This window comes from Glaciecola sp. SC05 (genome assembly GCF_041380235.1).
In the GTDB taxonomy this organism is placed as follows: domain Bacteria; phylum Pseudomonadota; class Gammaproteobacteria; order Enterobacterales; family Alteromonadaceae; genus Glaciecola.
Map to the genome: position 1 here is coordinate 1 of NZ_JBGIYY010000026.1, position 57,671 is coordinate 57,671.

The window sequence follows — 57,671 nt, forward strand, 5'->3', positions numbered from 1 at the left end:
GGGGTCATTTTTACACTGCCGTTAACACCATTCCTCTTATTCATTACGGACATAAAACTTAGGGTTTTTTAGCTAAAAAAATAGTATGTCGACTACCTTTTCCTTTTCGCGCTCTGACCACTTCAGTGCTAACGTTATATCCGGCTTTTTTTAATCGCAACGTAAAAGCCTTATCGGGTCCAGCAGACCAAATTGCTAGCATGCCCCTTGGCCGTAAGCTTGTGTATATCTGCGAAAGCCCTTGCGCTGAGTATATCCAATTATTATCGGTTTTCGTTAAGCCTTCCGGGCCGTTATCAACATCTAATAAGATTGCATCAAATATGGGTTTGTTGCCTGTCAATAGTGTTTTAACGTCACCGATATGCACATTGGTGCGTGGGTCATTAAGCGGATAATTAGCACAGGCTCCTAAGGGCCCTTTATTCCACGAAACGACTTCTGGTATCAATTCGGCTACGGTAACTTGAGATGTGCTGCTGAGCAGGTTAAGAGCTTCAGATAATGTATATCCCATACCTAAACCGCCTACTAATACATGAGCTTCTTTTGCTGAGCGCAAGTGGGCACAGCCAAGTATTGACAGTTCTTTTTCTGAGTTGTAAACACGACTATTCATTAACTCGCCACGAATCCCAGACAGGCGAATAGAGAATTCATCTTCTCGGCGTGAGAATTTTAATTCACCACCGCCATTAGGAATTTGTGCTGTTCCTAGTTCAATCCAAGCATTCATATAAGAACCTGATAACCAACTTTAGCTCAAGCGCACAGTAACATACTCAAGCTCACGCTTTTCATTTAATATTCAGCGATACCAAAAGTATTAATTTAAAGAAATCTTTGTGAATTGGTTTTATAAATCAAATCGATTGGGGAGCAGCTTACCAATACTCGACTCCCATCGCTGATCTTGGCTGTGGTTAATACACAAGACTGGAGCAGCAGGGTCTTGCATAAATTCAGTGACTACCTGCCTGCAAGCCCCGCAGGGCGATATCGCTTGTGCTTGGTTAGATAATACGTAAAGGGCGCTAATAGACGTCATACCATCAACAATGGCTGCTGAAATCGCCGAGCGCTCTGCGCAGACAGTTAAACCATAGCTAACGTTTTCGACGTTTACACCATAGGCCAAGCGCGTTTCTCCATCAATCTGGTAAGCCACAGCGGCAGCCACCTGAACCTTTGAGTATGGGCTGTGTGATTTGGATAATAAATCACTCAGGTGGCAGACTATGCTTTGTTCGTTAATCGACATATCTATTAGAATACCTATTGGCTAAATATCTTTCATGAGTTCTTTAATTGCTCTTTCAAGCTGCGGGTCGACCCCTTTAGCTTTATAAGCGGGCGGATTAAATACTTCAATATCTGGAATTGCTGGGACTTTTTCCATATTTTCTCCGCTGCCTTTTACCCACCATCCTCTAAAAGGCATACGCACACGTGACCCATCGACCAGAGAATAAGAGCCAGTGCTTATTACCGCACCAAAGGTTGGACGACCAACCAGTTTGCCAATACCCAGAGCTTTGTAAGCATGCGAAAAGATTTCAGCATTCGAATAGCTGTTTTCATTGCTCATTGCAATCGATGGTTTTGTCCAAGCAGACAACGGTAATCGTTCAGAAAACGGGTAGGTGTTTTTAAATTGGCCATGATTTTTTTCAATGTCATCGGTCGCGCCGCGTGGAATGGTGTAAGAATGCTGCTTTACACTTAAAACTGTCATTAAGTAGTCCGTGGTCCAGCCGCCACCATTGTATCGGACGTCGATAACAATGCCGTCTTTTCCGTAACCGGCAGCCATAAGTTCTCGCTCAAATCTCTCAAAGCTAGTCCAGTTCATGCCGCGAATATGCAGGTAACCGAGCTTTCCACCTGACAGCTTGTCAGTCAGACGTCTGCGCTCGCTAACCCAATCATCATAGAGTTCATTGCTTAGGGAGTCGGTTGGCCAAATCACCACTTCTTTGCTTGCGCCGCTACGCTGTATGTCAAGCAAAACTGGAGAGTTAATAGTGTCAGTGAGTAAACTGTAGAAATTTTGCCCGCTCACGTTTTGTCTATTAACAGTTTTAATTACATCACCGACATCCAGTTTACTATCCACTCTATCGGCCGGACTTTTGGCTAATACTGATGTAATTTCAAAACCATCGTCGGTATGTTTGCCTTCAATACCTAATAAACCGGTTTTTTGAGATTGTGTTTGCTTGGGATTTTCACCTCTTCCTATGCCCATATGGCTAGCATTGAGCTGTCCGAGCATCAAATTAAACATCATTTGAAAGTCTTCTTTGGTTGAGGCTTTCAATGCTAAGGGACGATATTTATCACGCAGAGAATCCCAGTCTTGACCATGAAATTGCGGGTCATAGAAACCGGCCTTAAGTGCTCGCCAGCCCTCATCAAAAATTTGTGCGCGCTCTTGTACGTTATCAATTTTGATTTGAGAGCTAACATTTAAAGTTTCAGATTTATCGTCCTTTGTCGCAACTCTCGTAATTTTACCGCCATCGAGCAGTGCAAACATATGCTTGCCAGAGTTTTCTAACAATAGTTGAGAAGGTTTTATATCTCCACCAATAACGGTTTTGCGATCCTCCCCATTCCATTTTATTTTGTAGAGATTTTGTTCAACTTTATTGTTTTGTCGACCAGCACCATCGGTACTGTAATAAATATGCTCGCCCTCCTTATCGAAGACCATCTGCATTTCATTGCCAGTAAAGGAAGTAACTTGTTCTAGGCGCTGATAAATGCCATCAAAATCGATTTTGATCGGCTCAACTGTTTTTGCTTTATCCTCAGACTTTTCGTCCTCGCTGTCATCGTTTTTTGCTTGCTTGCCATTAGCTTTAGGTTTGTCGTCGTTAAGTTCCATTCTGCGCCATTCTTCTTTTGAGCGCTGCCAGTCTTCTTTAGTTAGCCAAGCAAACCAAATGTCAAAATCGCCATTGTTACGCATAGAGATAAACCCGAGTTTTGAACCATCGGGGCTCCAAATAGGGTCGACGTCGTAACGTGGATGCATACTCACATTCACTGGGGCTGAGGAGTTATCAGCGGCATGAATGTAAACCTCTTCGTTAAAGTTCAAATCTGACAAGGAGTAAGCAAGCCAAGCGCTGTCGGGTGACCAGGACACGCGAGAGGGGCTATCCCAACCATCAAGCAATTTGATTTGATTGCTCAAGATACCAAGCTCACTTATGCTTGCGCTAACAAGCACGCCACGGTCCTGTCGGAACGCTATCTTTTTCCCGTCAGGAGATACAATAGGGGAAAACTCTTCTTGCTCTGTAGTAGTTAAGCGCGTGACTTTCGGCTTCAAGCTGCTAAATAAGTTGGCTTGCTGTGGATCATCAGAGCTTAATAAAAATAAATCATTTTGACCCTCGCGGTCAGATACAAAAACCAATGCGTTGTCATTTAACCAAGTAACGTCCCGATCCCGAGCAGGGCCGGTAGACAATGCCACGCTGCGCTTGTCTTCTTTATCGTTGCGAGTGACATAAACATCGCCGCGCACTACATATGCACTGAGTTTTCCATTTGGAGATACTGCGTACTCATCTACTTTGTTTGCGAGTGTCTTTGCCACAGTCGGGTCAAATCTAAAGTCGCTGTTAACGTCAATATTGAGTTCGATTTTAGCCTTGTTATTTGGATTGAGTGAAAAAACCTTGTCGCCCGCTTGGTAGACAATGTTGGCACCGTCTTTTGTGGTGCTGAAGTGATTTACGCCAAAGTTAGTTTCATTACTAATTTGTTCAATCTTGCCGTTTAATGTGGCTTTATGAACATTATACTTGCCCGAGCTAGCCGATATGAAATAGAGGCTATTGTTGTTTATCCACTTAGGCATGAAGTCTTGCCCCTCGGACTCAGTAAGCCGTGTATAGCTGTCTCTTTTGGTGTCGTAAATCCAAATGTTGCGGTTGGCAGGGCCATCGTATGCCTCTCTTTCGATGCGTGCGGTACCTCGTACAAATGCGATTTTCGTTCCGTCGGGAGAAACATTGGCGTCAAAACCCAGAGCATCCATAAAACGAGATTCGGTTTTATTACCTTGAGCATCTACGCTTAACACTTCTAATTCACGCTCTACCTGCTTATAGAGTCGTTGGCTGTTAAACAAGACATGATTGTCTGGGGTGAAGCTGATGACATGATCATTTGCAGAGTGATAGGTAAGGCGGGTTGGAGTACCGCCGTTTTTCGGAATTACATAAACATCATCATTGCCAAAGCGGTCACTGCTAAAGGCCAACAAAGTAGCATCATTTGACCAAGCCGGATTACTTTCATAGCCCTCGTGAATGGTTAGCCGGTCTGCGCGGCCACCGTTTTTATTTACTGTCCAAATATCGCCTTGATATGAAAACGCAATAGTGCTGCCGTCGGGGCTAATTTCTGGCTGTAAAATAAGCGGGCTGGAAGCGGCTGTGGCCGATAAACTCAGTAGGATACCAATAGCGATAGATTTCATTCAAACACCTATTATTATTTTATGTTTGTGACAGCTTAGACTCTTATCACTTTCATTTAATGAAAGCGTGCGCTATGCAGCGCACTCGGAAAGGCATCAAATAAGCTCTCTGTTTTGCGGTTAATTAATCCTTTAGCGGACTGTATACGCAAAAAAACGCCATTCACATCAAAATGAAGGCGTTTTTTTACTAGAGATTAAATCGGCTCAGTGCACCCAGTGGTAGCGATGCGCTTTTGCTTCCATTTCAAAGCGAGTTTCTTCGGGCATAAACAGCTGATTGTTTGACTCAAAGAAAAACGGTTGGCGGGTTTTATCGCTGCCTACTTCATTCATGGTGGCAGTGTCGAAAACTCGACCGTTTATCACGGTGTGAGTAACATATTCGCTGCGTCGAATATCGTTTAGCACATCACCGTCAATTACTGCTAAATCTGCTAATTTACCAACTTCAATACTGCCTATCTGCTTATCCATGCCCAAATGCATTGCACCGTCGATAGTACCTCCGCGTAAGGCTTCAAAGGGGGTAAATCCGCCTTGATGCATGATCCATAGCTCCCAATGGGCGCCTAAACCTTCGCGCTGTCCGTGCGCACCAATCATGACTCTTACGCCATTGTCTCGTAGGTGTTTGGCATATTTTGCCACTTCGATATGATTGTATTGGTTATCTGGAGCGGTTTGTCTGCGAATAGAGCGACCGTCCACTAAAAAGTTAGGCACATAGCGCAGCAGGCGTTCGTTTTTCCATACTTCGGTGCGATCATAAAAGTAGTATTCACCCGACATCCCGCCGAACGACACAACAAACGTGGGGGTGTACCCAAACTCGGTAACTTTCCAAAGCTGTGTTAAATCGTCATAGCCTCGTGGGATTGATAGGTTGTGTTCCAGTCCCGTATGTCCATCAACAAGCATCGACACGTTTTGTTGGAATTTACCGCCGCCCTCAGGCATCACCATCATTTGTTGCTTTTCGGCTGCGACGAGAACCTGCTGTCGCTGGTCACGGCGCGGTTGGTTATAGCTTTTGACTGATATGGCACCTAAGTCTTTGAGTCGCTGCACATGAAAAAAAGCATCGTCGTAGTTATTAATAATAGCCTTGAAGCTCAGCGCTTCGGCACCGTACAAAATGGTACCTGTTGAATATATTCTCGGCGCAACAATTTTGCCCGCTCTTTGTAGCTCAGCCGCGGCCATAATTTCAGTCGTATCGTTAGACGGATCGTGGATGGTAGTTACCCCGAACGAGAGGCTGGAATACTGCTCCCAGTTTTGCTGAGGAATAATTTCATTGCGCCCTTGCGGACCATGAGAATGGGCATCAATTAAACCCGGAATAATGCTTTTGCCGGTGGTATCAATTACAAGAGCATCGTCTGGAATACTCACGTCACCGCGCTGTCCGACCGAGATAATGCGATTGCCTTCAATCACAATCACGCCATCTTCAATGACTTCTTGCTGATTGTTGGCATCACGCATGGTAATGACTTTGCCGCCGCTAAGTACAGTGACTTGATCGGGTTTATTAAAGCTTTGCTGAAAAGATAAGTCGACGCCATCGGTGAGCGGCTCAGGCAAGGGCTCGCCGCTTGCAGATAAAAACGTAAAGGCTTCGTCTAAACTGCGTTCAAAATAACGAGGTCCATGAGACCATCCTACGCTAGTGCTATTATCCCGCCAGGTCATATAATTCCCAGCGCGCGCTGAAAGCTGCTGCACGGGCAAAGATTTCATATCAGGCCCGATAGTGATGCGCTTGCCTACTTGCGCAAACAGCATCACATAAGTGTTGTACTGATGTACAAATGCAAGATACTTTTTATCGGGCGATAGTCGGTACTCGCTGACTTTATCGGCGCCGTAAAAGTGCTCTTGTTTGTCTTCGCCATTTAAATCAACACTGACGAACTGCGTTTCAGGATAAGCAGCAGACACCGACTCGGTAAAATATACTCGATCATTGCCGGCGCTAAAATGCGGCTCTATACCTTGTTTAGAAACCCTAGTAGCGCTTTTTGCATCGAGATCCAACACATATATACCTGGGTTATTTGAGTATTGGGGGGCAAGTAGATAGCCACCGGTTACTTTGCGATAAGCAATAAGTTTACTGTCGGTAGAAAAACTCGGTTCAATAAAGTGGCCAGGCTCAGTATTGACTACTTTGCCTTTGCCGCCACGTGATGAAACGACACGAACAGTACCTAAATCTTGATCGTTCCAAGTAGTGTATACAATCTTTTTGCCGTCGGCTGAAAAGCGAGGATAATATTCATCGTGATCATTTTGTTTAGTCAGACGCTTCGTTTTACCCGACGACACATCCTTTACGTAAAGTTTACCGAGAGCTTGAAACAAAATGGAGTCGCCGTCGGGAGAGCGTTGCGCCCAGCGAATGGCTTTTACGTCAAATTCGTCAGGGGCAACATCCACCTCAAAACGCAGGGCCTCTGCGTATTTAAGCTCGGTATTGACCGTAACATCAAGAGTTGTTAGCGATTTATCGGCAATGTTTAGCTTGTGGAATTTACCACCTGTCCAAAAAATGATGGCGTCGCTTTTCGGCGTCCAATCAAAATAGGCAAAGTATCCTTCCGTACCAAAACCTTCCTGCATATCGCGCTCAAGATCTAAAAAAAGCGGCTTTTCTAAACCGGTAGAGAGCTCTTTGATAAACAGTGCAGTTTTACTTTTCACGCGGCGAACAAAAGCTACATATTTACCATCGGGAGAGGGAGTTGGCACAACTGCACCGCCGCTGCCAGATATAAAGCGTTCTTCTTCACCGTTTTCACGATCGTAGCGAGTGATAGCGAAAATCGCATTGAGTGGGTCACGGTTATATTCAAAGCGCGAGCCGGGTGAAACGTCATGGGTAAAATAAATGTATCTGCCGTCAGGCGAAAAAGCGGGGTCAGCGATATTTTGTTGTTCCACCTTGCCGTTTTCGCGCTCTTTGATCACGATGCCATTACCACCGGTATGGTGGTACATCCAAATTTCACCCGCTGGAATGCTGCGCGAAGACATAATTCCTTTCATTACTACTAAATATTCGCCATCGGGCGACCATTTAGGGGCGTGAATAACATGCTCTTTTTCTTTGGTCACTTGAACAAGGTTTTCACCATTCATGTCCATTATCCAAGCATTTGATAAACCGTCTCTGTCTGAAATAAATGCAATTTTGGTGCCGTCAGGACTCACCGCAGGATGAATGTTCCAAGCAAAGTCTTGGGTAAGAGGTTTTGCTTCACCGCCATTCGCATCCACCATAAAAATATCGCCAAGCATGTCAAACACAAAATGCTTGCCATCGGGAGTAACATCAAGGCTAGACCAAGTGGTTTCATTGGTGCTAATCGATACGCTTTTTAGCGGCATAGGAGGGTTTAACACATCCCAATTTTCATATTCTGATGTGCTTTTTGAGTTTTCGCTCGATGTTTGCTTTTCTTGAGCGCTGGCCTGAAACAGCGCGCTCAAGCAGGTTATTAGAGCAAGGGATAGCAATTGTTTTTTCATAGGATGTCGTTTTTATTATTGTGATTAATTGAAAAGTCGCTTATCACAATAAAGGCTATTGAGTTTAGGTGCAACATTCATAGCAAAGAGTTACCAATGTTCAATCGGGCTTACAACCAGTTTTACATGGCCTCTAGGCTAAACTGGCGATTGCGTATACCCATTAAGGTATTGTCAGCAGCCTCACCAATGGCGAAGTAACCCGGTCCCGCAGCTTCTAGTAATACGTATTCTATGCCATCGTGACGGATAGTCTTATCGCCGGGCTTAGCTCTGATCGCAACTGCTAGCAGTGCATGTTTAGGCAATAGCACCATTTTTTGCCTTACCGACTCATTGTAGGCTCGCAGTAGAGACGCTAAAAATGCCGCTTTGCTATCGCAATCACCTTGGTTCTGCACCAATAAATCTTTCGGGGAAACATACCCAGCACCGTTTGAAGAAACGCGACTTTGCAAGGTGTTATATGGAATGCTCTGCATCCAGCTTAAGGCGAGTTGAATAAATTCACGCGGGTCTTTATTATTTTGCTGCATTGCTTGTATTGCCTCCACTACAGGTGTGAGATGCACACTGCTGAGCGCCGCGTATTTCGCGTGGTCATGTTTGATGGAGCTTTTGCCTAACTCTGAGGTGAAGTCAGTGTAAAAATGTGTCGAGAGATAAGTTTCTCTGGCTTCAAGGCTGAGCGTTTTAAGCCTTGCCATAATTGTTTTTCCCGCTTTTTCAGAGGAACTCGTCACACCGTATTCGATGCGGGTAGCTTGGCGGGTGACCTTGATTCGAGCTGTTTTTGGGTCGATAGTTTGAGCGTGTTTGAGCAGTGCCACTTCGATTTCGCGCTGCATAATGTCGTTACTAAAAGCGGGCTGAGTGACGGGCATCTGTCTAAAAGAAGATGCGGGGATGTCGAATTTAAGATGGTAAGTGGTATCTGCTACTCGCCAGCTATATGCAAAGGCATTTTTCGTCGCGCTGGGCACATGCTGATATTTAATCTGTTTGGCGGTGGCTGAAAGTGGCGTGCATAGCAATAAAAGGAGCATTCCTAGGAATGTAAACAGGCTGCAGATGCTGCTTTTGCGGTGTTCATATTGCAACATGCCTTATTTCCTTTTTTAACTGAATGTCTCGCCTATGTTCACTTATCGGCTACGGAGAGAAACTGCTTAAGCCTCTTGTGCCGTAAACCAATTTAATTGCTTATGCAAGCTTACTACGCCGCCTACAATGATCAAGGTGGGTGGTTTGATATCTTTGGTCAACGAGTTTTTTAATATGTTTTCAAGGGTACCGGTTAATACCTTCTGGTTTGCGCGAGTTGCATTTTCCACTAAAGCAATTTCGGTAGAGGGGGCTAAGCCGTGCGCTATCAATTCTCGACAAATAATCGGTAAACCGGTTAGCCCCATATAAAATACTAAGGTTTGACTCGGTTGCGCAAGGGCTCGCCAATTTAAGTCGATGCTATTGTCGCGCAGATGGCCGGTAGTGAAGGTAACTGATTGAGCATGATCGCGATGGGTCAATGGTATGCCGGCGTAGCTCGCGGCGCCGGTTGCTGCTGTGATGCCGGGCACTACTTGAAAATCAACACCGTGTTCTATCAATGTTTGTATTTCTTCACCACCGCGTCCAAAGATAAAGGGGTCGCCGCCTTTTAGTCGTACTACGCGATTGCCTTCTAGCGCAAGTTTGGCTAACAGTTCGTTAATTTCTTCTTGGGGAATGGTGTGATTGCTCTTGGCTTTACCAACGTAAATTTTTTCAGCGTCGCGCCGCACGAGCTCTAAAATATCAGGAGAAACTAATCGGTCGTAGACCACCACGTCGGCTTTCTGCATCAGCCTAAGCGCCCTAAATGTCAGTAAATCTGGATCGCCTGGACCTGCACCAACAAGATATACTTGGCCTGCGGGTTTGTCACCATTTTGATATTTTTGCAAGGCGATATCCAACTGAAGTTCGGCTTTGGTCTGTTGACCCTGTAGGACATTTTCGCCAATGTCACCGTCGAGTACGTCTTCCCAAAAATAGCGTCTGTCGGTCACAGAGCTCAAAGCAGTTTTGACCTTGTCTCTAAATCGCTCTGAGAAGTCTCCCAATAAACTAATTTTATGGGGCAATACCGTTTCTAGCTTTTGACGAATGTAGCGTAGAAGCACAGGAGCAACGCCACCGCTGCTCATGGCAATGATGATCGGACTGCGATCAACGATGGATGGCGTAATAAACTTGCACAATGGCGTGTTGTCGACCACGTTAACAAGGATCCCTTTACTGTGCGCCATGTCATGAATGTGTTGATTGATACTTTGTTTATCCGTCGCGACAAAAACGAGGGTTTTGCCGTTTAAGTCATCTTCAACAAACTCTCTTTCATGAAGTGTGACATTTTCTAGTCTCGACAATTTAGCGACAGTATCACTCACCCAAGGCGCAACTACGGTGATTTTCGCCGGTGTTTTTAAGACCAGCTCAAGTTTGCGCGCAGCCACTTCTCCTGCGCCAACGATTAGGCAGTTTGTGTGTTCGGCATCGATAAAGACGGGAAAGTATTTCATGACATATAGTGTAGAGCAAAAGTGAAGATTAAGAAGTAACAAAAAAAGACGTGATATAGCAAAATGTAATTAAAAGTTTGAAAGTTATTACAAAAACACCCGAGAGCCTAGAGCCATCAGGTGTTTTTAAGTGTTAGTGGCCATCAATTACAAATGTGCCAGTGCTATACCGGATTGTTATTTTGTCTTTTTACGCTTTGGTGGCTCATCGTTCCAAGCGCGTAAATTCAAACGCTGACCCGATACACGAGTTTTCTGCAAGGTTTCCTTTGTTTCGGGGGGCATTGCGTCCGGCAAATCTACCAACGAATAGTTATCGTGAATATCAATCGCGCCGATATGCTTGCTGCTGATATTCGCCTCGTTAGCAATAGCGCCTACGATGTTCCCTGGTTTTGCACCATGTACGTAGCCTACCTCGATTCTAAAGCGCTGCATGCCGGCTTCAGGTTTGCCTCGAGGGCGACTTGGGGCTTTACGTTCGCCGCCTCTTGCACCTCTATCTCCGCCGTCGCTTTTACCGCGAGGGCTTCGGTCTCTTGAAGAGGGGCGCTCTGAGCGTTCTTTGAAAGTCGGTACTGCGTTCAAATCAGGACGGTCTTTATCACCTAAAATCAACGGCTCGTCACCTTGGGCAACTTTAGCTAATGCTGCCATTACCATTTCGGGTGAGGCTTCAGATGTTTCCATAATGGATTCGACAACCGGCATATACGATTCAATAGATTGGTCATTTAAAGCTTCAAGGACACTGTTTTTAAAACGATCTAAGCGTGATTCATTGAGTTGTGAAATAGATGGAATATCCATTTTTTCGATAGATTGTTTGGTGGCTTTTTCAATGGCGAACAATAAACGCTTTTCACGATGTGAAATAAACAATATTGCATCACCTGTGCGACCAGCGCGGCCGGTGCGCCCAATCCTGTGAACGTAAGACTCTGTATCGTATGGAATGTCGTAGTTAATAACGTGGCTTACACGTTCTACATCTAAGCCGCGAGCCACTACATCAGTGGCCACCAATATATCGATTTTACCCTGTTTAATCTTATCTACGGTGCGTTCACGCTGATTTTGTGGGATATCGCCGTTGAGTGGCTCTACGTCATAGCCTCTAGCGCTAAGTTTTTCAGCCAACTCAACCGTAGCAGTTTTGGTGCGCACAAAAATAATCATGCCGTCAAATTCTTCAACTTCCATGATGCGCGTTAGTGCTTCAAGTTTATGGTGCCCGGCTACTTGGCAATAACGCTGGCGAATCGCACTAGCGGTTTTAACGGTAGAGTCGATTTTCACGTGCTGAGGGTCTTTCAAATATCGTTTTGTAATGTTTTTAATCGCATCAGGCATAGTGGCTGAGAAAAGTGCAGTTTGGCGTTCCTTGGGCGCATGCGACAAAATAAGCTCAACGTCATCAATAAAGCCCATACGTAACATTTCGTCGGCTTCATCTAAGACTAAAAATTTAAGCTTATCTAGACGCAATGTTTTGCGCTTAATGTGGTCGATAATTCTACCCGGAGTACCTACGATTACCTGAACGCCGCGTTTCAGCTGGCGAATTTGGTTGTCGTAAGAGGAGCCGCCGTATACTGGCAATACCTTAATCTTTTTAGAAAAGCTAGCGTACACCTGAAATGCTTCAGCAACTTGTATTGCTAATTCACGGGTTGGCGCCAACACTAGAAGCTGGGGAAATAATTCGTCTGGATCGATATTGGCTAGCATAGGAAGTGCGAAAGCGGCCGTTTTACCTGTTCCGGTTTGTGCTTGGCCAAGTAAATCGTGGCCTGCGAGTAGCAATGGAATACTTTTAGCTTGAATTGGCGATGGTTTTTCGTAACCCACTTTTTCCAGAGCCTGTAATAGGTTTTCTGGCAAATTGAGGTCTTTAAAAGTGATGTCGACAGTGTCGGTCATAGGGTGTCCTGATATATTTCGAGAATGAGGCTTAGCAGAGAGGTTACGTACGCCAGATGATAATTTGCTATTATATTAGAAATTGGTGCTTTATACCATTAAACTTATTGCAGTAAAGTGTGTTTAATGTGTAAATACAGACACTGAGTTAACGGACTTAATAGAGGATGTTCGCCATGACGGTTGATAAGCATAAACAAATTCTTTCTTTTTCGCGTAAGCGACTGATTAAACTAGTGGGCGCTGGCGCAATTGCGATAAGCCTTATGGCTTGCTCTGGCAAAACTGTCGATGAGCACATTCAGCAGGCGCAAGTTTTCGTAGAGCAGGGCGACAATAGTGCCGCCATCATCGAATTAAAAAGTGCAGTTCAGCAAGAGCCGCGCTCTGGCCTCGCTAGGTTTGAGTTAGGCAAAGTATATATTGCGCAAAAAGATTTTGAATCGGCGGAAAAAGAGCTATCGCGCGCACTAGAATTGGGACATCCTGCAGCGCAGGTTATTCCCCTTCTCTCTGAAGCATATCAGCGCACCGGCGCTAATGTTGCATTAGCAGATTTAGAATTTGATGCGCAAAGCTTGACGACAGTTGAGCGTCTTGAAATCGGTTACCGTAAGTTGCAATCATTTTTACAACTAGAGAAAAACGGTGAAGCGCGCATTTTAATCGACCAAATGAGTACCCTCGACTCAAGTTCGGTGTACAAAGGTCTCATAGAGGCGCACCGTGATGTTTTAGATAACGACTATAAAAGTGCTTTGGAACAAGCCAAGGTGCTTATTGAACGTGCTCCGTTAAATCGTGATGTGTTAAGTTTTACCGCGCGTTTATACATGCTCAATGGTGAAGAGCAAGAAGCAGCGAATATTTACGAATCTTACATTTCAGTGGCTTCAGACGATATTGAATCAAAGTTCGCGCTAGCTAATATGCTCGTGCAGCAAGGCGAAAACGAGCGTGCCGAAGTATACGTTGATGAACTCATGCAGCTTAGTGATACTAATCCACTATTAAATCAGCTAAAAGGCATCATACGTGCCGCGAGCAACGACTATCAGAATGCCCTGTCATTTAGTGAAAAAGCCATTCAATTTGGTCAATCTGACCCAAGAGCGAGATTAGTTGCCGGCTTTGCTGCCTTTCAACTAGGTGAGTTCGAAAAAGCCGTTGGTCATCTCAGTATTGTAGCCCCTCTGCTACCCGATGGCCACCCGGGCCTAAGGATTTTAGCAGCGAGTCAATTGCAATCTGACATGGGAACTGAAGCTAACGAAGTGTTGCCGAGAATAGGTGAGCTAAGCAACCGAGATGCGTCGTTATTTTCTCGTGCTGGCTACGAGTTGCTTCAAGAAGGCAACATAGACGCGGCTCGTGCAGTTATAGAACAAGCTGAAAAAATAAGCGAAACTGCTGATGATCTGACGCGATTAGGTATACTAAAACTCTCGGTAAACAATATTGAAGGATTAATTAATCTTGAGGCTGCGGTTGATAAAGCGCCCGAGTCGGTAACTGCAAAGTCTACGCTCGCATCGGCATACCTCGGAACGGGGCAATTAGATAAAGCTATTGAATTGGCTAGAGAGTGGCAACAATCAAACCCCCAAGAAGCTGAAGGATACCTGTTAGAAGCTGAGGTCCTGCAGCGTCAAGAAAATTATGCGGGCGCCCAAAGCTTGCTCGAACAAGTTTCTGCATTTGCGCCCGACAGTACCCCTTTGTTGATATCGAAAATCAGACTTAACTTGCGCCAACAGAAGGTTGGGGAAGCTTTGTTAGTAACCAATCAGCTATTAAGCATCGAGCCAAATAACGTGATCGGCTTGGCCAGTTTATTTGCTATAAAGCTCGAGGAGGGTAAGCAAAAAGAGGCAATCGACCGTATTCAGAAAAGTTTCAACGAAGATAAAAGTAACCAGGCGGTAGCTCTTTTACTTGCAAGGGCAGCTTTAGCAGATAATCAGCCTAAACTGAGTATACAAGCGCTGGACTCAATCAAGCCAGATCGCAGCGCAGCCAATCAATTTTGGGCGATTAAAGGATTTGCATTATTGCGGGACAATCAAAATGATGCAGCCGAAAAGCATTATCAAAAATGGGCAGAGGTTTTTCCTAGTCAAGAAAATGCAATCATTGGACAACTGCTTATACTGGATGCAAAACGTGAATATGAAAAAGGCTTAGATTTAACCACTGACTTTTTAGCACGTAAGCAAAACTTACAAATTTCATTTTTACAAAGTTATTTTTATGCGATGGCCGGCGACGCTTCGGGTGCTAAAGCTACGCTAGAGAGCATTGACGACCAATACTCAGCATTGCCATTTTTAAGAGGGGTAGAGGCAAGAGTTGCGCTACTAGAAAATCGTCCCGAAGATGCAGTTGACGATGCTTTGGTCTCATATGATGAAAATAAAAAGACCGATAATCTGTTTGTGCTAGTGCAAGCTCTAGAAAGAACCGGTCAAATGCAGCGAAGCTTCGATGCTATTGCTGCGCATAGCCAAGAGTTTCCGGATGATATGCGCGCAAAACTACTTCTTGCTGAGCGTCAAATTGAGTCTGACAGTTCCCAAGCTATAGCGTCTTATAGGCAGATGTTGGAAAAAGCACCGAATAACTTTGTGGTGCTAAATAATCTTGCGTACTTGCTAATGGAGCAAGGCGATCTTGTCAATGCTGCTCAATTTGCTGAGCGAGCATATGAAATTGAGCCAAGCAATGTAGCAACCGTTGATACTTATGCTCAAGTGCTTATCAAACAGGGTAAGACCGAGGACGCAGTTGAGGCGTACAATAAAGTTATGAATGATAAGGTTACTAACGAAGAAATCATTCTTAATTACATTGATGCCCTATTGAGAAATGGTTCGACTGTTATTGCAAAACGCAGATTAGAAGCAAGAACCTTTACCAACCCGGCATCACTGGAGCGCATTAGCGCTTTAAAACAAGAGTTTGGTATCTAAATTCAGACTGGTGATAGTAAGTTCGACTTACTAGTAATAATATTTTGGCCTGCTTTTATAGCAGGCCATTTTTGTCTAACTCGGTAAAAATTGATGTTTGAAAATATGCATGCGGCGCTCGTTCGCCTTCGAAACAATAAAAGCTTTGAGTTCTTTGTTATTGCCGTGATTATTATTTCGGCTCTTGAAATTGGGGCTAAAACCTACGATTTGCCTCCAAGTGCGTTGCTCGTCACTCAATATCTTGATGTTTTTATAACGCTATTCTTTTTGATAGAAATTTTGATCAGATTTATCACAGAGGATAAAAAGAAAGATTTTTTCAAATCAGCGTGGAATCTCTTCGATACTATTGTTGTGGTTATAAGCCTCATCCCAATTGATGAGTCTGAAATGGCTCTATTGGCCCGTTTGATTCGGATATTCCGAGTGTTAAGGATGATATCTATTGTTCCTGAATTGCGGATCTTAATAAACTCGCTGTTAACCGCGCTGCCTCGATTAGGTTATGTGGTATTGCTGATGTTTATTATCTTTTATATCTATGCAGCGATAGGTTCTTTCATATTTAGCGACATCAACCCTGTACTGTGGGGCAATATAGCAATTTCGATGCTCACCCTCTTTAGGGTAATGACGTTCGAGGATTGGACTGATATCCAGTATGAAACTATGGAGGTATATCCTATGAGCTGGATATTCTATATGACCTTCATATTCTTTACCGCTTTCGCGTTCTTAAATATGGTCATTGGCATTGTTGTTGGGGTCATGGAAGAAGAGCACAGCAAAGAGCGCAACAAAGGTCAGCCATCGTTAGCGGATATTCAGAATCAAATCGCTAGTCTTAGCGCGCAATTAAGCGATATTCAGCAGCAAGCAAAAAACAAGCGCTAGCAAAGTGATATAAAAAAGGCGCTGTCGTTATGAAAACCACAGCGCCTTTTTCGGTTTATATAGCGCTTAAGATTGCTCTGTAGGAGCAGGTTTTAGCGCCTGATTAATTGCCATCAAATCGTCAACAGTCAGTGTCCCTGCCGCTTGTTTTAAATTGATAATAGAAATAACAAAGGTATATCTTGCATCGGCTAGGTTGCGACGAGCATCAAACAGATTACGAGTGCTATTAAGCACATCGACTATGGTACGGGTACCTACGTCAAAACCTGCTTCAGTGGCTTGTAATGCGCTTTCTGCTGATACCACTGATTGCTCTAATGCTCTTATGGTAGAAATTGAAGCCTTCACATCATTAAACGAACTGCGCACTGTGCGGACAGTTTGTCGATAAGTAAGCTCTAAGTTTTCACTGGCAACGACATAATCAGAGCGAGCAATATCACTGCGAGCAGCAACTGAACCGCCTTGATAAATAGGAACATTTAAATTGATACTAATGCTTTGACTGTCTAGTGATGGCAGCTTATTGGTTGTTCCATTAATTGTATTTTCACTATCGTCAATACCGTAAGAACCCCGCAAGCCCAATGTTGGGAAGTGTCCTGCTCGGGCCAAGTTGATATCTTCTTTTGCAATATCTTTGGCAAATCGTTGTGCCAGTAAATTCAGGTTTGACTCTTTAGCAATATCTAACCATGCGCTAGCGGAGTCAGGTGCTGGTGATACCGCACTGAAACGTTCGGTATCGAGCACAAATAACCTATCATGATATTTACCGGTAATCTCACGTAACTCTTCAAGTCTTAATTCGACTAAATTTTCAGCTCGAATTTGGCGGGCTACGGTGTTGTCAAAATTCGCCTGCGCTTCATGCACATCGGTAATCGCAGTTAGCCCGACTTCGAAGCGTTGTTTTGTTTGTTCTAGCTGGCGTTCGATGGCACGTAGTTCGGCTTTTACAAATTCTACGTTATCTTGTTCTCTTAAAATAGATAGGTATGCCGCTACTGTACGCTGCATTAAGCCTTGAAGTGTGGCGCCCAAACTTGCATCACTTTGCTGTGCCAGTAATTCTGCTCGGTCTAAACCAAGCCAATTTGCATGGTCATACAGCGACATGTTTAGGTCGATACCGTAGCTAAGAGAAGTATTGTCAATATCAAATACTCCAAAACCCGGTTGAAAACGTTGGCTGCTGCTATCAGAATAACTAACACTGCCTGAAAGCTGAGGTAATAGATTTGCGCGACTTACTTCAATGGCTGAATATGCTGACTCTTTTTGCGCTTGCGCGCGATTAATGATGGGATCGTTGTCTGCTGCTAAGTTGTATACATCCATTAAATCATCGGCAAATGCAGTGCCAGATACAGCAAATCCTATAAAAAGAGTGAGAATCGTTTTTTTCATTGGCAAGCGCCCTACTAAATGAGTTCAATATAACAATATGTTGCGATAAGTGTAGTGTATTTAAGCGATTTGTAATATCAATTGCTTGTAATATTTACGACGTAAGTGTAACAGAATGTGATAAATACATAGATTAAGTTTCTGTTATAAAAGTGTAGCGCAACACCCTACAATAATCACCTTTAGCAAAGGATCAGTTTTCAATGTCAGAATTTAGCAATAAAGATGTCACCATAATCAAAAAAGAAAATGTGTTTGAGGGCTTTTTCAAAATGATAAAGTATTCGTTTACCCACAAGAAATACGACGGTAACCAAAGTGATGTGGTGGTTAGGGAAGTGTTTGAACGAGGGCATGCGGTAGCAGTATTGGCTTATGATCGAAGCTTGCAAGAATTCGTACTCATAGAACAGTTTCGCTTTCCTGCGATGGCAACATCAAACGACCCTTGGATGATAGAGATTGTTGCTGGCATTATTGAAGAAGGTGAGCAGGAAGTTGAGGTGTGTAAACGAGAAGCCTTTGAAGAGGCTGGCGTTGTATTGCAAAACCTTACTAAGGCGCTTAGCTATTTGTCGAGTCCAGGCGGCACGACTGAAAGACTGCACATATACATGGCACAGGTAGATGCTTCGACCGCACATGGCATTCATGGCTTAGATTATGAATCTGAAGATATTAAAGTGCTTAGAGTCAGCGAAACCCAAGCGAGAGAGTGGCTCAAAATAGGCAAAATTGACAACGCAGCCGCGATTATTGCGCTACAATGGTTTTTTATGAACAAGGATGAATTATTTGCACGCTGGGACGCCGAATAATAAATGGAGTAGAAGTTGAAACGACGTTATGTCCCGCATTTACCGAGTATTCTCGCCATCTGTGAGAGCAACTATGTGTGCATGTTAAAGCTATTGCCAGACTGTGATAGTGAGGATTTAACCTATGCGTTTAGCATTACATCAAAGTTAACTTATAAAATTACTATTCTAGATTCGACTCGCTACACCAGCACCTTAAAAATCGCGCAGGTAGACAGCAGCACGCCTGCTTTTTTACGGCCAAGTATGGTTGTGCGCCTTTACCACGATGCCAGAGTGGCTGAAGTATTAGAAGCTCAGCGTACCTCCCAATTAAAACCTGTTTATGAATATCCGAATTTGAGTATGCACCAGCGTAATGAAAAGTTTTTGGTCAATGTATTTTTGGCGGAGTGGCTACACTTTTGTTTGACTCAACAAATTGCATCAAGTTCTTATAATTAGACCCTAGGCTCATTGCATTGAGGAGCATATACCTATGCAGCATGTGATTTATTTGCATGGCTTTTTAAGTTCACCACACTCTGTAAAGGCACAACAAACCTTGGCGTTTGTGCGGCGCTGTTATCCCGCACTCAATATGCATGTCCCGCAGCTTTCTGGCGATATTGTTAAAGCGATTAGTATGATTGAATCGATAGTTGCAACTCTGCCCGAAAGACCGCTTCGTTTTATTGGCAGTTCGATGGGCGGCTTCCTATCCACTTATTTTGTCGAAAAGTATGCGAATAAACAGGGCGCAAAAGCAGTTCTGGTTAACCCTGCAGTCACTCCGCATAAGTTGCTGAATGATTTTATAGGTGAGCATATTAATCCGTATAGCCAAGAACGCTTTACGATCACTCATGATGCGATTGGAATATTGCGCTCCCTCGAGGTGCAAAAGCTTGAGCATATTCAGTCCTACAAAGTATTGCTCCAAACCGCTGATGAGACACTCGACTACCGATTAGCCGAGGCTAAGTATAAGGGCGCTGACATGACAATAGAGCAGGGCGGCAATCATAGTTTTATTGACTATGATAAGCATTTACCCCAGATTTTTGAGTTTTTACGTTAACTAATTTTTGTTCATGCAAATTTGTCATATTGCTTGCGCTCAGTGCCCTTGCTACTATGCTTGATTAGCACGTAAAAATTACCGCAAGCCGTTCAAAAAGATCTAAAAAGTAATGGACGGTCCATACTAAGAATAACAACGAAAGCGCTAACTTATGAGCAATCAATACAATTCAGATGCCATCGAAGTACTAAATGGATTGGAGCCGGTAAAACGCCGCCCGGGTATGTATACCGACACAACCCGTCCAAATCATCTTAGCCAAGAAGTCATCGACAACAGCGTCGATGAGGCTCTCGCCGGCCATGCTACCAGTATTAAAGTTGTGCTTTATGAGGATCAGTCACTCGAAGTCATCGATGATGGTCGCGGCATGCCGGTAGATATCCACCCAGAAGAGAAAATATCGGGTGTCGAACTAATTATGACCAAGCTACATGCTGGCGGAAAATTTTCTAACAAAAATTATGAGTATTCTGGCGGTTTGCACGGCGTCGGCTTGTCGGTCGTAAATGCTTTATCTACGCGAGTTGAAGTATCGGTTAGGCGTGGCGGAGAAGTGCATCAAATCGCCTTTGCCAATGGAGATAAGCTTGAGGAGTTAGAAGTCGTCGATACTTGCGGTAAGCGTAATACGGGTACTCGCGTGCGCTTTTGGCCAGACCCTAGTTATTTCGATACCGCAAAATTCTCGGTGACAAAGTTACTTCATGTACTAAGAGCTAAAGCCGTGTTATGTCCGGGTTTGCGTATTCGCTTTGAAGACAAAGTTAGTAAAGAAAGTCATGAGTGGTTTTACGAAGATGGTCTGCGTGATTATTTATATCAGGCAGTCAAAGACTACGAAACATTACCTTATGATGCACCTTTTGTTGGGCAATACTCTGGTAATGGTGAGGCCGCAGATTGGGCATTGATGTGGTTGCCGGACGGCGGTGATATGATCACTGAAAGCTACGTTAACTTGATCCCTACCGCGCAGGGCGGTACACATGTCAATGGACTGCGTCAGGGCCTACTAGACGCGATGCGTGAGTTTTGTGAATTTAGGAATTTACTGCCTCGGGGTATTAAGATTACTGCCGAAGATATCTGGGATAGGTGTTGTTATATTTTATCGACTAAAATGCACGACCCGCAGTTTGCAGGACAAACAAAAGAACGACTTTCTTCTCGCCAAGCATCAGCATTTGTTTCAGGTGTGGTAAAAGATGCGTTTAGCTTATGGCTAAATCAGCACACAGACGTGGCCGATCTACTTGCTGAAATGTGCATCAACAATGCTCAAAAACGCTTAAAAGCCAGTAAAAAAGTAGCGCGCAAAAAGGTCACTCAAGGTCCTGCACTGCCGGGAAAACTTACCGACTGCTCTACACAAGACAATGCACGATCAGAGCTCTTTTTGGTGGAAGGTGATTCGGCCGGTGGTTCTGCAAAACAGGCGAGAGATAGAGAGTTTCAGGCTATTATGCCGCTGCGCGGTAAAATTCTGAATAGTTGGGAAGTTGATTCATCACAAGTATTAGCTTCGCAAGAAATCCATGATATCTCAGTTGCTTTAGGTATTGACCCTGATTCTGATGATTTGAGTGGCCTACGCTATGGCAAAATCTGCATCCTCGCAGACGCAGATTCGGATGGTTTACATATAGCCACCTTGCTTTGCGCTCTGTTTGTTAAACATTTCAGAACCTTAGTTGATCAAGGCCATGTTTATGTGGCAATGCCGCCGCTTTTCAGGATAGACGTTGGTAAAGAAGTGTTTTACGCTTTAGATGAGTCTGAAAGACAAGGGATACTAGACCGTATCGAAGCAGAAAAAAAACGCGGCAAAGTGAATGTGCAACGCTTTAAAGGTCTTGGTGAAATGAATCCTCTGCAGTTGCGAGAGACAACCATGGACCCCAATACAAGAAGGTTGGTGCAGTTAACTAGCTACGACAGTGAAAATATGCTTGAAATGATGGATATGTTGCTTGCTAAAAAGCGCTCTCCTGACCGCAAAGCGTGGCTAGAAAGTAAAGGTAACTTAGTCGTTGTGGAGTAATGCAGCAGATACTGTTGTACACTCCTTACTATCTTAAATTTATGCCGCCCTATCATAGGCCGGCCTTAAATGGCTGAAAGATCAAAGTAATGATGACAGATGTGCGTGTGCAAACGCAGTCAAAAGCGAACGATATTGTTTTTCGGCAAACTAAGATTGAAATCATTGGCAGCATTCTCGCTGCAAGTATTATTGTGCTTTGGTTGTACCCAGTAGCAGACTTTTCGTCAATCGCTATTTGGTATTCGGTGTTTTTTGTGGTGTTATTGGCGCTCTGGCCGTTAAGCGTTTTTTACGCTAAATACAAGACCACTAAGTCCCCTCGATATTGGTCAAACATCATTGTTGCTATGCGATTTACCACCGGTTGCACCTATGCGGCTGGTTTGATTACCTTGTTTCCAATTGGTATTCCTGAGTATTTAGTATCCTTGGTGTTGTTTATTGTTGTGCTCAGTGCTGGTGCGATGGTTTCTTTTATCACTAGTTTTCGAAGCATTATTTGCTTTTTTTTGCCAATATTTGTTGTACCAAGTCTATACATAATCATCGGCGGGGGGCGAAGCGGAATTGTGCTAGGCATAGGCACGCTTTTATATGGTTTGGTCATAATTACGCTAACGAGATCAATTAACCAAGCTTTTATGCGGTCTATTTCGTTAAATATAGAAAATCAAATTGAAATTAAAAAACGCAAAGCAGTGGAGCTGGCGCTACAAAAACTAACCCAGCGCGATGCGCTTACGGGTTTGTATAACCGAGGTTATTTCAATGAAACCCTCATTTCAGAAATTAGTCGAGCCAATCGGCAAGATCTTCCCTTAGCCTTAATCATGATTGATATAGACTGCTTTAAACAATACAACGATCAATATGGACATGTGCTGGGTGATGAATGTTTAATCATTGTGGCACAGTTGATCAAGCAGGTGTTTTCACGTCAGTCTGATTTTGTTGCTAGATACGGCGGCGAAGAATTTGCCGTGATCCTCCCTGATACGAATGTGCATAGTGCGATGGCCTTATGCCATAGTTTGGTAAACAAATTACAGCAACAAGAGATTGCTCACGACGCTACAAATGTTAGCGGTGTATCTCGTGTAACCTTGAGTATTGGTTTGGCGTCGTGTGGTGTTAATAAGTCGCCGAAATATACTGCTTTTATTAATCAAGCTGACAGCGCAATGTATCGAGCAAAGAAACAGGGCCGAAATCAAATCTGCTTGCATGACAAAGAAGATAATCTCAGCTACTTAACCTAATGCGCTTAAAGCCCATGGATGCAGACAGATACTTTTGTTTAGTGCTATCATCGGTCACCATTTAGTGCAGCTAAAAACCTCTATTTAACGAATGCGAAAAACACTTACCTATTTAGCCTTAATTGTGGTTACCGTTGGCTTATTACTAACGGTTTTACTTTTAGATACTTCCGCCAAAGTGCAGGTATCTTCGAGTGAACAGGTTGACAAAGCCGACAGTATTAATGCGCTGTTAGAGCAGGCACGGCTGATCATTCGCGAGCGTAAAGACCCTCATCAAATCAGCATCAACCCTGCACAGGCGCATAGTCTTGCAGGATTTTTGCAGCGAGCTAGAGGCCAAGCGCAAGTAGATGTTGCGTTCGCAACTGATTCGGCATCTTTACAAATAAGTTATTTTTTAGGCAGAATCACCACAGATTTATATGTGAATGTAGAAGTCAGGTTTTTGTCAGCGCAAGGTTTATTGGTCGATAAGGTGCAAATTGGCAGTGTTTCGATTCCCGGAGATTGGTCATTGGCCATAGCTGAATATTTGGTCAATCGTCATACACAGTCGAAAGTTGCGACTAGCGCTATTGAATGGATCAGCAAAGTCGATATTTCAGAGCAACGCATATTATTAGATTTAGCGCCATCGGAGAATCTGCTAGAAGCCTTAAAAGAAGTGAAAGGGGCCCCTGAAGATCAGCGTACTCAGTTGGTAAATCGACAAATTGTTCATTATCTGCAATTTTTAGATAGCTTACCGCGCAGTCAACAAGTGCAATCGAACACTTCACTGGCATATTATTTGTCAAAGCTTATGCAAGAAGCATCAAAACAGCTAGAGCCTAAAGATGCCGCCCTTCAAAACGAAGCCGCGATTATGGCGCTTGCAATATATGCTGGGAATTATCGATTTTCACGCTTAGTAGGAGAGTTAAGTATTGCCGTAGCAGATATGCCGACCAGCTCTCACGCTGCGGTGTTAGGTGGTAGAGAAGACTTAAGTCTGCATTTTATTTACTCTGCCGCTATCAAATTACTGTCTGAGCAAGGTTTCAGTATTGCTGTGGGCGAGTTCAAGGAGCTAATGGACCGCGGTGCGGGTGGCTCTGGATATAGCTTTACGGATTTGGCCGCCGATTTATCCGGTGCGCATTTTGCTGCATTGGCTGTAGACCCTCTATTTGCTGAACATGTCCAAGGGATTATGGCTCAGGCGCCGCAAGAAACTTTGTTTTTTCCCAGTTTACTCGACCTAGACGAAGGCTTAGACGCAAAGGAATTTACCGATAAATATCAAGCGGTAGATAGCCCTGCTTATCAGCAAACTCTTGAATTAATAAATCGCAGAATTGCCGCCTTGCCGGTGTCACAACTTCAGTGAACACCGCTGCAGTAAATTGCAGTCACATAAGGCTTCAAGGTTCATATCGATGTACCGGTTCACTTCAGTTGGATAGACATTAAAGTGTCGTGAGCTGTCATAAATAATGTTTTTTGGTCGGCCGACAGGGCGCAGTTTGCTGTAGATTTACCGGTTCTAATTTTAGCTAAAAGCTCACCTGATTCAGTAAATAAAAATACGCCTCCCGGTCCGGTCGCAAACAGGTATCCTTTAGTGTGCATTGCAAAGCCGTCGGGTAAGCCTTGCTCTTTAGTTTGTCCAACTAAGTCAGAGACGTCATAAAATACCTGTTTATTTGCCAAGCTGCCATCCTCAGCAATATCGTATTGATACCATTTAGCGTCAGCGCGGTTTGATGCCGCCACGAAAGCTTTCGATTCATCGTTACTCAAAATAATACCATTTGGATAAAGCACGCTATCGTCTTCTAGCGTCAGTTTACCCGCTTTACTTAAGCGATAAATGCCATCAAAGGCAAGCTGTTTGTGCGGGCTATTTCTGCCGCCACTTAGACCATAGGGAGGGTCGGTAAAGTACAGATCGCCACTAGAGTGAAAGACGCCATCGTTAGGACTATTTAAGCGTTTATCTTCATAATGGGAAACCACCGAGGTGTATATTGGCATTGGTGCATCAAGTGGCGCATCCATAACTGATACACGCCGGTCACCGTGCTGCATGATAAGCAATTTTCCTTCGGGATCTAATACTAAGCCATTGGCGCCTTGTTGGGAGTCATCACTGTGTATTCCAGTTGCACCTGATGGTTTCAGGTAGACAGATACACCTTCACTCTCTTTATACTGATATATGATGTTTTGTGGGACATCTGAAAACAGCAGCATGTTTTGTTCAGCGAGCCAAAGAGGCCCTTCTGACCACGAGTACCCCTCTCCTAAAATGTTGAAAACTGCCTCTGGGTCGAGCACGTTTAAGGCTCGCTCATCATATATTTCGATATACGGTGGTGTCTGCAGATCTGCTTCCAGTGAATAAGTGTTAAGCGGTAACATGAGCATCAAAAAAGTAACGAAAATGAATTTAGGGAGCATATTAATTTTTCCTTTAGGCGCGTTCAGTCTAAGTATCTAGTACAAACTTTGCCGCTGAGTGCAATTTCAACATCGTGTTGAATAAGCCATCATATCTGCTCTTACTCTCTCTGAACAGCTTATCACGTATTAGGCGTTTAGGCTTTTCCTAGAAAGGCAGATAAGTGCATGGGGATAGCAGCGCTTGTGCATGATTTATACCGCATCATCGTAATTTTATGTAGAAGACTACACTGCAATTACGCTTCTTTGTCTAAATCACGCACAAACTGCTGCAAAATCATACAGCAAAGATCAANCTAGTATCGCTTCTTATACCTAAGCCACAGTACAAACATAATATATTGTCGAATTAGTGGTGTTCATGTGAGGTTAGTCAAAATGATCAGATCAGCTTATTTGCTCATTGGTTTGATGTTTATGTGCGTTAGTGCTCATGCAAAATTTATTAGCAATGAAAATATCAGCGAGTTAAGTTTGCTAGGACCTGAAGGCTGGGAGTTTTACAACGCTGTGCAGCTTTTTGATGGTGTGACCGACCGCTACACGCCAACACGATTTGCTGCTTATCAAAGAAGCGGAGCAGATTTATCAGATCAACAAGTATTTAATATCCACGTCGCGTTAACTACCGGAGTGAATGTTACTTCCATTTCTTTTTTCAATGATTGGCGCCATCATCTTGGTCAACAGGTACGCTCTATGAATGTTTCTTTGTTAGCAGAGAACAGTCAACTACTTTGGCACGATTCCTTTGACAATTTGCAACAAGGTTCGTGGGATGTCATTAATCTTAGGAATTTTTCGACACCAGTATTGAATGTTAAGCAAATGAGTTTTGATATTACGGGGTTTCAGGGTAATCACTTTGAAATTCGCGAATTATTGGTGGGAACTGCTCCAGATAAACCTAAGTTAAGCACGGTAGATGTTAGCAGTCCAACTATGATCATATTCGTTTCGGTGGTCATGGTCGGATTAATGTTTGCTTGGTCGGAGCGAAAAAGATAATTCAATTACCAACATATAAAAAATTGTGTTCCGCTAGGCTATCGCTCCAATATGGAGCTCTATAAGGTTTTTTTAAATTGCTCCAAGGTGGCGAGTAATAGCCCTAGTTTTTTTACGATAACAGGCAGGTGCTGTTTCTGAGACTCAATGTCAGAATTATCGTCTGATTGCAATAAAGCTACGTCTCCAGCAACCTCCTCGACATAGTCTTTAAAGCGCTTGCTGCGACTATTGAAGGGGGTGTCATCTCCAAAAATCGTTTTAAACTTACCCTTGCCGGATGCTTGCAGTGCATCAAGGGCAGTGTCCGCGTCAATCGCTTTGCGATAAATAATTTGAAGATTTTCGTTTAGCGCGCTGATTACTTTATTCATAACATCCTTTATACGAGCATATGAGTTGCTATCAAGCGCAACTAAAAATTGTTGTGGTGCGGCCGATAAGCATATTGCAGGTAATTGTGCCTGCTTTAGTTGATTGCTACAAGCAGTCATAGGATGAGGCAATGGATATACAGGGTACATCTGGTGTAGCTTTTGCTCTTCAAATTAAATCTGCACAAATGGCAAACAGCCAGCAGAAACAAGAAGGGCAGGCAGTATTGCAACTGCTAGAGGCCGCAGCACCTGCGCCAGCACCGGCAGGTAGTTCGGGCGGCAACATTAACACCTACGCTTAGGCTGAGTTTTGAGGCTGCAATTTTAAATCGATCGGCGTTTTGCCGGGTTGTCCTGCAATTTCTCTAACGAGTTTGGGCACTAAATAGCCCGGTTGACGCTTTATAAGCTCAGCCATCATTATTTTTGCATCGGATTCACTCACATCAAAATGAGAGGCTCCTTTGACTTTGTCTAACATATGTAAATAGTAAGGCAGGATCCCAGCTTCAAACACCGCATTGTTTAGCGCAATTTGAGCATCACTCGTGTGATTAATGCCATTTAACAATACGGCTTGATTCAACAAGGTTATGCCAGCTTGCTTTAGTGCCAAACACTTTTGTTTTAATGCATCGCTGACCTCATTTCCATGATTGATATGTAACACAATAATTTTTTGCTGGGGCAGAGCACCAAACCAACCTAGAAATTCATCGTTGATGCGCTGCGGGATGACCACAGGTAGTCGAGTATGGATTCGAATGCGTTTGATGTGCTCAATCTTACTTATCTGTTGTGCTAGCCAAGCAAGGTGACTGTCCTTTGCCATAAGCGGGTCGCCGCCTGAAAATATAATCTCGTCTAATGCCGTATCTTGGCGAATATAGTCAATTACTTCTAACCACTTTTGTTTACTTACGGCGTTGTCTTGATAGGGAAAATGTCGCCTAAAGCAATAGCGACAGTTTACTGCACAGCCTCCTTTGACAATTAACAACGCTCGGTTTAAATATTTGTGCAAAATACCCGGCAGACTGTTGTTTTGCTCTTGCAGCGGGTCTTCTACAAAATCCAGAGGATTTTCAAACTCTTGCTGGCGCGGAATGACTTGTTGTAAAAGTGGGTCATGCCAGTCGCCAGGCGCCATTAAATCGGCAAATGGACGCGGGACGCGCATTGAGAATAAGCGTCTTGCCGAGAAATGTTGGCTATATTTTTGGGCATCAATACTTAAATATTCAAGCAGTGATTCTGGCGTTGTAAAAGACTTTGCTAATTCTTTTTGCCAGTTCATCTCTACAGGAATGATTTTTTTAGGTATTATCAGCATGTTGATGGTTTTCCAGTGTAAGGATCAGAGGAAGTAATGGCTAATTTCAGTACTAACGAGTTTAAAGCAGGTCTTAAAATCATGCTAGATGGGGAACCTTGTTCTATTCTAGAAAATGAATATGTAAAGCCGGGCAAAGGGCAGGCGTTTAATCGTGTTCGCATCCGTAAACTCATTCAGGGTAAAGTGTTAGAAAAAACCTTCCGCTCTGGTGAGACGGTTGAGGGCGCTGACGTAGTTGATACGACTCTTGCATATTTGTATACCGACGGTGAATTCTGGCATTTTATGAACAATGAGACCTTTGAGCAAATAGCAGCTGATGCTAAAGCCATTGGTGACAATGTAAAATGGTTAGTAGAAAACGACGAATGTACGCTAACGCTATGGAATGGTAGCCCAATAGTGGTCACGCCACCTAATTTTGTTGAGCTTGAGATTGTCGAAACTGACCCAGGTCTAAAGGGCGATACAGCCGGCACCGGCGGAAAACCAGCCACATTGAGCACCGGAGCGGTGGTTCGAGTGCCTCTGTTTGTGCAAACCGGAGAGATCATAAAAGTCGATACCCGCAGTGGTGAATACGCCTCCCGCGCTCAAAAGTAAAACATGATGGATTGGCAACCCTCTGCCAAATTAGAAACGCTGCGCAAACGCGCAGCGATTTTATCAACTATTCGCAGGTTCTTTACAACACGCAAAGTACTTGAAGTAGAAACGCCAGCTTTAAGTGCCGGCACGGTCACTGATGTCCACTTAGAAGCATTGCAAACACAACACCCCTCCAACGGCCATTTTGATGCCATGGCTCTATATCTGCAAACATCGCCTGAGTATGCTATGAAGCGAATGCTAGCGGCTGGCTATCCTGACATTTTTCAGATTTGTAAGTGTTTTAGGGAAGACGAAGTCGGAACCTTGCATAATCCAGAATTTACGATGCTAGAGTGGTATCGAAGGGACTTCGCTATGCAAAATCTTATTGATGAAGTGGGAGAACTGTTGATAGAAGTCTTAGGTGTAAAGACCATCGAGCAATGTAGCTATCAAAAAGTATTCGTCGATCACTTGCAGCTAGATCCATTTGCAACATCAATTGACGAGCTATTGGCGATTTCAGCGCAAAAGGGTTTGTCAGATTATGCCGAGCAGCTAGTAAAACAAGGCTATCGAGACACGGTATTATTTGATGCCTTGCTGCAAGTATTGTTCTCCCAAGAAATAGAGCCCCGAATTGGTCAGTATGTACCAGTATGCATTAGTCATTTCCCACACTCTCAAGCAGCATTAGCAAAGCTAGAGCCTGAGTCTAACACCGCTCTTCGATTTGAGTTTTATTACAAAGGTGTAGAGCTAGCAAATGGTTTTGAGGAACTCAGTGACCCCAACATTCAGGCAGTGCGATTTGAGCAAGATAATGAGCAGCGTAGTAAGCTAGGCAAGCCTGCCAAGCCAATTGACTTTCGGTTTATGAATGCCTTAAGGGCTGGCTTACCCAATTGTTCAGGCGTCGCTATGGGCATCGACCGATTGATTATGTTGGCATTAGATTGTGAGAGTATTTCTGAGGTGATCAGTTTTGATATCCAGCGCGCCTAAAAGCTGGGGTTTTGATGGTAATGATATGCAAAAAGATAGCTTGGAAACCTGGATAAAGGCTACCCAAAACAAAGTACTTATTGCCGGCTACGGTAGTTTACTCTCAAAAAGCAGTCGCGAACGTCATAGCAATATCTATTTGCCTACTCTAGCAGCGCGAATTTCTGGCTGGCAGCGCGCTTGGGTAACGCGATCAAACCAAGAAAAGCAAACCTATGTTGGTGCCTTTAGAGATAAGCAATCCTCTATCACCGTTCAGCTTATCCCTACTGAAATTGACCCTAAGCTGCGGGTACGAGAACAAGACTATCGATTTGTGCAGGTCAACCCTCAAGATATTTTCAATCTAGAATGTTTTACGGGGCACCCTGGGCTGATTCAAACTATACACACAGTGCCCATTTATATGTGTGAAACCTTAGAAGTTGTGGAGCCTGACAGGGAGCATCCTGTTAATTTTAGCTATATTGCAACTTGCTTGGCAGGCGCAGAAGAAGCAGACCCCGAGGCGGGGATTGCATCTTTTTTAGCTCGTACTTACGGCTGGCAAAAAGAGCTTATTCATCTGGATGTAAACAAAGCTAAGTATCCTAGAGCCGCAAAAACGTCAAAACAACAACGGCAGAATTATCTCGCTAAGCTAGATAATCACTTTGAAAGTCTAAAATAAGTTTAGCTACGCAAAGCTTAAAAAGCGCTGCTACTTGCCCGAAGATGGTGCATTGCATAGTCATTTAGTCACTTAGTCGCTATGCAATGCATCAATAGGACTAAGTTTAGACGCTTTTATAGCAGGAAAGACCCCAAAGCCTACGCCCACAATCATGCAGATACTGAGTGACAAAAATATTGCCGGTATCGACCAGCTTACCGCCCATCCCGAATATGACCCAATAATTTCTGAGAGCGCTAAACCAAAGACTATTCCTAGCATGCCGCCAAGCACTGAAATCGCGAAGCTTTCGGCTAAAAATTGTTGCCTAATATCCTCTTGAGTGGCACCGACGGCTCTAAGTAAGCCGATTTCTTTAGTACGCTCCATGACATTAGCAAGCATGATATTCATGATGCCAATCCCGCCGACCAACAGAGAGATGCCCGCCACGCAAGCCATGACGATGTTAAAAATTTGCTGAGTCTGCTTTTGTTGCTCTAGCAGAGCCGCTGGGATAATCAGCATATAGTCATCTAAACCACCGTGGCGTAATTTAATTAAATTATCGATGGCCTTTGCTGCAACGACAGGGTCTGTACCCTTCGCGATGTTTAACTTAATACTGTCGAGTTCACTGGCTAAGATGTCGCTGGCAAACTTTTGCACACTCACGCTTAAGGGAACAAAAATACGATAACGGTCACCGCCAATTTGCACGCCTTGGAATTCGTTTTTTGTACCAGCAGGTGGCTCTAATATGCCAACAACCTGAAGCCATACATGATTGACCTTTACGTATTCACCGAGCATTTTTTTTGGCGTAAAATCAGCGCCGGGAAAAAGTTCTCTTGCAGCGTCAGCGCCTAAAACGGCAAGTTGCGCCAGTTGGTTGTCGTCATCTTGATTTAAAAAGCGCCCGGCAGCTAACTGCATATTGGCGTTTGAAAAGTAGCTTACCGTAACGCCCAGCGTTTGTGCTTGGCTTTTGTTGTAGTCACTGTATGTATCGTATATGTCAACGTTTTTCGACGCGCTGTAGCCTTCTACAAACGGCAGAGTAGCCATGGCAGCTTTCACATCGCCCATATTCAAACCGAGGCTTTCTTCACGTATTTCTGATAGTTGTGCTTTTTCGTAGGTTTTTGCATTTACAATGATATTGTTTACACCCATCGAATCGATAAGTTTCAGTGCCTCATTCTCTGCCCCTTCACCGATGTTAAGCATGGCGATAACCGAACCTACGCCAAAAATCATCCCCAGCATGGTCAAAAAAGTACGGAGTTTTTGCGCTAGTAACTCGTTTATCGCATTTTGCAACAGAGCCAAATATTTAGTCATTGTTAGCTTCCTTGCACTTGAGTTGGCTCAGGCAAACTTAAGGCAATCACATCACCATCTGTTAGACCCTCAGTAATTTCCACCACGTATAAATTCTTTCGCCCACTGGACACCAGACGCTTAGTGAAACGATTGCCATTCTTTAGATAGACATAGGTGCTTCCATCATCAAAATACAATGCTTGCAGCGGCACAACCAGTTTATCACTGGGTGATTTAACTTCTATTTTGGCACTCAGCTTTCGACCCGGTTGCATCATCCGTTTGTCTTGTTCAAGTAAGGAGACAACAATTTCAAAGTATGTGACAGGATTGCCCCGTTCGATGCTTCTAGGAAATCCTGAAACATTGACAACTTCACCATTAAATAGGGTGTCAGGGAATGCATCCAAACGAATCTCTACAGCTTGTCCTTGCGCTAAATCTATCGCGTCGTTAGCTTGCACAAACAGTGCTGCCTGCATGTCATCTAGATTAGGGATTTGTGCAATGGGTCTGCCAGGGAATACTGTTTGTCCAATCGCGGGTTTTTCTCCTCGGCGATCTTTCTCATATACAAGCAAGCCGGAAAAAGGCGAAATCACTTCCAGACTAGACAATGCCTGTTGATGCTGATTAAACTTTGTTTCGACACCGGTTTTACGAATATCTAATACCGCCATTTCATTGTTATGTTGCTCTACGATGCTGGTCTCTTTCCACGTTAAGAAGTCGTCCTTCGCTTCCAAAAAGTCTCTATTGGCAAGGGTGTCGATAATTTCCAATTGTGAATATATGCGCAGGTCATCGATAGCAAAACGGTCTGTAAAGTCAAATTCATATTTAACAAAGCTTTGGTCTGAATCGATATCTTGTTTGGCTTGGTTTTGCTGAGCATTACTTTTTACGATATCTTGCTGAAGCAGCATCAGTTCAAGCTCTTCCTCGCGGCTGTCTTTAAGAATTTGCTGTGCGTCAAAGCGGGCGATGATATCTCCTTTTTGAACAATGGAGTTCTCATCTTTAAGCCATGAGATAGTCATAGGCCTGCGCCCGGGCGTCATAATTTTTTGGGATTGCGAAGCTTGGATTTCGCCAAAGCCTGCTACCTCGATAGAAAATGGAGTCTTCGTTACGGTAAAAAGCGGAATAGAACTTTGCTCATCTTGCGCGCAGCCGAGAAGCAAAAAGGCAATAGCGAGCATCGCAAAGGAAGCTTTCATATTAGCTCCTCTATAATATCAACTGTAGCTTTCATACCTGGGCGCATTATATTCATATCGAGCTCATCTAAGGTAACCCATGCGTCAAATACCATCTTTTGATTAGTGCTTGATTTATTCCGGTAAGATTTGCCAAGCTCCGAGATTGTGCCTGAAAACGGCCGCTCAGGAAACGCATCCAAGGTGATTCTAACGGCGTTGCCTAGCACTATATCGGGTGTAAATGACTCGTCAAATTCCACCTTCACTGCAATTTTATCGAGCGCAGGTAAAGATATTAATAGGCTTCCCATAAATACGGTATCGCCAATGGCCGGCTTTTCATCATCACTGTTTGGCACTAGCACTACCATGCCTTCCTTGGGCGCTTTTATTTCCAACTTTTTAATATTCTCATTGAGCTCGTCGACTTTCGATTGAGCTTTGGATATTCGGGCTTGCTGCACTTGTTCATTTATTTGCATCGCAATTTTGTGTTGTGCGACACGCTGTATGGCCTGTTGATGCAACTCGGTAGTGATACGCAGTTCGGCTTGCTGCTTGCGCCTCTCGATATCTGAACGAGAGACATCAGTTATAGCTACTTTACGTGTGGCTATGTCCATATCCTTTTTTGCTTCGGCCAAATCGAGGTTATATTGTTCGAGCGTAGCCTCGTTTTCGAGTTTCTTTTGTTCGCTTTCTTTAATGGCAGCATCAAGTTCGCTGCGACGACTCACAAGATTGTTTCGTAAACTTTCACCATCAAACTTAACTAACAAATCCCCAGCTTTTACGAGGGTATTTTCTCGCGCAATGTATTCTATTTTGTATTCCCACATGCGTCGAATACTGGGAGGCGTGATGCCTATTTCTTGCAAAGATACCAGTTCTGCAGGTGCCGAGATGAGTGCCTCACTGCCGCTTTTCGCAGCTGTTTTCGCAGGCTTTTCATCGCTGCAGGCAGTCAATAAAATCGCTGCCGCTATAATTGACGAAACAATAAGTTTAGACATTTTTTCCACCTGCCTTGTCGACTAAAATACGCACGCTCATCCCTGGTAATAAATTGACCTCAGGGGCCGTCTCAAATGTCACTATTGCGGGGAAATAAGCACTTTTACTCCACAGTGCTTTGCGCTCGCTTTGTTTCGATAAGTTGCTAATGATCCCTCTATATTTTTTGTTAGGATAGGCATCAAGCGTGATTTCTACAGCGGTGTTTTCGTCCAAACCAACAGCATCAATTTCGTGAATCCACGTTTCAATTTGAAAGTTACTGGTAGACTGCACGTCTAGGACTTTCCAACTCGCCCTTACATTCATGCCAGCACTGAGCTTTGTGCCAAACCAAGGGTGGATGGCATAGCTAACGGGCCCGGTAACTTGGGCAATTACGTTGAGGTTTGCGAGAATACCTTCTAGATAGCTAATTTGTTCTTTTACCTGCAGAATATTTACTTCTTTTTTAGTCAGTTCTGCGCTTTGTTCGTAAAGGGCGCGCTGCAGAGCTTCCTCAGCCTTCACTTGCTCTAGCATGGTGCGCTGCAACTCTAGTTCGAATTGACCTTTTTCGAGAGCGGCAACTTGTGAGCTTGGCACCGATGCTTCGATAGTTGCTTTTTCAACGCGCATTTTAGCAACCGTAAGGCGCCCGCGAGCGTCGATGACCTTTTGTTCTTGTTGGACTTTTAACTGCTCTAACTCAAGCACGAGGCGATCTAAATTTTCTTCATTTGAAGTCAGTTCAGCCTGTTCTGCTGCGCCATCAAACACAACTACCGAATTTCCTTGCTCAACAATTTTACCTTCTTGTTCCATCCATTGAATTTGTAATTGCCATCGACTGCCTTGCGGGGCATTGACAATTTGTTTTGTCGATGAACTTATTTGACCGGTTAATAACAAGTCGTTTTTCGCCATTGCGGAGCTGTTAAATAACAACATACTCAGCAGCGAGAGAGCGCTAAGACATTTTGTGTAGTCAACTTGAGACCTTATGATATTCATCTATGTCTTTCCTATTGTTGCCTTAACTAATTATTTTGCCATCTTTCATACGAATCGTGCGTTGGGCGTATTCGGCAATGTCATCCTCGTGAGTAACCATAACAATGGTTTGCCCTGAAATATGGAGCTCCGTTAGTAAATCCATGATCTCTTTAGACGTTTGGCTGTCTAAGTTGCCGGTGGGCTCATCAGCTAGGATAACGCTAGGCCGGTTAATCAACGCGCGCGCAATGGCCACACGCTGGCGTTGCCCACCGGACATTTCGTTGGGCCGATGATGCTTGCGGTGTGTTAAACCTACTCTATCAATTAAGGCTAAAGCACGATTATTGGCGTCTTCTATTTCGACGTTTGAATATCGAAGTGGCAATTTAACGTTCTCAATAACGTTGAGCTTTGGCAGCAAATGAAAAGTTTGAAAGATAAATCCGATATGTTCATTTCTGATTTTAGAGAGTTCATCATCGCTTAGGCTGGCAACATCTTTAGCGTCTAAGACGTATTTACCTGACGACGGCGTATCGAGGCAACCCAACACATTCATCAGAGTAGACTTTCCGCTGCCAGAGCTACCCATAATTGCTACAAATTCATTTTTATGAATAGTTAAGGACACACCATCAATGGCTGTGACTATTTCCTCACCATTTTGGAACTGTTTTTTTATTGAATGGAGTTCAATCATTTTTTCTGTTGTGTCCGCAATAGTCTAGGGCAGCAGTAATAATTGCTTAGCTTACTGCATTATTGACTAGTTTTTAACTTTAGTATGAAAAAAACCTGCTATGGTTTATTACGCAACGCTTTTGTTATGTAAATCATTTGCATGTTAAAACCTTAAAAGGGAACCTTGATAGTTCCCTTTTAAGGTTGCAAGCAAGAAGCTTGTTTTTATTAATGCTACTGAACCGCAGTATGCAAAGCACTCGCCTATTTACTTATTGAAACTCTATTGTGGAGTGCGCAAAATCATTAGTTTGATCTCGGTCATATCGGCGATGGCGTAACGAATACCCTCGCGTCCTAACCCTGACTCTTTTACACCGCCATATGGCATATTATCAACACGCCAACTTGGCACATCACCAATTACAACGCCGCCCACCTCTAACTCATCCCACGCTTTATGTGCTTTGTAAATATCACGAGTGAAAACGCCTGCTTGCAAGCCGAATTGACTGTCATTGACACGGGCAAGCGCGTCATCAAAATCATCAAAGGCGCTGATCACCGAGACAGGGCCAAAGGCTTCATCGGCATTGACCTCGCATTCTCGTGGCACATTTTCTAAAACAGTGGCTTCTAGCATCGCTCCGTCTAAATTACCGCCGCATAGCATATTCGCGCCTGCGGCCACCGCGTTATCAATCCATCCCTTTAAACGTTTGGCTTCGCCTTCAGAGATCATCGGGCCAATGAAGGTGTTTTCATCAAGTGGGTCGCCGTGCACTAAGGCCTTCACTTTAGCGACATACTGCTGCTTAAATTCATCATACAAAGATTGATGTACTAATACTCTTTGAACACTAATACAGCTTTGACCCGACTGATAGTAAGCACCAAATATAATGCGAGTAATGGCATCTTCTAGATCAGTGTCGGCATCGACAATACAGGCAGCATTGCCCCCGAGCTCTAAAATGACGGGTTTTTTCCCAGCTTTGGCTTTCAGCTGCCAGCCCACGTCAGGCGAACCAGTGAAGCTCAAGAGTTTGAAGCGGTCGTCGGTAGTGAATAGGTCAGCACCATCTCGACTGCATGGCAAAATTGAAAATGCCCCTTCGGGTAAGTCGGTTTCTGCCAAAATCTCACCAATAATTAAGGCGCCAATAGGGGTGCGGCTAGCAGGTTTCAGCACAAACGCACACCCTGCAGCAATAGCGGGTGCCACCTTATGAGCAGCCAAATTTAATGGAAAGTTAAACGGCGATATAAATGAGCAAGGACCAATCGGAACATGTTTATACATACCAGTGTAGCCTTTTGCCCGCTCAGTGATTTCTAAATTCATTACCTCACCGTTAATTCGCACAGATTCTTCAGCTGCGATTTTAAAGGTGTCGATTAAGCGCGTCACTTCGCCTCTTGCATCTTTAATGGGTTTGCCCGCTTCTATACAAAGTGAATAGGCCAGTTCGTCAAAGCGCTTTTTGAAGCCTTCAACGCAATGCTCGAGAATTTTCTGACGTTGGTAAGGCGCCATTTTATTGAGTGCTGGCTGAGCTTTTTCAGCAGCTGCTATGGCTTGATCTATCACTCTAGCATCGGCTAATGCAACTTTTGTCGCCACTTCTTGGGTGTATTTGTTAGTAACATCAAGATCTTCGTTTGCATAAACGGCCTTGTTCGCTAAATAGTACGGATAAGATTTTGCTAACATGTTGCCTCCTTAAAGCTTAGCGCTGAGTTCACGAATGGTTTTATTCAAGGTTTCATCATTCAAACTATAGTCGATAGGCACATCAATTAAGTGCACAGCCGGTTCGGCCAAACAGTCTTTGATCTGTTGATTGAGTTGGTCTGCGGCAGACACTCTCCAACCTTTGCCGCCATAGCTTTCAATGTATTTCACAAAGTCTGGGTTTTGATAATCAAGACCGTAGTTATCAAAGCCCATATTGCTTTGCTTCCATTTGATCATGCCATAGGCGTCATCGCGCAGAATTATAATTACAATATGCAGCTTTAGTCTTACCGCAGTTTCGACTTCTTGGCTGTTCATCATAAAACCGCCGTCACCACACACCGTGATAACCGGTTTATCAGGATGCACGAGTTTAGCGGCCATCGCCGAGGGCAAGCCTGCGCCCATTGTAGCGAGGGCGTTGTCTAACAATAAAGTGTTTGGAAAATATGCAGGGTAGTTCCGTGCAAACCAAATTTTATAAACACCGTTATCAAGAGTAACGATGCCGTCTTTTGGCATTGCCGAGCGAACCTCCTTTACCACTCGTTCAGGTAACATGGGAAAGCGATCGTCGAGTTCGGCAGCACAACGATGCTTAAAGTATGCCTCATGGACATCATCATAAAAATCTAATTTCCAATGACTTTGCGGCACAATCGCTTCATTGATTTGCCAAATACTGTTGGCAATATCGCCCACCACTTCTAGTTGCGGAAAGTATACTGGGTCGACTGCTGCGGTTTCAAAGTTGATATGCATGACTTGTTGGCCACCAACATGCATAAAGAAAGGCGGTTTTTCTACAACGTCGTGCCCTACATTGATGATTAAGTCTGCTCTCTCAATGGCGCGATGCACAAAATCACCTGAGGACAGCGCAGTGTTACCCATAAATAACTTATGACCCTCGTTGATAACGCCTTTACCCATTTGCGTGGTGATAAAAGGGATACCGGTTTTGTCTACAAACTGTCCGAGCATTTTGGCCGTGAGTTTGCGATTGGCGCCTGCGCCAATAAGCAACACCGGTGACTTGGCTTTTTGAATCATGTCAATAGCGGCATTAATGGCTTTGTATTCTGCGATTGGACGGCGTACGACGCTAGCTTTTAATAAGGGAGCGGAAGTTTTTTCAGCAGCGATATCTTCAGGTAGTTCAATATGGGTGGCGCCCGGACGTTCTTCACTGGCTAATCTAAAGGCTTCTCTTACGACCGATGGGATACGGTCGCCGCTTACCACTTGTGTGGTGTATTTGGTGATTGGACGCATCATGTCTACAACATCAATGACCTGAAAACGACCTTGCTTACTGGTTTTAATAGGCTTTTGACCGGTGATCATTAAGATTGGCATCGCGCCCAGTTGTGCGTAAGCCGCAGGCGTAACCAAGTTTGTTGCACCAGGGCCCAGAGTCGATAAGCATACGCCAACCTTACCAGTGAGCCTGCCATAGGTCGCCGCCATAAAACCTGCGCCTTGTTCATGACGCGTGAGAATGAGCTTGATGTTGGAGTTACGTAATGATTCGAGTAGGTCGAGGTTTTCTTCTCCGGGGATACCGAATATGTACTCTACACCTTCAGCTTCAAGAGCTTTGATCATTAAATCGGATGCTTTCATCTGTCTTCCTATATTCACTGTTATATCGCTTCAAATTTTACCTACTGCATATAATCTAAAGTAATAGATGAGAAGCGCTATTCCATTCATTGAACATACTACACTAACAAAAGACAGCCAAGTTTGCCTTATCAATATATAAGACTTAATCTAGAATTATTGTATTAGGCTATTTTTAGAGTACCAGCAAAAGCAGGCGACTCATATCAACTCGCCATAAATGACTACTTGGTTATTTATCTTTTTTTATGGGTTTTACTGGTTTAATAAGCGGCCAAAATAACTGCTCGGCCCATTCAGCTTTACGCATGCCTTCTACGCCATAGCTGTGGGGATATTGGCGGGTGATTTTAGCTGTACCAAACATCATATCCCAAATGAACAGCATATTGCCGTAGTTACCTTTGTAGTTGGTTGCAGGATCATCTTTGCGCAAGCCATGATGGCCACTATGGGTAGATGGTGTCGATATTGTGCGTTCAATTATCCACATCAGCGGGTTAAGCGCGGGAATTTTATATAGGGCGGCATCCCATTTCCACTCTGAGTGAGCACCCATGATAATAGTGAGCTTAGCAACTAAGTAGAATGCATATACCCAGCCTAAACCCAAATAAATAAGTACACCCGATAGCCATAGTGAAGGCATGCACAAGTAGTAGAAAAAGTTATTACGATAAACGATACGAATGCTCATATATTTAGCGTTATGGTGGGCTCGGTGTAATTTATATAATGGTATATAGCTATGACTTAAGCGATGCCACCAATACTGCATCATGTCGTCAAATACTAAGAAGAGTAGAAATTGCAACCAAATTGAGGTGTCGGCTAACGCTCCTTCATATTGCGGGACCAGCAATGAAGCCGCAGCTGCCGCAGTGAAGAGCACTACTGGTTGTGTGAATATGAACAACAAAAGCGTCCCAAGCAGCTCGACGATACCATCGTCTTTCACTTCATGCTGTTTTTTAAATAATTTACTGTGTCTAGCCTCAGCAAGTGCGAAAAACATAAAAACTGCGACGATGGCGTATTGATAATGCATATATATCTCCTGTTTACACCATTAAGGTAGCAGGTGCATAATGGCTGAAAAATATACATCTATATTTTTGATGTGAATTTAGGGTGTTTTTAATAAGGTGATGCAAACAATCGAACAAAAAACCCAGTTACCAGACGAGTTGATGGTCCGTTGTGCAGAGTTTGCGCCAATTTTGGATTATGCAAGTGGTGAAACGATCCAAAACAGAGGTGAATTTAAGCTTGGTTTATCGATTATTTATAAAGGGCAGATAAAAATTGGCAACTTTGGATTGGATGGAGAATATCAGCATACGGTGACACTGCAGCGAGCCGACACTTTTGGCGAATTTACCTTATTTAATCATTTACCAAGAACACATCATGCACAGGCGCTAGGGGATACTCAGCTGATTCAGATGTCGTTGGCGCAGTTTAATAGGTGCGCTGCTGCGCATCCTGAGCTTTATAGTTTTTTACTGCGCTCAATGGGTCTGAAGCTTCATTTGGCGCTGGAGCGATTGGACGATTTGCTCCGATTACCTACCTATATTCGACTAGCTAAAATTCTTCAAGAATATGCGGATCCTTCTGGAAAGGTATCGTTAAAACAATCAGATTTGTCGGAATTACTCGGGGTGACCGTACTTTCTTCGCATAGAGCGCTGCATAAGTTACGTGCACTCGGTTTAGTTAAAACCGTATACGGCGGCGTTATTATTCATCAGCAAGCAGAGTTTAATGTATGGCTAGAGCAACAGCTAAGCTTAGGTAAAATACTTCGAGCTGATAGCTGATATTTAGTCAAAAGTCGGCTCTGGCAGTATCGTAGCCGATATTAATATGATGGGCGTTTTGGGCACATCTTGAAAGCGAATTAGCGGCCGATATTCGGTTTCCACTTGTGCCATGGCGTCTAATACCTCAGTGCCTTCGGTCACATTGGCAAATACCGTATATCCCCATGTACGGCCTGGGTCTAAGTTTTCGTTTTCATCCATATTGAAGAAAAACTGGCGCGTGGCTGAGTGTGGGTCATCTTGGCGAGCCATCGCAACTGAATAATAGTTATTTTTCAGACCATTTCCAGATTCGTTAATAATAGGTTTATTAAGTTTTTTCTCCTTAAATTCAGGTGTATAGCCGCCGCCCTGCACAACGTAATCTGCAATGACACGATGAAATAGCGTGTTGTCGTATTCTTTCGAGCTCACATATTCTAAAAAGTTATTCACCGTAACGGGGGCACGCTTACGATTAAGCTCAAGCACAATATCGCCCATGCTGGTTTCAAACTTTACGAGCGGGTAGAAATTATCAGCTTGAATTTTAGCCCCGGCTTGTTTACTTGGGTCAAACACCTGAGCTTGTGTCAGTTGAGTAATGAGCAATAAAATACTGCCGATGATTGCTAACTTCATGTAATTGATTCCTGTATTAACTTCGCATTGTTTTAACGTGCAAAGTGTGGCTAATTCTCATTGAGTTTAATGGCGCTCAATACCATAAATTTTCGGTTATTTGCTACAAGCTTGCAACCACCAAATAAGCGCTTGAGTTTGTCTGGGTAATTTAGATGGCGATTAGCGACTACCCGTAGCTCACCATGTACTTTTAAGGTGCGCTTTGCATCGACAAACATTTTCCACGCAATCTCGTCAGTAATTACATTTTGCTGATGAAAGGGCGGGTTGCATAACACTAAATCAACCGGTGGCAGTTTCGCTTCAATAAGCGTTTGTAAGCAGTGACTTACTTCAAATTGAGTTTGTTGCTCATAGGCCTCATGGCTTAATGCGTTCTTAGCCGTTAGTTGCGCCGAAGCAATTGCCATAAAGGATTCGTCTACAAAAGTCATATGAGTATCAGGATTGCGCAGCAGCATCGCCACACCGAGTACGCCATTGCCGCAGCCTAGGTCGATGCATCTGCCCTTGAAGTGATTTGGCAAATGTTCTAGCAACAGCCTAGCGCCTATGTCGAGCTGTTCGCGGCAAAAAACATTGGCATGATTGTAAAGGCTAAAACTAATAGCAGGATCATCAACCTTACTCGGAAAAGGCGAACTGCGCGCAATATTTGGATTAAACTGTGCGAATATTAGTCGCGATTTTTTTACCGCCAAAGAGGTTTTTGTTTCGCCGATATACTTTTCAAACAGCTTTAATACATTGCTGGTTACGCTGTTAACTTTTCCGGCGGCGATAAGTGTTGAATGTTCACTGAGAGATGGGCGTAAGTCGATAAGTTGTTGCTCTAATAAAGCCAAGGTTCTCGGAATTTTGATAATCACTAGCTCATAAGTATTCTTTACTAAGTTGCTCGCTTCGGTAAGGGCAAGTGAAGAGCTAAGGTTCACTGGCGGTAGTTTGTTTCGTTCGCAGTTAAGCTTAATACCCGAATGCGCCATGAATGAATCTGAAAATACCTCCGGCGAAAACTCGGCTAAAGGGCAACTGATTGCACCAAAGTCGTCATTGAGTATCGCAATTCGGCTTGGCACCAATAGCTGCTGGTCGTAAAGATAATTGAGTAAATACTCATCGGCGGCATCCCAAGCCTGTAAAGACGAATGTTTGCCTTGAGGCGGAAAGCGCAGCAAGGTAAATTGACGCGAATGAATGGTAAATTCAGTATTGGTGTTCAAGCGCTTACTTTTTCAGTGATACAATGTTGGCAATTGTAGCACTGAGAGACAGGATTTGGTCTAGGCAAATGCAAAAAGCATTATTTGAATCGGAATATCATGACTTAAAAATGCCAGACGCAGAGGTGTGTTTAGTTAAGCAGTGGATAAAACCTGATACCGCGCACAAGCTACTGCATCACTTTAAAGCTCAGTTAGCATGGTCTCAACCAGAAATTACGCTGTTTGGTAAACGCATGAAAGTGCCTCGCCTGCAGGCTTGGTATGGTGACGCGGATGCCGGCTATAGCTACTCAGGTTTAATGATGGAGCCTTTGCCGTGGGAAGACAAACTCTTTAAGCTAAAAGAGTACTGCGAGCAAAGCTGTCAAACTCGGTTTAATTCGGTGCTGGTTAACTTATATCGGGATGGTCAAGACAGTATGGGCATGCATGCTGATAATGAGCCAGAATTAGGCGTGGACCCGGTAATTGCGTCTGTTAGTTTAGGTGCGACGCGTAACTTTGATTTTAAACATAAACAAAGCAGCGAAAAGCGCCGTATTGCGCTTAGCAATGGTTCGCTCCTGATCATGCGTGGCAGCACCCAACAGTATTGGCAACATGGGATCAGCAAAACAAAAAAGGTAGACTCGGAGCGAATCAATTTTACATTTCGCTATGTGCTTCCAGCGTCGAAATAACACAAATTCAAAAGAGATAATATGATTGTACAAACCAACATTGAAACAAAACTTCAAGCAGGCTTAAGCCCTGAGTATTTATTGGTTGAAAATGAGAGCCATATGCATGCAGTGCCTCCCAATTCTGAAACCCATTTTAAAGTAACGATAGTAAGTGCAGGCTTTGATGGAGATCGCTTATTAGCTAGACATCGAAAGGTCAACAAGCTTGTAGCCGATGAGCTTGCAGGGCCTGTTCATGCCTTAGCCCTACACACCTACACACCGCAAGAGTGGGTTAAACAGTTTGGTTCAGTGCCTGAATCGCCTAATTGTTTGGGGGGCGGGAAGGGATAATTAACAGTCGTCAGTTTCAATGAAAAAGACAACGCCGGCATGCACCTTGAGTGTCGCTGGCGTTTTAATATATTTAAGTCTCTCGATTTTGCTTGGCGCTTAAAAGCTCCAAATAAGATTTGCGGAAGCGTTGCGTCCAGCTGCGGTAAATCGGCCTAAGGCTTCATCAGTAGAGCGTCCCCTGACTTCAGATGCAAAATAATACTCCTCATCTGTTAAATTAAATAAACCCACGTTTATGCGCAGCGACTCGTTCACTTGATAATGTCCAATTAAATCTAACAGGGTATGGGCAGGTGCTTGGAAAAACGAAGCCTCGGTATCGGGGTTAATCACCGCATTAGCTTTTTGGGTGTGAGTCAGTGCAAGCTCAGCGCGCCATTTCGCATCGTAATCACCATAGCTAATACCTAATACGCTTTGCGCCGGTAAAATGGAATCTAATTCATTGCCGCTCGATTTATCTTCACTATTTTGATGGCTATATGACAGGCGTACAAGCCAATTTTGTAAGCTAGAAAACTGCTCCCCCACAAACCAAGAGGCCTGTGCGTCAAAACCCGAAATCTCAACCTCATTTAGGTTACGAGCTTGAAACTCGAGGAGGTTACTCTGTGGGTTAAAGCCTACCAAAGCAAGCGATTCGATAAAGTTCTCATATTGATTAAGGTAAGCGCTCACCGACCATTCAAAGACATCAGTATAGGCTCTAAAGCCTATTTCGTGGCTTTTTACGCTTTCAGCTTCTAGCTCAGGATTAGCTAAGGACGTATAGCCGCCAGCAAAATTGGTAAAGCCCACATTAACGTCGTCCATTGGCGGGATCCTAAAGCCTTCAGCATATTGATACCACAGTGAATAGGCGTCGGACAGCCTGTAAACCGCCCCAAATTTTGCTGATAGCTGGCTGTCGTCGTAATTTTCTATCGCCACTCCCGGGTTGGCAGATGCAAATAATGTATCGTTTTCGACATCTAAAGAAAATGTGTCATAGCGTAAGCCCGGGCTAAGAGTAAGGGCACCATCGAGTAAGCTAATTTCATCTTGTAAAAATACCGACCACTCAGTCAAGCTAGAAGGGGGAAAGTCGCGAGCTGGAAACACCGAAAATTCTGGTAGAGTTTGGCCACTAGCATTTACGGTTTGTCCTTCTCTAATGGAAAGGGAATCGGTTTGTTCAAAGCTTGTACCATAGATTAAATAATGACTACCAAAGCCCTCAAGACGGTGGTCAAATTGCAAATACAGGCCACTAATTTGTTGTTCAAATTCACTGTGGCGCTCTCTTGAGCTGATACTTTGAGACGCCAAAGATTGGCGTAGCAGCAAGGTGTCTTGTTCAGAGCGAGAGTCTTGATAAAATCCTAAGACTTGCACACGTGTTAAATGCTGTTGCGTATTACTTGGCTCATAAATATAACGCCCTGAAATTCGTGCGCGCTCTTGCTCATCATCCCCTAAACTACTTAAGGTCAGCACGCCTCTTGATACCATACCTTGTTCTGAAAGTAAGGTAGTGCTAGATTGCTGTTGCATGGCATCAAGTGTGAGCTCTAAGCGATGCTCTTTGCTTGGAGTGAATATTAGCTTTGCCAACGCGTTAGTGCCTTCATTATCTTGTGGGTCTGCGCTTTGACGACTTGGGCCTGTAGTGCTCTTATCTTGGGTATAAAACGATTCAAATTCACTGCCTTGCTGACGCCCTGCGCTTAATAACCATTGCCACTGCTCACCAAGCCCCGCCAACATCGCATTAGTTATAAATTCTCCAGATTGGCTGGCATAACCCGCTTTTACGCGCCCCCTTATGCTTTCGCCCTCGGCCACTAAATCTTTGGGATCTTTACTATGAAAGGCAACCACCCCACCAATTGCATCACTGCCATACAGTGTAGAAGCCGGTCCACGCACAATATCTACTGAGCCTATTAAGTCTATGTCCACAAAGTCGCGCCGAGCAGACAAATTAGGCCCAAAGCTAAACTCATCTGCAATGGGTACCCCATCTAAGAGTATAAGCACTCGGTCACCGTTAATGCCGCGAATGTTAAAACTTGATAAGCCATACCGACCGCTTCCCTCAACACTAACGCCAGGCTCATAGCGCAACATATCGCGTATGTTGGTAGCGGTGATTGCGTCAATTTGTTCACTACTGATGTTGGTCACGCTTGCTGCAATTTCATTTATTTGGCGGGAGGTTCGTGTGCCGCTAATGCTGATAGTTTCAAGACTTTCGGCACCTGCTTCTAGCGCTTCGGCTTTTGCCTTTGTCATCACAGCAGCGCTAGTGCCGCCCATGAGTAACAACGCTAAAAGTAAGGTTTTATGAGTTTTGTATTGTAGGTGCATGCCTGAAGTAGACCTTGGTATTGGGAACATTTTTTGCCTCTTTGTTAAAATCACTATTTACACAAATGCTAATAAGAACTATTATCATTTGCAATACGTTTATGAAATTAATTGAGAACTTTTGTGATCGCATCTACTAAATTTGTCTTTATTACGCTGTGTTTTTTAGCTATTCAATTTTCTGCTTCTGCATCGACTTTAGCGAAAGCCGACATGCGTATTGTCAGCGCTGGCGGCAGTATTACCGAGATATTGTATGCATTGGGTATGCAAGCTAGCATTGTAGGAACTGACACCAGCAGCAGCTATCCTGATGATGTTTCTGGCTTACCAAAGGTTGGATATTATCGTCAGCTAAGCACTGAAGGCGTCCTCAAGCTCAAACCCAGTCATGTTTTTGCAGTAAAAGGCCTTGGTCCTGATGCGGTGCTGCAGCAGCTTGAAAGCATGGGAGTCACCATTTATGTGTTTGAACAAGAGCGCAGCGAACAGGGGCTTAAGGACTTGGTCATGCAAATTGCACAAAAGCTAGGACGAGAAGAGCAAGCAAAAGACCTTAACGCGCAAATTACTCGGCAGCTAGCGCAATTACCAAGCATTAATAATGCGCTTAAACCCAGTTTTTTGATGTCGGTAAACGAACGAGGCTTAATGGCGGCAGGCGATAATACGGTGCCTAATTTGTTGTTTAAGGCGCTTAAGTTAAATAATCCATTTACAGAATTTGAAGGTTTCAAGCCGATTTCCTCAGAGTCTTTGTTGGCTAGCGGCACCAATATTATTTTTTTACCGCAGCACCAAGCCCGTGGCATGAGCCCAATTAAACTCTGTGAGCTAGCCGCTTTATCTACTTGGGCAAAGATTCATGGCTGTAATTTGCATGTGGTTGACTCATTGATGTTTTTAGGCCTTACGCCGCGTTTGGCGTTGGCAGCTGAACAAATGGCGCACGCCATTAACGCAGCCCCTTAAGCTAATTAGGGCACTTCGATTATGTCAGCTAATCAAAATACCCCTTCTTTGTTGAGTATCCAGTCAAAGCAATCCAGCCAGCTTAGTCCTGCGTTTGCGAATAAGCGCTTATCAATAAAGGCGCTTGCACAGGCTGCGCGTGCTAAGCATAAGCGCTCTATTGTTATGCTGCTGGTCTGCCTTCCTTTAGTAATCCTATGGTCAATGAGCAGTGGTGCCCTCGATTTAGCCTTATTGTATATTATACAAGCTTGGATTTTTGCCAGTGATATGCCGGCAGAGGCCGCCATTGCTGGGCAAATTCTCTGGGAAATTCGTTTGCCACGTATTGGCATGACTATTTTTACCGGGGCAGGGCTTGCTCTGTGCGGCGTTGTGCTGCAGTCTTTGTGTCGTAATCCACTGGCAGATCCTGGTCTCATTGGTGTGTCTTCTGGCGCAGCGCTATTTGCGGCCTTTGGTTTTTTAATCGTCAGTGTGTATGCACTACCAGCTTGGTTGCCCAATATTATTGCGCAAAGCTTTATACCCTCTCTAGCTGCTATGGGAGCTGGACTAGCCCTGTTTTTATTGCTCAAAATTGCCAATGGTCAAGGCGGTATCAATACCTTAATGCTGATTCTTTCAGGTGTTGCTATAAACGCGGGCGCGATGACCTTATTAGGCTTTATTACCTACATTGTGGATGATGCTACCCTGCGGCAAATCACCTTTTGGAGCATGGGTAGCTATGCCGGTATTGATCATAGCAAGTTGCTCATTAGCGCCGGTATCGTCTGTTTGGCGCTGGTGTTTTTTATGCGGCATATTCACCCTTTAATGCTGATCAGCACCGGCGAAAAACAAGCTAAATTTCAGGGCGTTGACGTTAATAAAGTCAAGACGCAATCGCTTCTTATGGTCGCACTGGTCGTCGCGGTTTGCGTAAGCTTTACCGGCATTGTTGGTTTTGTTGGTTTGGTGGTACCGCATATTTGCCGACTGATGCTGGGCGCGCATTTACGTATTTTAATGCCTGCCAGTGTATTACTTGGCGCCATTTTAGTCACGGTTGCAGACACACTCGCACGCACCTTAATTATTCCAGCAGAGCTTCCTATTGGTCTGCTCACATCATTAATTGGCGTGCCCTTCTTTTTATACCTTATTTTGCGTGAAAAACGGAAACTTGCTCATGTTTGAATGCCAAAACCTCACGTACAAAAGTGCGCAACGTACGCTCTTAAACAATATAAACTTGTGTTTTGAGCGCAACAAAATAACCGCCATCATAGGCGCGAATGGCGCGGGTAAATCTACGCTATTTAAAGCTTTACTAGGCGAACTAGGCCATTGTGACGGCGCAGTATTGTTTCAAGGTCACCCTTTGTTGGCGCATAGTTTAATAAGCTTAGCTGAGCATCGCGCCTTTGTGGCGCAACAACACAACTTAAGCTTTAGTTTGCCGGTGTTTGAATATTTATTGATGGCAAGAGAGCATATCCATGAGTCGATGAGTACCGCTTACGAGATAGTCCAAAACACGAGTGTAGACTTTCAAATTTTGCATTTACTCGAGCAAGATATTACCCGTTTATCGGGCGGTGAGGCGCAGTTAGTTGAATTTACGCGCGCATACTTACAACTTTGTGAGCATGATGATAATGAATTCGCGTATCCGCCTGAGGAGTATGGCGGGCGCAATCAAACTTTATACCCTCAAACATTAGCCAATAAATGTCTTTTGCTCGACGAGCCCGCCAGCGCCTTAGATATTAAGCAGACCAAGCGTCTCTATCAGCATTTGTTAATGTTTAAAAACCAAGGTGCAACGGTGATTTTAATTGACCACGATGTTAATGCCATGGCCAGTATTGCAGACAACATTGTATTGATTAAAGGCGGCATGGTCTTAGCGGCGGGGCCAAGCGAGAAGGTCTTTGCGCAATCGCATTTAAACGCCTGTTTTGATGTGCAGGGCACGCTTTATCAACCCACTATAAGGCCATCATCGTCAGCGCAGTCATCATCAGCACAATCAAGCCAAGCATCAAGCTTGTTAAACTCACATTCCGAGACCTCAGTAAAGGCTCATGGCAAACGCCACCCAAGTCCTATTTTTCATGTCGATATTTCAGTTTAAGGAGAATAACAATGAGCAATAAATCACAACACATCCAACAAGCACGCACATTAATGCGCAGTCAACACAGTGGTGCTTTAGCCACTATAAGTTTATCAATCAAAGGTTTTCCCTTTGGTTCGGTAAGTCCGTATTTGATGACCGAGAGCGGCGACCTTATTATCTATGCATCTGACATTGCGCAACATTCACGAAATATGAAGGCTGACCCTCACGTCAGTCTACTGGTGCACGATGGCGCGCAAAATGACAGCCAAGCCAGTGCTCGGGTAACGGTGTTAGCCCTCGCAAAAGCAGATGCAGTGAGTAAGGCACAGCAGGAGGCTTATTTTATGTTGTTTCCACAAGCCAAAAAATACGTGCAAGCCCATGATTTTAGGTTTTATTTACTCAGTACACAGCGGGTTAGGTATATAGGCGGATTTGGCGAAATTTATTGGTTTAGTCAAGACGAATGGCAAGCAGATGTGATCAGTCTTGATAAACAAGCCCAGCCAGTAATAGATCATATGCATGAGGATCATGCCGACGCGCTGGCCGAAATATTCAATTTTACCACTAAAAGCAAAGCCAACGAGGGTGAGGTAAAAATGCTGAGTTGCTTTGCAGAAGGCTTCCATGTGACGCATCAACAAAACATACATTTTATTGGGTTTATAAAGCCATTAGGGCGTCGATATGATCTACGAAATGCGATGATAGAACTCACCAAAGCAGCGCGCTGTGAATTGGAAGTGACTTAAGTTACTTATGTTGCTTAAATTTAATTGACTAAAACGGGGGTATCTTTCGTTTCAATAGGATGCCAATTAGCATCTAGCCCTAAGTTACCGAAACAACCTGCACGGTGGGCCGCACAGGGTGTTTCGCTTGGGGTAGTGAAGCTCAATCGAAGGGTCACTAAATATGCATACGCTTACTGCTCTATAAAAAATCGCGTAATAATGCTTCATTACCAATGTCGGATGTAACTTGATTTCGAACTAACTACCGCTAGCAAATCGTTTTAATGACTAAAAGTCATCAGCGACAATCAAATTCGGTGCTGCGTCCGACGTTTCTCCGTTAACAACAAATGCAGTATAAATTTGATTAGCTTGTAGGCGTAAAATCCCAGTTTCTAGTACCACTGTTTTTGTATTAGCAGGCGTGATAGATACTATATAATCGCCTTCGCTAACTGTTACATAGCCTGTTTGTGCCAGCTCACCAGTCTGGTATGGGATATCTGTCAAATTTGGGTCTACATTCATAACATTACCATCGCTCGTAATATATATGTCAACGTCTGCAACAGTAGATGCGGCATGAAATAATCTAATTTGAGCATCAGTTGCAATTCGACGTGGCGTATCAATAATTAAATCCAAATCAATATTTGCTAGTTCATTGTTGGCGATTGCCGTATATCGTTGACCCGCTTCAAGGTTAATAAGTGCGTCATCGATAACTACAACAGAATTGTCTCCCGCTGCTGCAACATCAATTAAATATTCGCTCGCGGCCACATCTGCATAGTCGGTCACTGACGTAAAACTCACATCACCAAACAGCTCAAGGGCATTGTTAGCAATAATGTCTACTGCCGGCGCATCGGCCAAGCCGTGCACAACTCGAATGGAGGAGGGAGTATTTTTATCTAAAATAATGGAAGAAGTGCTGCCATCAGATACGACCAAACTCACAGGAAAGTCGCCAGTTGAGACGTTATTTGTTGCTAATACCAATAGTTCTGAGTTTGCGGGTAGAGTCACTGGACCTGAATCAAAAACAACACTCATAGAGCCTGCGGGAGTGATTCTAATTAGATATTCACCACCCTCTACTTCTATTATTCCGGAGCTGTCTTTATAGCCAAGGGTGGCGATAGCTTGGGCGTTGGCAATGTCTGTATCTATTGCGGTTATATATACATCTACAGTGGGCGCTGCCTCAGCCACATGCACCACTCGAGCTCTCACATTGCCTTCAGTCAAATCTTCGTCAAGGTTGCTTAAAGTAAGCAGTTCTAAGGTGTCGTTTGCCACGCTTCCAACTGCTATCACGTCATAAGAGAAAGTGGCTTCGGGGCTAAGACTAATACTTAATACCTATACAGCGCCAGCAGTTGTGTTTGCTTGTATCGCAAAATTATAATCTGTGCCACTTTCTAAAGTGAAGGTTTCAGCGGCTTGAGCATGGGTTTCTCAGAGTCTTGTGTGATGATTGTCATCATGAGAAGCTTGTTGCTTTTAGCTGCAAGAAGCGTGGGTTCTGCCCAAGCTGTGGGGCAAGGCGTATGGCAGAGAGCGCTAAACTTTTGGTCGATGACGTCCTCAACGGCTATCCGATACGCCAGTGGGTGTCGAGTTTGCCAATCCCACTAAGGTTGTTGCTCGCCAGATACCCCAAAGAACTCAGCAAAGTCCTGCAAATCATCCACCGCGCAATTTCTACAGACATCATCCATCGCTCAGGCTACTTGAAAAAGCAGGCCAAAACAGGCGCAGTCACCTACATTCAGCGGTTCGGTAGCGCGCTGAATCTCAACATACATATGCACATGCTGTTTCTTGAAGGCGTCAGCCGGATTTAGTCTACATGCTGGTGTATTTGCAGACAGCCATGAAAGTGACAAGCTAGAGCGATTATGTCGTTACATCGCAAGGCCAGCGGTCAGTGAGGAGCGCTTAAGCCTGACATCGACTGGCAAAGTCAGATACGAACTAAAGACTCCTTACAATGACGGTACAACACACGTATTCTTCGAGCCGCTAGATTTTATGGCCAAACTCGCGGCATTGGTGCCACCGCCCAGACTAAACCTTGTTCGCTTTTACGGAGTCTTTGCGCCAAATGCCACCGTGCGAGCAGAAGTGACTGCAGCGAAACGCGGCAAGCACAGCCCCAAACTCGATGAAGCACTCAAAGACACGGACAAGCCCTGTCGGTCCGAACCTTACCATGCCAGAAGCATGAGCTGGGCACAGCGACTTAAGCGGGTTTTCAACATGGACATTACACAGTGCGAAAGCTGCACTAAACACAACGTGAAGATCATTGCCTGCATTACTGACACCATCGTGATCAAAAAGCTCCTCGACCACCTCGATAAAATAGCCTCACCGATTACTGCACCACTGCCGTCATTGTTACCACCGCTTCGCGCACCGCCGAGAGAGATATTTGATGACTCCCATGTAATTCAACGTGATTTCGATTGAAGAGCTTAATACATAACAACACTTAACGAACTGCCGACAACCACATGATTTGCGCGGCTAGGGCAAACCTGCGTCCACCTTTCATTTTCTGCTCTACTAGATAGGCACTCATCGACATTGCATCGCCAATAGCCACAACATTTCGACTTGAATTGCACTGACTAAGTGACGAACCTGATCTAAAGTGATACGGTTATAACGTATGGTAGATAGCTTTAATAAATCTTATACTCCAATGCTCGTGGTAGTAATATTATATTAGCATGCGGCCAAAGCCCTTTTACTTTCTTTTAAAAAGCTCTTTTTCTATCAATTGCTGATTCACTTCTTCACTGTATTGTGGGTTCAACTCACTTGGAATAGGGGCGCCTATTTGAGTTCGCCAATTATCGAGCTTTGCGCTTAAATCTTTTAAAATGGATGGTCGTTTATCGGCAAGGTTATTCGTTTCACCTAAATCAGCAGAGAGGTCGTATAATTCGTATTCATTGTTTTCAAAATAATGGAGTAACTTCCAGTTGCCACTTCGCATAGCGCTTCCTGGTCGTGTTCTAAATAATGGATCTTGCCCTTGGTCAGTTTTGCTATTGTGAGCTTGTAAATAAACTGGAAAATGCCAAAACAAGTCTCTTGATTGAAGTGCTGCTTGCTTGAGTAATAAGGGGCTTAAATCTACTCCATCCAATACAAGACCAGATTTTGGCTTTTGCGACATACTCAATAAGGTTGGATAAAAATCTGCATTAATTACGGGAGTAGAATCTATGCCCGGCTTTATTTTGTTCGGCCACCTAAATAGTAATGGAACGCGTAAGCCACCCTCATAATATGAACCTTTGCCTGCTCTCAGGGGTGAAGGAAAAGATGACATTTTGTAGCCTCCGTTGTCAGAGGTAAAGATAACAAGCGTATTGTCGGCCAAGTTTTGAGCTTTTAACATATCTAAAATACGGCCAACATTGTTGTCCATATGTTCTACCATTGCAGCAAAGGTTGCTTGTTTCTTGTCAGTTATACCCTTGTCTAGGTATTGTTGAATAACACTTGCATCTGCTTGAAACGGAGTGTGCACTGTGTAGTAAGGCACATAGGCAAAAAACGGTTTGTCTTTGATAGATGTTACCCAATCAATTACTTCAGTGGTAAGGCGACGCGTCAAATACTCACCCTCAGGGCCATCTTCTATATTCGGAAGTTTATAAGGGCTGTAATAGTGAAACGTCATGCCATTGCCGCTACCAGCAACGTTTTTGTCAAAGCCTTGGGTGTCTGGATCTGCACCTAAGTGCCATTTGCCAAAGTGGCCTGTGGTGTAACCTGCCTCTTTTAACGACTCAGCCAAGGTCACTACTTCTGCATTAAGCCCTCTTTTATTCTTTGTAGGGATTAATTTTCTAGTTTGCACATCGCCTCGAGTAGAAGGTGATACGGTATAAATGCCATGACGTGGCCCATATTGGCCTGACATAAGGACAGCCCGACTAGGCGCACAATTAGCGGCTCCAGCATAAGCATTATCAAATCGTAAACTTTGCTTGGCTAATTGGTCAATATTAGGTGTTTCGAATAAGTCTGTATTTTGGTTATAGCCAACATCTGCCCAGCCCAAGTCATCAACAACAATCATCACTACATTTGGTGGAGTTTGTGATTTTGTTTGTGCGTCAGGTTCTTGAGGTGATGAGTTATCACTCCCACATCCACTTGTTAAAAACATAAGCGCGAGTAGAACAATACGTAAACTCATGGAGTTACCTTTAGTCAGCTCTTATGTTTTATGGAGTGTCAAATTTGGTTAATATCGTTTAACTTAAAACATAAGGTTGTTACATTTATTAATCATAATATTACATTGTCGGTCAATATCAATCAACAAGCAAAGTTTTTATGAGTAAATTCACAAGCATTGTCATGCTGTGCGTATTAGTGACGGCCGGCAAAAGTCAGCAAGCACAAAACGAGGCGCAAAATGCTTCAAGTGAGCCGCAAAGCTGATAGTCAACACCCACTAAAAAGCCAAACACTTCGCCATTGGCTAAAACGTTTACCGTTGGGGCATCAGAAGAAGCATGAACCACGCGAAATTGCGCTGTTTCGTCGTCTATTGGGGCTGGGTCATTGTCGCTGCTCAGGCACCCGCTTAGCAATACTATTACAAGCAAGCTAATTGATAATTTAACAACTTTCATAGATTTCCCTAGAAGTTTGATTAATTTGGCTTAAACAATTCAGTATTTTTAATGTTTGGGTATTGCTGTTAAAAAGCGTGAGGGAAACAAGTGGACCCGCTTGTGTGCTTTCATATATTTTGATATTGAATGAAAATATATTTAGCTTGCTGACAAAGCGTAAAAAATGATTAAGGTTTTGTAATGTTATTACATTATTACTATATTAAGCGGGTTTAAATCATCTAGCTTTTGGAGGATTAAAATTAAGGGCTTGCTCCAGTAAAAATAATTTAGTACCGTTTGGTTTAGGGATGCCACTTTTAAACTCAAAGGAATGAGATGAGATATTTTTTACTATCTATAGTTTTCCTTACTGGTTGCAACAGCACCGTAACAACTCTCGAAAAAGACACAGACCTAATATCAACCGCCGACAAAGGCTATCTGTTGATTGGCGTAGAAACCAATCGCGATCTAAAGTCTATTTCTATCAGCGGCCCTGATAATATAAGCCTGTCGCATACTGACCTTAACGCCGGCACCAACTTCATTTTAGTCGACCTCTCTGTGGGTAACTATGAAATAAATAGAATTACATTAGATCATTGGTTCAGAATCAATTTAAAAGATGAAGAAAACTGGCAGTTCACCATTAGCTCACAGTCTATAAACTACGTTGGACATTTGGAAATTGTTAACAGGGGATTCTTTTCAACATCTGCGCGCTTAGAGCTAGTAAATCGCTCAACCGAAGCGCTGGAGTTCATGGAGGATAATTTTCCGACAATCTATGAAAGTAAAACACTCAGCTATGGCGGTCCCGGCGAGGATCTCTTTCTTGAGTATCTGAATAGCTTAAGAGGTGCCCAATGAAATATTTAATGAGCATCTTATTAATACTACTATTTTCAGTAAGTTCGGGCGCCCAGCATGTTTATGTGAAAAGTGAAGACCTTTTTGTCGCGCCTTCTCACAAAATGGGACAGCTTTCTGCAGATGGTAAGTTTTTTTCTTATATAAAATATGAAGATGGCCAACAGTACTTAGAATTTGCCAATTTAGAAAACTACCAAAGCGCCTCGGTATTGGCACTGCCCAAACAATCACGCCTAAAAAGCTATACTTGGCTCAAGCACAATACTATGCATATGGTGTTAATGAATCGAAATCAAAGCATTGAGTACATTGTCAATATTGCTACTGAAGATGTGCTTGCCGGCAAGCAGCCTCAAGTTGACTATTATAAACTGCCACAAGGATATGTAGTCAGTGTGCTTCAAGACAATCCTGAGCAAGTGATGTTTGCTCGAGCTAAGGAAAATGATAGCGAACGCAGACATTCGCTTTACAAAATTGATATCGAAGACTTAAAAAATGATATTTTTTCATCAACAGATTTGATTGATCAAGGTGACGAGGATTTAGTTCGGTATTTTTATGACGACTCATATCAACGTATCATCGGCGTGTTTTACGATGTAGATTCAGACCAAATAATTTTGAGCTTTCGTGAGCTTGCTAATAAGGCATGGCAAACCATCATCACCTACGAAGACCAAGATTTTAATATGAGTCCAATTGGATTTTTAGGCGCTAACGAAGTTGCTGTGCTCACCAATAAACAAACCGATACGGTAGTCCTGCAAAGTTACAATTTCAAGTCTCAAGAATTGGGCGAAATTTTGTATCAGCACGACTTATATGATCTAACCGATGCGACGCTTTCGGCGAACGGTGAGTTGCTTTCAGTCGAATATATTCAAAGTGGCTTGCCGCAAACTGAGTGGGTGATCAATAGTGGTAATAGACTCGCCTCACGCCTTGCAAAAACCTTTGAAAATGGTGTTCCAGTTATCATTGATGCCTCAGAGGCGCTAGAGCGAAACCTTATTTTTGTGGCCGGCTCGGATAATCCCGGTGAATATTTTTTGTATGAAAAAGCAGTAGATAAAATCGTAAAGCTAATTGATAAATATCCTCAGCTTAGCGAACTATCCTTTCCTGTTACCGAATCATTTAAAGTTAAATTAGATGACGCTACCAATATAGAAGCCTTTATTACAAAACCAAGCGGTCTTGACCTGAATACGCTTTTAGTTATGCCTCATGGCGGCCCAATAGGGGTACGAGACTACAGTTTCTTTACCCCTGATATTCAGTACTTGGTCAATAGAGGCTTCACGGTATTGAGGGTAAACTTTAGAGGCTCATCTGGCTACGGTAAAGCCTTTTTGGATAGCGGTAGAGGCGAATTTGGCCAGCTTATAGAGCAAGATATTTCAAAAGTGGTAGAACAGGTTATAGCCAAAAATAACTATGACAACATTTGTGCTATTGGCGCAAGCTATGGTGCGTACTCTTCTATGATGTTAGCCATAAAGCATCCCGAGATATATCAGTGTGTGGTGGCAAGCTACGGTATTTATGATTTACCCTTATTGTTTAACTACAGTAATTATCGCACAGGCGAAGCTTTTCAAGAAACCATTGCGAAAGTCGTGGGCGAATATAGCCCTGACAAAAAAGAACAATCACCCGTTTATTTCGCCGATAAACTAAACGTTCCAGTGTTAATTATTGCGGGTAAAAATGACATTATTGCGGGCTTCGAGCAATCTAATCGGATGCGTTACATGCTCGATAAATTTGGTAAGGAAGTCGAACACATTTTCTATAAAAATTCAGGCCATGGGCATTCGAATTGGTATTTAGATAGACATGAAAGTGCCTATATTGTTGATTATTTGTATCGAAAGCTGAACATTGAAGCACCCTTTGCGACTGATTTAGATGGTTATTCTGCTCAAGCCTTGGCATATGATAATTTAATAATTGCAGATGAGCTTGATCACGATAAGCATATCGCTCAAGACCGAGCACGAGCGTTTGACTATTTGCAAAGGGCCAGCGCCTACGGTAATCCCCGAGCAATTTTTAATGAAGGAGCACATTATCATCGTGGTGACCAAGTTGATTTTGATATACAAAGAGCTATCTCTTTGTATGAACGCAGTTTAGAACTTGGTCATGATGGAGCATACAGGCGCCTAGGGCAGATGTATCTAGAGGGAGTTTATGTTGATAAAAACGATGAAAAAGCCCTTTCTTATTTGAAAACTGCTAATGAAAAAGACGACAGTTTTAGTAATAAACTAATTTTAGCTCGCTTGCATTGCATCGCAGCTGAGC

At 43.7% G+C, this 57,671-nt stretch carries 47 protein-coding genes and 1 pseudogene (1 of these 48 running past the window's edge); 23 read left to right on the top strand and 25 right to left on the bottom strand.

Translation table 11 applies throughout. The annotated features are described in order from the left end of the window. Window positions 1–58 precede the first annotated feature (58 nt). The 7 genes from AB9H30_RS18210 to AB9H30_RS18240 all read right to left on the bottom strand — a co-directional run bounded on the left by AB9H30_RS18210 (window position 59) and on the right by AB9H30_RS18240 (window position 12,522). Window positions 59–736 carry a hypothetical protein gene (locus AB9H30_RS18210; RefSeq protein ID WP_371196170.1) on the bottom strand — a complete coding sequence of 226 codons (678 nt, stop codon included), beginning with the start codon at window positions 734–736 and terminating at the stop codon, window positions 59–61. Window positions 737–856: 120 nt separating this feature from the next. Continuing rightward, window positions 857–1,261, bottom strand: coding sequence for a cytidine deaminase (locus tag AB9H30_RS18215; protein ID WP_371196172.1), 405 nt, complete (start codon window positions 1,259–1,261; stop codon window positions 857–859). A gap of 21 nt (window positions 1,262–1,282) precedes the next feature. Next, a complete protein-coding gene (locus tag AB9H30_RS18220; RefSeq protein WP_371196174.1) occupies window positions 1,283–4,498 on the bottom strand; it encodes a S41 family peptidase in 3,216 nt (1,071 codons plus the stop codon). A 207-nt stretch (window positions 4,499–4,705) separates the two neighbouring features. Continuing rightward, on the bottom strand, window positions 4,706–8,035 hold the full coding sequence (locus tag AB9H30_RS18225; RefSeq protein WP_371196176.1) for an amidohydrolase family protein: 3,330 nt from the start codon (window positions 8,033–8,035) through the stop codon (window positions 4,706–4,708). Between the two features lie 122 nt (window positions 8,036–8,157). After that, window positions 8,158–9,138 carry a hypothetical protein gene (locus AB9H30_RS18230; RefSeq protein WP_371196178.1) on the bottom strand — a complete coding sequence of 327 codons (981 nt, stop codon included), beginning with the start codon at window positions 9,136–9,138 and terminating at the stop codon, window positions 8,158–8,160. 66 nt (window positions 9,139–9,204) lie between these two features. Then, window positions 9,205–10,599 carry a siroheme synthase CysG gene (gene cysG, locus AB9H30_RS18235; protein ID WP_371196179.1) on the bottom strand — a complete coding sequence of 465 codons (1,395 nt, stop codon included), beginning with the start codon at window positions 10,597–10,599 and terminating at the stop codon, window positions 9,205–9,207. A gap of 177 nt (window positions 10,600–10,776) precedes the next feature. Then, a complete protein-coding gene (locus AB9H30_RS18240) occupies window positions 10,777–12,522 on the bottom strand; it encodes a DEAD/DEAH box helicase (protein WP_371196181.1) in 1,746 nt (581 codons plus the stop codon). Window positions 12,523–12,698: 176 nt separating this feature from the next. Between AB9H30_RS18240 and prsT the strand changes: the two genes are divergently transcribed. Both prsT and AB9H30_RS18250 read left to right on the top strand, forming a co-directional pair. Further along, complete coding sequence (gene prsT / locus AB9H30_RS18245) at window positions 12,699–15,491, top strand: XrtA/PEP-CTERM system TPR-repeat protein PrsT (protein WP_371196183.1); 2,793 nt, start codon at window positions 12,699–12,701, stop codon at window positions 15,489–15,491. A 93-nt stretch (window positions 15,492–15,584) separates the two neighbouring features. Next, on the top strand, window positions 15,585–16,388 hold the full coding sequence (locus AB9H30_RS18250; RefSeq protein ID WP_371196185.1) for an ion transporter: 804 nt from the start codon (window positions 15,585–15,587) through the stop codon (window positions 16,386–16,388). A 66-nt stretch (window positions 16,389–16,454) separates the two neighbouring features. Here the strand turns inward: AB9H30_RS18250 and tolC are convergent, their stop codons facing one another. After that, the gene (gene tolC / locus AB9H30_RS18255; RefSeq protein WP_371196187.1) at window positions 16,455–17,801 is read right to left on the bottom strand and encodes an outer membrane channel protein TolC; all 1,347 of its coding nucleotides are present in this window, start codon (window positions 17,799–17,801) and stop codon (window positions 16,455–16,457) included. A gap of 203 nt (window positions 17,802–18,004) precedes the next feature. On the opposite strand from tolC, the gene nudF reads away from it, so the two are divergent. The 6 genes from nudF to AB9H30_RS18285 all read left to right on the top strand — a co-directional run bounded on the left by nudF (window position 18,005) and on the right by AB9H30_RS18285 (window position 24,360). Next, window positions 18,005–18,619, top strand: coding sequence for an ADP-ribose diphosphatase (nudF, locus tag AB9H30_RS18260; protein WP_371196189.1), 615 nt, complete (start codon window positions 18,005–18,007; stop codon window positions 18,617–18,619). Between the two features lie 81 nt (window positions 18,620–18,700). Beyond that, complete coding sequence (locus AB9H30_RS18265; protein WP_371196249.1) at window positions 18,701–19,063, top strand: DUF1249 domain-containing protein; 363 nt, start codon at window positions 18,701–18,703, stop codon at window positions 19,061–19,063. A 34-nt stretch (window positions 19,064–19,097) separates the two neighbouring features. Beyond that, on the top strand, window positions 19,098–19,679 hold the full coding sequence (locus AB9H30_RS18270) for a YqiA/YcfP family alpha/beta fold hydrolase (RefSeq protein ID WP_371196191.1): 582 nt from the start codon (window positions 19,098–19,100) through the stop codon (window positions 19,677–19,679). A gap of 154 nt (window positions 19,680–19,833) precedes the next feature. Continuing rightward, entirely contained in the window at window positions 19,834–21,726 is a 1,893-nt protein-coding gene (gene parE, locus AB9H30_RS18275; protein ID WP_371196193.1) for a DNA topoisomerase IV subunit B, read from the top strand. 89 nt (window positions 21,727–21,815) lie between these two features. Then, complete coding sequence (locus tag AB9H30_RS18280; RefSeq protein ID WP_371196194.1) at window positions 21,816–22,988, top strand: GGDEF domain-containing protein; 1,173 nt, start codon at window positions 21,816–21,818, stop codon at window positions 22,986–22,988. A 91-nt stretch (window positions 22,989–23,079) separates the two neighbouring features. After that, window positions 23,080–24,360, top strand: a complete 1,281-nt coding sequence (locus tag AB9H30_RS18285) for a hypothetical protein (protein ID WP_371196195.1) — start codon at window positions 23,080–23,082, stop codon at window positions 24,358–24,360. 59 nt (window positions 24,361–24,419) lie between these two features. Here AB9H30_RS18285 and AB9H30_RS18290 read toward each other — a convergent pair whose 3' ends face one another. Then, entirely contained in the window at window positions 24,420–25,433 is a 1,014-nt protein-coding gene (locus AB9H30_RS18290; RefSeq protein WP_371196197.1) for an SMP-30/gluconolactonase/LRE family protein, read from the bottom strand. 381 nt (window positions 25,434–25,814) lie between these two features. Here AB9H30_RS18290 and AB9H30_RS18295 point away from each other — a divergent pair, with 381 nt between their 5' ends. Further along, the gene (locus AB9H30_RS18295) at window positions 25,815–26,444 is read left to right on the top strand and encodes a hypothetical protein (protein WP_371196198.1); all 630 of its coding nucleotides are present in this window, start codon (window positions 25,815–25,817) and stop codon (window positions 26,442–26,444) included. Window positions 26,445–26,503: 59 nt separating this feature from the next. Here AB9H30_RS18295 and AB9H30_RS18300 read toward each other — a convergent pair whose 3' ends face one another. After that, window positions 26,504–26,818 carry a hypothetical protein gene (locus tag AB9H30_RS18300; protein ID WP_371196200.1) on the bottom strand — a complete coding sequence of 105 codons (315 nt, stop codon included), beginning with the start codon at window positions 26,816–26,818 and terminating at the stop codon, window positions 26,504–26,506. A 131-nt stretch (window positions 26,819–26,949) separates the two neighbouring features. Between AB9H30_RS18300 and AB9H30_RS18305 the strand changes: the two genes are divergently transcribed. Further along, window positions 26,950–27,123, top strand: a complete 174-nt coding sequence (locus AB9H30_RS18305; protein ID WP_371196202.1) for a hypothetical protein — start codon at window positions 26,950–26,952, stop codon at window positions 27,121–27,123. On the opposite strand, the gene epmB is transcribed toward AB9H30_RS18305, so the two are convergent. Further along, the gene (gene epmB, locus AB9H30_RS18310) at window positions 27,120–28,154 is read right to left on the bottom strand and encodes an EF-P beta-lysylation protein EpmB (RefSeq protein ID WP_371196204.1); all 1,035 of its coding nucleotides are present in this window, start codon (window positions 28,152–28,154) and stop codon (window positions 27,120–27,122) included. The genes AB9H30_RS18305 and epmB overlap by 4 nt on opposite strands. 36 nt (window positions 28,155–28,190) lie before the next feature. Between epmB and efp the strand changes: the two genes are divergently transcribed. Genes efp through AB9H30_RS18325 form a run of 3 tightly spaced genes read left to right on the top strand, consistent with a single transcriptional unit; the run spans window position 28,191 to window position 30,423 of the window. After that, a complete protein-coding gene (efp, locus tag AB9H30_RS18315) occupies window positions 28,191–28,760 on the top strand; it encodes an elongation factor P (protein ID WP_371196206.1) in 570 nt (189 codons plus the stop codon). Between the two features lie 6 nt (window positions 28,761–28,766). Beyond that, window positions 28,767–29,753, top strand: a complete 987-nt coding sequence (gene epmA, locus AB9H30_RS18320; RefSeq protein WP_371196250.1) for an elongation factor P--(R)-beta-lysine ligase — start codon at window positions 28,767–28,769, stop codon at window positions 29,751–29,753. Between the two features lie 25 nt (window positions 29,754–29,778). Continuing rightward, window positions 29,779–30,423, top strand: a complete 645-nt coding sequence (locus tag AB9H30_RS18325) for a gamma-glutamylcyclotransferase family protein (protein ID WP_371196208.1) — start codon at window positions 29,779–29,781, stop codon at window positions 30,421–30,423. A 72-nt stretch (window positions 30,424–30,495) separates the two neighbouring features. On the opposite strand, the gene AB9H30_RS18330 is transcribed toward AB9H30_RS18325, so the two are convergent. The 8 genes from AB9H30_RS18330 to AB9H30_RS18365 form a co-directional block, all read right to left on the bottom strand. Next, window positions 30,496–31,749, bottom strand: a complete 1,254-nt coding sequence (locus tag AB9H30_RS18330) for an ABC transporter permease (RefSeq protein ID WP_371196210.1) — start codon at window positions 31,747–31,749, stop codon at window positions 30,496–30,498. Window positions 31,750–31,751: 2 nt separating this feature from the next. Next, window positions 31,752–32,951: an efflux RND transporter periplasmic adaptor subunit gene (locus AB9H30_RS18335; RefSeq protein WP_371196212.1), complete on the bottom strand. Its 1,200-nt coding sequence runs from the start codon at window positions 32,949–32,951 to the stop codon at window positions 31,752–31,754. Continuing rightward, window positions 32,948–33,946: an HlyD family secretion protein gene (locus AB9H30_RS18340; RefSeq protein ID WP_371196214.1), complete on the bottom strand. Its 999-nt coding sequence runs from the start codon at window positions 33,944–33,946 to the stop codon at window positions 32,948–32,950. The genes AB9H30_RS18335 and AB9H30_RS18340 overlap by 4 nt, the downstream gene beginning before the upstream one ends. Continuing rightward, entirely contained in the window at window positions 33,939–34,940 is a 1,002-nt protein-coding gene (locus tag AB9H30_RS18345; RefSeq protein ID WP_371196216.1) for an HlyD family efflux transporter periplasmic adaptor subunit, read from the bottom strand. Before AB9H30_RS18345 ends, AB9H30_RS18340 begins: the two co-directional genes overlap by 8 nt. A 22-nt stretch (window positions 34,941–34,962) precedes the next feature. Further along, the gene (locus AB9H30_RS18350) at window positions 34,963–35,625 is read right to left on the bottom strand and encodes an ABC transporter ATP-binding protein (protein WP_371196218.1); all 663 of its coding nucleotides are present in this window, start codon (window positions 35,623–35,625) and stop codon (window positions 34,963–34,965) included. 264 nt (window positions 35,626–35,889) lie between these two features. After that, window positions 35,890–37,320, bottom strand: coding sequence for an aldehyde dehydrogenase family protein (locus AB9H30_RS18355; protein ID WP_371196220.1), 1,431 nt, complete (start codon window positions 37,318–37,320; stop codon window positions 35,890–35,892). A gap of 9 nt (window positions 37,321–37,329) precedes the next feature. Continuing rightward, on the bottom strand, window positions 37,330–38,970 hold the full coding sequence (locus AB9H30_RS18360) for an acetolactate synthase large subunit (protein WP_371196221.1): 1,641 nt from the start codon (window positions 38,968–38,970) through the stop codon (window positions 37,330–37,332). A gap of 232 nt (window positions 38,971–39,202) precedes the next feature. After that, window positions 39,203–40,018, bottom strand: a complete 816-nt coding sequence (locus AB9H30_RS18365) for a sterol desaturase family protein (protein WP_371196223.1) — start codon at window positions 40,016–40,018, stop codon at window positions 39,203–39,205. Window positions 40,019–40,118: 100 nt separating this feature from the next. Between AB9H30_RS18365 and AB9H30_RS18370 the strand changes: the two genes are divergently transcribed. Beyond that, window positions 40,119–40,793, top strand: a complete 675-nt coding sequence (locus AB9H30_RS18370; protein WP_371196252.1) for a Crp/Fnr family transcriptional regulator — start codon at window positions 40,119–40,121, stop codon at window positions 40,791–40,793. A gap of 3 nt (window positions 40,794–40,796) precedes the next feature. Here the strand turns inward: AB9H30_RS18370 and AB9H30_RS18375 are convergent, their stop codons facing one another. Both AB9H30_RS18375 and AB9H30_RS18380 read right to left on the bottom strand, forming a co-directional pair. After that, window positions 40,797–41,417, bottom strand: a complete 621-nt coding sequence (locus AB9H30_RS18375) for a peptidylprolyl isomerase (RefSeq protein WP_371196224.1) — start codon at window positions 41,415–41,417, stop codon at window positions 40,797–40,799. A gap of 50 nt (window positions 41,418–41,467) precedes the next feature. Then, window positions 41,468–42,643 carry a methyltransferase gene (locus AB9H30_RS18380; RefSeq protein ID WP_371196226.1) on the bottom strand — a complete coding sequence of 392 codons (1,176 nt, stop codon included), beginning with the start codon at window positions 42,641–42,643 and terminating at the stop codon, window positions 41,468–41,470. A 68-nt stretch (window positions 42,644–42,711) separates the two neighbouring features. Between AB9H30_RS18380 and AB9H30_RS18385 the strand changes: the two genes are divergently transcribed. Further along, window positions 42,712–43,326 carry an alpha-ketoglutarate-dependent dioxygenase AlkB gene (locus tag AB9H30_RS18385; RefSeq protein ID WP_371196228.1) on the top strand — a complete coding sequence of 205 codons (615 nt, stop codon included), beginning with the start codon at window positions 42,712–42,714 and terminating at the stop codon, window positions 43,324–43,326. A 21-nt stretch (window positions 43,327–43,347) separates the two neighbouring features. Next, complete coding sequence (locus AB9H30_RS18390) at window positions 43,348–43,662, top strand: BolA family protein (protein WP_371196230.1); 315 nt, start codon at window positions 43,348–43,350, stop codon at window positions 43,660–43,662. 99 nt (window positions 43,663–43,761) lie between these two features. On the opposite strand, the gene AB9H30_RS18395 is transcribed toward AB9H30_RS18390, so the two are convergent. Continuing rightward, window positions 43,762–46,044 carry a TonB-dependent hemoglobin/transferrin/lactoferrin family receptor gene (locus tag AB9H30_RS18395; RefSeq protein WP_371196232.1) on the bottom strand — a complete coding sequence of 761 codons (2,283 nt, stop codon included), beginning with the start codon at window positions 46,042–46,044 and terminating at the stop codon, window positions 43,762–43,764. 93 nt (window positions 46,045–46,137) lie between these two features. Here AB9H30_RS18395 and AB9H30_RS18400 point away from each other — a divergent pair, with 93 nt between their 5' ends. From AB9H30_RS18400 to AB9H30_RS18415, 4 genes are read left to right on the top strand one after another with little or no spacing between them, the layout of a single operon-like run. Then, window positions 46,138–46,986 (top strand): hemin ABC transporter substrate-binding protein, encoded by an 849-nt coding sequence (locus AB9H30_RS18400; protein ID WP_371196234.1) that lies wholly within the window; start codon window positions 46,138–46,140, stop codon window positions 46,984–46,986. 21 nt (window positions 46,987–47,007) lie between these two features. Further along, window positions 47,008–48,168, top strand: a complete 1,161-nt coding sequence (locus AB9H30_RS18405) for a FecCD family ABC transporter permease (protein WP_371196235.1) — start codon at window positions 47,008–47,010, stop codon at window positions 48,166–48,168. Beyond that, window positions 48,161–49,108, top strand: a complete 948-nt coding sequence (locus AB9H30_RS18410) for an ATP-binding cassette domain-containing protein (protein ID WP_371196237.1) — start codon at window positions 48,161–48,163, stop codon at window positions 49,106–49,108. The genes AB9H30_RS18405 and AB9H30_RS18410 overlap by 8 nt, the downstream gene beginning before the upstream one ends. Before the next feature lie 11 nt (window positions 49,109–49,119). Then, window positions 49,120–49,851, top strand: coding sequence for a HugZ family protein (locus AB9H30_RS18415; RefSeq protein ID WP_371196239.1), 732 nt, complete (start codon window positions 49,120–49,122; stop codon window positions 49,849–49,851). Between the two features lie 270 nt (window positions 49,852–50,121). Here AB9H30_RS18415 and AB9H30_RS18420 read toward each other — a convergent pair whose 3' ends face one another. Then, entirely contained in the window at window positions 50,122–51,189 is a 1,068-nt protein-coding gene (locus tag AB9H30_RS18420; protein ID WP_371196254.1) for a DUF4397 domain-containing protein, read from the bottom strand. A gap of 86 nt (window positions 51,190–51,275) precedes the next feature. Between AB9H30_RS18420 and AB9H30_RS18425 the strand changes: the two are divergent. After that, window positions 51,276–52,311: pseudogene (locus tag AB9H30_RS18425) on the top strand (transposase); the annotation flags it as partial. Between the two features lie 280 nt (window positions 52,312–52,591). Here the strand turns inward: AB9H30_RS18425 and AB9H30_RS18430 are convergent. Both AB9H30_RS18430 and AB9H30_RS18435 read right to left on the bottom strand, forming a co-directional pair. Next, the gene (locus AB9H30_RS18430; RefSeq protein ID WP_371196241.1) at window positions 52,592–54,058 is read right to left on the bottom strand and encodes a sulfatase; all 1,467 of its coding nucleotides are present in this window, start codon (window positions 54,056–54,058) and stop codon (window positions 52,592–52,594) included. Window positions 54,059–54,254: 196 nt separating this feature from the next. After that, entirely contained in the window at window positions 54,255–54,500 is a 246-nt protein-coding gene (locus AB9H30_RS18435) for a hypothetical protein (RefSeq protein ID WP_371196243.1), read from the bottom strand. Window positions 54,501–54,821: 321 nt separating this feature from the next. Here AB9H30_RS18435 and AB9H30_RS18440 point away from each other — a divergent pair, with 321 nt between their 5' ends. Further along, window positions 54,822–55,355: a hypothetical protein gene (locus AB9H30_RS18440; RefSeq protein WP_371196245.1), complete on the top strand. Its 534-nt coding sequence runs from the start codon at window positions 54,822–54,824 to the stop codon at window positions 55,353–55,355. An 8-nt stretch (window positions 55,356–55,363) separates the two neighbouring features. Further along, on the top strand, window positions 55,364–57,671 hold part of the coding region annotated (locus tag AB9H30_RS18445) for a prolyl oligopeptidase family serine peptidase (RefSeq protein WP_371196247.1) (this coding region is incomplete at its 3' end). Its footprint extends 513 nt past the window's final position; 2,308 of 2,821 annotated nt are visible.

Excerpts from the sequence above, each read along its gene's own strand:
- AB9H30_RS18300 (WP_371196200.1), bottom strand. The coding sequence starts at position 26,818 with ATGAATAAAGTAATCAGCGCGCTAAACGAAAATCTTCAAATTATTTAT.
- AB9H30_RS18340 (WP_371196214.1), bottom strand. The coding sequence starts at position 33,946 with ATGTCTAAACTTATTGTTTCGTCAATTATAGCGGCAGCGATTTTATTG.
- AB9H30_RS18305 (WP_371196202.1), top strand. The coding sequence starts at position 26,950 with ATGGATATACAGGGTACATCTGGTGTAGCTTTTGCTCTTCAAATTAAA.
- AB9H30_RS18430 (WP_371196241.1), bottom strand. The coding sequence starts at position 54,058 with ATGAGTTTACGTATTGTTCTACTCGCGCTTATGTTTTTAACAAGTGGA.
- AB9H30_RS18290 (WP_371196197.1), bottom strand. The coding sequence starts at position 25,433 with ATGCTCCCTAAATTCATTTTCGTTACTTTTTTGATGCTCATGTTACCG.
- AB9H30_RS18355 (WP_371196220.1), bottom strand. The coding sequence starts at position 37,320 with ATGTTAGCAAAATCTTATCCGTACTATTTAGCGAACAAGGCCGTTTAT.
- AB9H30_RS18250 (WP_371196185.1), top strand. The coding sequence starts at position 15,585 with ATGTTTGAAAATATGCATGCGGCGCTCGTTCGCCTTCGAAACAATAAA.
- parE (WP_371196193.1), top strand. The coding sequence starts at position 19,834 with ATGAGCAATCAATACAATTCAGATGCCATCGAAGTACTAAATGGATTG.
- AB9H30_RS18220 (WP_371196174.1), bottom strand. The coding sequence starts at position 4,498 with ATGAAATCTATCGCTATTGGTATCCTACTGAGTTTATCGGCCACAGCC.
- AB9H30_RS18225 (WP_371196176.1), bottom strand. The coding sequence starts at position 8,035 with ATGAAAAAACAATTGCTATCCCTTGCTCTAATAACCTGCTTGAGCGCG.
- AB9H30_RS18370 (WP_371196252.1), top strand. The coding sequence starts at position 40,119 with ATGCAAACAATCGAACAAAAAACCCAGTTACCAGACGAGTTGATGGTC.
- AB9H30_RS18215 (WP_371196172.1), bottom strand. The coding sequence starts at position 1,261 with ATGTCGATTAACGAACAAAGCATAGTCTGCCACCTGAGTGATTTATTA.
- tolC (WP_371196187.1), bottom strand. The coding sequence starts at position 17,801 with ATGAAAAAAACGATTCTCACTCTTTTTATAGGATTTGCTGTATCTGGC.
- efp (WP_371196206.1), top strand. The coding sequence starts at position 28,191 with ATGGCTAATTTCAGTACTAACGAGTTTAAAGCAGGTCTTAAAATCATG.
- epmB (WP_371196204.1), bottom strand. The coding sequence starts at position 28,154 with ATGCTGATAATACCTAAAAAAATCATTCCTGTAGAGATGAACTGGCAA.
- AB9H30_RS18325 (WP_371196208.1), top strand. The coding sequence starts at position 29,779 with ATGCAAAAAGATAGCTTGGAAACCTGGATAAAGGCTACCCAAAACAAA.
- AB9H30_RS18440 (WP_371196245.1), top strand. The coding sequence starts at position 54,822 with ATGAGATATTTTTTACTATCTATAGTTTTCCTTACTGGTTGCAACAGC.
- AB9H30_RS18365 (WP_371196223.1), bottom strand. The coding sequence starts at position 40,018 with ATGCATTATCAATACGCCATCGTCGCAGTTTTTATGTTTTTCGCACTT.
- nudF (WP_371196189.1), top strand. The coding sequence starts at position 18,005 with ATGTCAGAATTTAGCAATAAAGATGTCACCATAATCAAAAAAGAAAAT.
- AB9H30_RS18270 (WP_371196191.1), top strand. The coding sequence starts at position 19,098 with ATGCAGCATGTGATTTATTTGCATGGCTTTTTAAGTTCACCACACTCT.
- AB9H30_RS18345 (WP_371196216.1), bottom strand. The coding sequence starts at position 34,940 with ATGAATATCATAAGGTCTCAAGTTGACTACACAAAATGTCTTAGCGCT.
- AB9H30_RS18240 (WP_371196181.1), bottom strand. The coding sequence starts at position 12,522 with ATGACCGACACTGTCGACATCACTTTTAAAGACCTCAATTTGCCAGAA.
- cysG (WP_371196179.1), bottom strand. The coding sequence starts at position 10,599 with ATGAAATACTTTCCCGTCTTTATCGATGCCGAACACACAAACTGCCTA.
- AB9H30_RS18410 (WP_371196237.1), top strand. The coding sequence starts at position 48,161 with ATGTTTGAATGCCAAAACCTCACGTACAAAAGTGCGCAACGTACGCTC.
- AB9H30_RS18350 (WP_371196218.1), bottom strand. The coding sequence starts at position 35,625 with ATGATTGAACTCCATTCAATAAAAAAACAGTTCCAAAATGGTGAGGAA.
- AB9H30_RS18230 (WP_371196178.1), bottom strand. The coding sequence starts at position 9,138 with ATGTTGCAATATGAACACCGCAAAAGCAGCATCTGCAGCCTGTTTACA.
- AB9H30_RS18435 (WP_371196243.1), bottom strand. The coding sequence starts at position 54,500 with ATGAAAGTTGTTAAATTATCAATTAGCTTGCTTGTAATAGTATTGCTA.
- AB9H30_RS18405 (WP_371196235.1), top strand. The coding sequence starts at position 47,008 with ATGTCAGCTAATCAAAATACCCCTTCTTTGTTGAGTATCCAGTCAAAG.
- AB9H30_RS18385 (WP_371196228.1), top strand. The coding sequence starts at position 42,712 with ATGCAAAAAGCATTATTTGAATCGGAATATCATGACTTAAAAATGCCA.
- AB9H30_RS18360 (WP_371196221.1), bottom strand. The coding sequence starts at position 38,970 with ATGAAAGCATCCGATTTAATGATCAAAGCTCTTGAAGCTGAAGGTGTA.
- AB9H30_RS18210 (WP_371196170.1), bottom strand. The coding sequence starts at position 736 with ATGAATGCTTGGATTGAACTAGGAACAGCACAAATTCCTAATGGCGGT.
- prsT (WP_371196183.1), top strand. The coding sequence starts at position 12,699 with ATGACGGTTGATAAGCATAAACAAATTCTTTCTTTTTCGCGTAAGCGA.
- AB9H30_RS18280 (WP_371196194.1), top strand. The coding sequence starts at position 21,816 with ATGATGACAGATGTGCGTGTGCAAACGCAGTCAAAAGCGAACGATATT.
- AB9H30_RS18375 (WP_371196224.1), bottom strand. The coding sequence starts at position 41,417 with ATGAAGTTAGCAATCATCGGCAGTATTTTATTGCTCATTACTCAACTG.
- AB9H30_RS18285 (WP_371196195.1), top strand. The coding sequence starts at position 23,080 with ATGCGAAAAACACTTACCTATTTAGCCTTAATTGTGGTTACCGTTGGC.
- AB9H30_RS18415 (WP_371196239.1), top strand. The coding sequence starts at position 49,120 with ATGAGCAATAAATCACAACACATCCAACAAGCACGCACATTAATGCGC.
- AB9H30_RS18395 (WP_371196232.1), bottom strand. The coding sequence starts at position 46,044 with ATGTTCCCAATACCAAGGTCTACTTCAGGCATGCACCTACAATACAAA.
- AB9H30_RS18335 (WP_371196212.1), bottom strand. The coding sequence starts at position 32,951 with ATGAAAGCTTCCTTTGCGATGCTCGCTATTGCCTTTTTGCTTCTCGGC.
- epmA (WP_371196250.1), top strand. The coding sequence starts at position 28,767 with ATGGATTGGCAACCCTCTGCCAAATTAGAAACGCTGCGCAAACGCGCA.
- AB9H30_RS18330 (WP_371196210.1), bottom strand. The coding sequence starts at position 31,749 with ATGACTAAATATTTGGCTCTGTTGCAAAATGCGATAAACGAGTTACTA.
- AB9H30_RS18295 (WP_371196198.1), top strand. The coding sequence starts at position 25,815 with ATGATCAGATCAGCTTATTTGCTCATTGGTTTGATGTTTATGTGCGTT.
- AB9H30_RS18265 (WP_371196249.1), top strand. The coding sequence starts at position 18,701 with ATGTTAAAGCTATTGCCAGACTGTGATAGTGAGGATTTAACCTATGCG.
- AB9H30_RS18390 (WP_371196230.1), top strand. The coding sequence starts at position 43,348 with ATGATTGTACAAACCAACATTGAAACAAAACTTCAAGCAGGCTTAAGC.